This window comes from Paraburkholderia aspalathi, assembly GCF_900116445.1.
Classification (GTDB): Bacteria; Pseudomonadota; Gammaproteobacteria; order Burkholderiales; family Burkholderiaceae; genus Paraburkholderia; species Paraburkholderia aspalathi.
Genome location: NZ_FPBH01000009.1, coordinates 57116 through 114786, shown reverse-complemented (window position 1 = coordinate 114786; position 57671 = coordinate 57116). Strand labels below are relative to the sequence as shown.

General features: G+C 62.2%; 50 protein-coding genes (2 of these 50 running past the window's edge). 18 read left to right on the top strand and 32 right to left on the bottom strand.

All coding sequences use genetic code 11. From position 1 onward, the window contains the following. Together BM438_RS16200 and BM438_RS16195 are read left to right on the top strand one after the other, a co-directional pair. Positions 1 to 1059, top strand: partial view of a GMC family oxidoreductase gene (locus BM438_RS16200; RefSeq protein ID WP_093635244.1) — the 3' portion only. Its footprint begins 714 nt before the window's first position; 1059 of the gene's 1773 nt are visible here — the last part of the coding sequence; its start codon lies beyond the left edge, outside the window; its stop codon occupies positions 1057 to 1059. Positions 1060 to 1062: 3 nt separating this feature from the next. Continuing rightward, positions 1063 to 2415: a cytochrome c gene (locus BM438_RS16195; protein WP_208620663.1), complete on the top strand. Its 1353-nt coding sequence runs from the start codon at positions 1063 to 1065 to the stop codon at positions 2413 to 2415. A gap of 104 nt (positions 2416 to 2519) precedes the next feature. Here the strand turns inward: BM438_RS16195 and BM438_RS16190 are convergent, their stop codons facing one another. The 8 genes from BM438_RS16190 to BM438_RS16155 all read right to left on the bottom strand — a co-directional run bounded on the left by BM438_RS16190 (position 2520) and on the right by BM438_RS16155 (position 10949). Beyond that, positions 2520 to 3539 (bottom strand): ABC transporter permease, encoded by a 1020-nt coding sequence (locus BM438_RS16190; RefSeq protein WP_093635243.1) that lies wholly within the window; start codon positions 3537 to 3539, stop codon positions 2520 to 2522. Between the two features lie 32 nt (positions 3540 to 3571). Next, on the bottom strand, positions 3572 to 5209 hold the full coding sequence (locus BM438_RS16185) for a sugar ABC transporter ATP-binding protein (protein WP_208620671.1): 1638 nt from the start codon (positions 5207 to 5209) through the stop codon (positions 3572 to 3574). Positions 5210 to 5285: 76 nt separating this feature from the next. After that, entirely contained in the window at positions 5286 to 6215 is a 930-nt protein-coding gene (locus tag BM438_RS16180; RefSeq protein WP_208620662.1) for a sugar ABC transporter substrate-binding protein, read from the bottom strand. 127 nt (positions 6216 to 6342) lie between these two features. Further along, a complete protein-coding gene (locus BM438_RS16175; RefSeq protein WP_093635240.1) occupies positions 6343 to 7200 on the bottom strand; it encodes a TIM barrel protein in 858 nt (285 codons plus the stop codon). Between the two features lie 43 nt (positions 7201 to 7243). Next, a complete protein-coding gene (locus BM438_RS16170; protein WP_093635239.1) occupies positions 7244 to 8254 on the bottom strand; it encodes a xylose isomerase in 1011 nt (336 codons plus the stop codon). Positions 8255 to 8284: 30 nt separating this feature from the next. Then, positions 8285 to 9523, bottom strand: coding sequence for an NAD(P)/FAD-dependent oxidoreductase (locus tag BM438_RS16165; RefSeq protein ID WP_093635238.1), 1239 nt, complete (start codon positions 9521 to 9523; stop codon positions 8285 to 8287). Between the two features lie 2 nt (positions 9524 to 9525). Next, entirely contained in the window at positions 9526 to 9855 is a 330-nt protein-coding gene (locus BM438_RS16160) for a non-heme iron oxygenase ferredoxin subunit (RefSeq protein ID WP_093635237.1), read from the bottom strand. A gap of 29 nt (positions 9856 to 9884) precedes the next feature. Beyond that, complete coding sequence (locus tag BM438_RS16155) at positions 9885 to 10949, bottom strand: fatty acid desaturase (protein WP_244179382.1); 1065 nt, start codon at positions 10947 to 10949, stop codon at positions 9885 to 9887. A 226-nt stretch (positions 10950 to 11175) separates the two neighbouring features. Here BM438_RS16155 and BM438_RS16150 point away from each other — a divergent pair, with 226 nt between their 5' ends. Further along, a complete protein-coding gene (locus BM438_RS16150; RefSeq protein WP_093635235.1) occupies positions 11176 to 12240 on the top strand; it encodes a LacI family DNA-binding transcriptional regulator in 1065 nt (354 codons plus the stop codon). Positions 12241 to 12374: 134 nt separating this feature from the next. Here BM438_RS16150 and BM438_RS16145 read toward each other — a convergent pair whose 3' ends face one another. The 17 genes from BM438_RS16145 to BM438_RS16070 form a co-directional block, all read right to left on the bottom strand. Next, positions 12375 to 13682: an MFS transporter gene (locus BM438_RS16145; protein WP_093635234.1), complete on the bottom strand. Its 1308-nt coding sequence runs from the start codon at positions 13680 to 13682 to the stop codon at positions 12375 to 12377. 15 nt (positions 13683 to 13697) lie between these two features. Then, positions 13698 to 14843, bottom strand: coding sequence for a mandelate racemase/muconate lactonizing enzyme family protein (locus BM438_RS16140; RefSeq protein ID WP_093635233.1), 1146 nt, complete (start codon positions 14841 to 14843; stop codon positions 13698 to 13700). Next, positions 14843 to 15013: a hypothetical protein gene (locus BM438_RS45520; protein WP_167378402.1), complete on the bottom strand. Its 171-nt coding sequence runs from the start codon at positions 15011 to 15013 to the stop codon at positions 14843 to 14845. The genes BM438_RS16140 and BM438_RS45520 overlap by 1 nt, the downstream gene beginning before the upstream one ends. A 43-nt stretch (positions 15014 to 15056) precedes the next feature. Continuing rightward, the gene (locus tag BM438_RS16135; RefSeq protein WP_093635232.1) at positions 15057 to 16133 is read right to left on the bottom strand and encodes a mannonate dehydratase; all 1077 of its coding nucleotides are present in this window, start codon (positions 16131 to 16133) and stop codon (positions 15057 to 15059) included. A 75-nt stretch (positions 16134 to 16208) separates the two neighbouring features. Beyond that, positions 16209 to 17387: an L-talarate/galactarate dehydratase gene (locus tag BM438_RS16130; RefSeq protein WP_093635231.1), complete on the bottom strand. Its 1179-nt coding sequence runs from the start codon at positions 17385 to 17387 to the stop codon at positions 16209 to 16211. 52 nt (positions 17388 to 17439) lie between these two features. Then, a complete protein-coding gene (locus tag BM438_RS16125; protein WP_093635230.1) occupies positions 17440 to 18822 on the bottom strand; it encodes an MFS transporter in 1383 nt (460 codons plus the stop codon). Between the two features lie 71 nt (positions 18823 to 18893). After that, complete coding sequence (locus tag BM438_RS16120; RefSeq protein WP_093635229.1) at positions 18894 to 20252, bottom strand: MFS transporter; 1359 nt, start codon at positions 20250 to 20252, stop codon at positions 18894 to 18896. Between the two features lie 51 nt (positions 20253 to 20303). After that, entirely contained in the window at positions 20304 to 21470 is a 1167-nt protein-coding gene (locus BM438_RS16115; RefSeq protein ID WP_093635369.1) for a porin, read from the bottom strand. A 123-nt stretch (positions 21471 to 21593) separates the two neighbouring features. Continuing rightward, the gene (locus tag BM438_RS16110; RefSeq protein WP_167378401.1) at positions 21594 to 22496 is read right to left on the bottom strand and encodes an aldose 1-epimerase; all 903 of its coding nucleotides are present in this window, start codon (positions 22494 to 22496) and stop codon (positions 21594 to 21596) included. Positions 22497 to 22570: 74 nt separating this feature from the next. Beyond that, positions 22571 to 23710 carry a mandelate racemase/muconate lactonizing enzyme family protein gene (locus BM438_RS16105; RefSeq protein WP_093635227.1) on the bottom strand — a complete coding sequence of 380 codons (1140 nt, stop codon included), beginning with the start codon at positions 23708 to 23710 and terminating at the stop codon, positions 22571 to 22573. Positions 23711 to 23728: 18 nt separating this feature from the next. Beyond that, positions 23729 to 25021, bottom strand: a complete 1293-nt coding sequence (locus BM438_RS16100) for an MFS transporter (protein WP_093635226.1) — start codon at positions 25019 to 25021, stop codon at positions 23729 to 23731. A 55-nt stretch (positions 25022 to 25076) separates the two neighbouring features. Beyond that, positions 25077 to 25775 carry an SDR family oxidoreductase gene (locus tag BM438_RS16095; protein WP_093635225.1) on the bottom strand — a complete coding sequence of 233 codons (699 nt, stop codon included), beginning with the start codon at positions 25773 to 25775 and terminating at the stop codon, positions 25077 to 25079. Positions 25776 to 25785: 10 nt separating this feature from the next. Then, entirely contained in the window at positions 25786 to 26559 is a 774-nt protein-coding gene (locus tag BM438_RS16090; protein WP_093635224.1) for an SDR family NAD(P)-dependent oxidoreductase, read from the bottom strand. A 71-nt stretch (positions 26560 to 26630) separates the two neighbouring features. After that, positions 26631 to 26927 carry a Dabb family protein gene (locus BM438_RS16085; protein ID WP_093635223.1) on the bottom strand — a complete coding sequence of 99 codons (297 nt, stop codon included), beginning with the start codon at positions 26925 to 26927 and terminating at the stop codon, positions 26631 to 26633. After that, positions 26924 to 28378 (bottom strand): aldehyde dehydrogenase (NADP(+)), encoded by a 1455-nt coding sequence (locus tag BM438_RS16080; protein ID WP_093635222.1) that lies wholly within the window; start codon positions 28376 to 28378, stop codon positions 26924 to 26926. Before BM438_RS16080 ends, BM438_RS16085 begins: the two co-directional genes overlap by 4 nt. Next, positions 28375 to 28827 (bottom strand): nuclear transport factor 2 family protein, encoded by a 453-nt coding sequence (locus BM438_RS16075; RefSeq protein WP_093635221.1) that lies wholly within the window; start codon positions 28825 to 28827, stop codon positions 28375 to 28377. The genes BM438_RS16080 and BM438_RS16075 overlap by 4 nt, the downstream gene beginning before the upstream one ends. A gap of 4 nt (positions 28828 to 28831) precedes the next feature. Beyond that, on the bottom strand, positions 28832 to 29638 hold the full coding sequence (locus BM438_RS16070; protein WP_093635220.1) for an RraA family protein: 807 nt from the start codon (positions 29636 to 29638) through the stop codon (positions 28832 to 28834). Between the two features lie 164 nt (positions 29639 to 29802). On the opposite strand from BM438_RS16070, the gene BM438_RS16065 reads away from it, so the two are divergent. Continuing rightward, a complete protein-coding gene (locus tag BM438_RS16065) occupies positions 29803 to 31413 on the top strand; it encodes an IclR family transcriptional regulator domain-containing protein (protein ID WP_093635219.1) in 1611 nt (536 codons plus the stop codon). 35 nt (positions 31414 to 31448) lie between these two features. On the opposite strand, the gene BM438_RS16060 is transcribed toward BM438_RS16065, so the two are convergent. Both BM438_RS16060 and BM438_RS16055 read right to left on the bottom strand, forming a co-directional pair. Continuing rightward, positions 31449 to 32960: an aldehyde dehydrogenase family protein gene (locus tag BM438_RS16060; protein WP_093635218.1), complete on the bottom strand. Its 1512-nt coding sequence runs from the start codon at positions 32958 to 32960 to the stop codon at positions 31449 to 31451. Positions 32961 to 33018: 58 nt separating this feature from the next. Continuing rightward, positions 33019 to 34620, bottom strand: coding sequence for a GMC family oxidoreductase (locus tag BM438_RS16055; RefSeq protein WP_093635217.1), 1602 nt, complete (start codon positions 34618 to 34620; stop codon positions 33019 to 33021). Positions 34621 to 35427: 807 nt separating this feature from the next. Between BM438_RS16055 and BM438_RS16050 the strand changes: the two genes are divergently transcribed. The 8 genes from BM438_RS16050 (at position 35428) to BM438_RS16015 (ending at position 45926) form a co-directional block, all read left to right on the top strand. After that, positions 35428 to 37128: a DUF1302 domain-containing protein gene (locus BM438_RS16050; protein WP_167378400.1), complete on the top strand. Its 1701-nt coding sequence runs from the start codon at positions 35428 to 35430 to the stop codon at positions 37126 to 37128. 106 nt (positions 37129 to 37234) lie between these two features. After that, the gene (locus BM438_RS16045) at positions 37235 to 38599 is read left to right on the top strand and encodes a DUF1329 domain-containing protein (protein ID WP_093635215.1); all 1365 of its coding nucleotides are present in this window, start codon (positions 37235 to 37237) and stop codon (positions 38597 to 38599) included. A gap of 121 nt (positions 38600 to 38720) precedes the next feature. After that, on the top strand, positions 38721 to 39827 hold the full coding sequence (locus BM438_RS16040; RefSeq protein ID WP_093635214.1) for a YCF48-related protein: 1107 nt from the start codon (positions 38721 to 38723) through the stop codon (positions 39825 to 39827). Between the two features lie 88 nt (positions 39828 to 39915). Beyond that, positions 39916 to 42420: an efflux RND transporter permease subunit gene (locus BM438_RS16035; protein ID WP_093635213.1), complete on the top strand. Its 2505-nt coding sequence runs from the start codon at positions 39916 to 39918 to the stop codon at positions 42418 to 42420. Between the two features lie 38 nt (positions 42421 to 42458). After that, a complete protein-coding gene (locus BM438_RS16030) occupies positions 42459 to 43436 on the top strand; it encodes a VOC family protein (protein ID WP_093635212.1) in 978 nt (325 codons plus the stop codon). After that, positions 43437 to 44264, top strand: a complete 828-nt coding sequence (locus tag BM438_RS16025; protein ID WP_244179381.1) for an enoyl-CoA hydratase/isomerase family protein — start codon at positions 43437 to 43439, stop codon at positions 44262 to 44264. It abuts the gene before it with no gap. 4 nt (positions 44265 to 44268) lie between these two features. Then, positions 44269 to 45138, top strand: coding sequence for an SDR family NAD(P)-dependent oxidoreductase (locus BM438_RS16020; protein ID WP_093635210.1), 870 nt, complete (start codon positions 44269 to 44271; stop codon positions 45136 to 45138). Further along, positions 45135 to 45926: an alpha/beta fold hydrolase gene (locus BM438_RS16015; RefSeq protein ID WP_093635209.1), complete on the top strand. Its 792-nt coding sequence runs from the start codon at positions 45135 to 45137 to the stop codon at positions 45924 to 45926. The genes BM438_RS16020 and BM438_RS16015 overlap by 4 nt, the downstream gene beginning before the upstream one ends. Before the next feature lie 40 nt (positions 45927 to 45966). Here the strand turns inward: BM438_RS16015 and BM438_RS16010 are convergent, their stop codons facing one another. Further along, positions 45967 to 46428 (bottom strand): MarR family winged helix-turn-helix transcriptional regulator, encoded by a 462-nt coding sequence (locus BM438_RS16010; RefSeq protein WP_093635208.1) that lies wholly within the window; start codon positions 46426 to 46428, stop codon positions 45967 to 45969. 115 nt (positions 46429 to 46543) lie between these two features. Between BM438_RS16010 and BM438_RS16005 the strand changes: the two genes are divergently transcribed. The 3 genes from BM438_RS16005 to BM438_RS15995 all read left to right on the top strand — a co-directional run bounded on the left by BM438_RS16005 (position 46544) and on the right by BM438_RS15995 (position 50662). Then, the gene (locus tag BM438_RS16005; protein ID WP_093635207.1) at positions 46544 to 48097 is read left to right on the top strand and encodes a DHA2 family efflux MFS transporter permease subunit; all 1554 of its coding nucleotides are present in this window, start codon (positions 46544 to 46546) and stop codon (positions 48095 to 48097) included. A gap of 122 nt (positions 48098 to 48219) precedes the next feature. After that, positions 48220 to 49074, top strand: a complete 855-nt coding sequence (locus tag BM438_RS16000; protein WP_093635206.1) for an SDR family oxidoreductase — start codon at positions 48220 to 48222, stop codon at positions 49072 to 49074. Positions 49075 to 49276: 202 nt separating this feature from the next. Continuing rightward, positions 49277 to 50662, top strand: a complete 1386-nt coding sequence (locus tag BM438_RS15995; RefSeq protein WP_244179380.1) for an MFS transporter — start codon at positions 49277 to 49279, stop codon at positions 50660 to 50662. A gap of 112 nt (positions 50663 to 50774) precedes the next feature. On the opposite strand, the gene BM438_RS15990 is transcribed toward BM438_RS15995, so the two are convergent. The 4 genes from BM438_RS15990 to BM438_RS15975 are packed head-to-tail and all read right to left on the bottom strand — an operon-like array spanning position 50775 to position 53675. After that, entirely contained in the window at positions 50775 to 51659 is an 885-nt protein-coding gene (locus tag BM438_RS15990) for a fumarylacetoacetate hydrolase family protein (protein ID WP_093635204.1), read from the bottom strand. Positions 51660 to 51661: 2 nt separating this feature from the next. Then, positions 51662 to 52621 carry a VOC family protein gene (locus BM438_RS15985; RefSeq protein WP_093635203.1) on the bottom strand — a complete coding sequence of 320 codons (960 nt, stop codon included), beginning with the start codon at positions 52619 to 52621 and terminating at the stop codon, positions 51662 to 51664. A 43-nt stretch (positions 52622 to 52664) separates the two neighbouring features. Then, a complete protein-coding gene (locus BM438_RS15980; protein WP_093635202.1) occupies positions 52665 to 53423 on the bottom strand; it encodes an SDR family NAD(P)-dependent oxidoreductase in 759 nt (252 codons plus the stop codon). Positions 53424 to 53444: 21 nt separating this feature from the next. Next, the gene (locus BM438_RS15975; RefSeq protein WP_093635201.1) at positions 53445 to 53675 is read right to left on the bottom strand and encodes a ferredoxin; all 231 of its coding nucleotides are present in this window, start codon (positions 53673 to 53675) and stop codon (positions 53445 to 53447) included. A gap of 358 nt (positions 53676 to 54033) precedes the next feature. Here BM438_RS15975 and BM438_RS15970 point away from each other — a divergent pair, with 358 nt between their 5' ends. The 3 genes from BM438_RS15970 to BM438_RS15960 form a co-directional block, all read left to right on the top strand. Beyond that, complete coding sequence (locus BM438_RS15970) at positions 54034 to 54882, top strand: IclR family transcriptional regulator (protein ID WP_093635200.1); 849 nt, start codon at positions 54034 to 54036, stop codon at positions 54880 to 54882. A 328-nt stretch (positions 54883 to 55210) separates the two neighbouring features. Continuing rightward, positions 55211 to 56524 carry an amidohydrolase family protein gene (locus BM438_RS15965; RefSeq protein ID WP_093635199.1) on the top strand — a complete coding sequence of 438 codons (1314 nt, stop codon included), beginning with the start codon at positions 55211 to 55213 and terminating at the stop codon, positions 56522 to 56524. Positions 56525 to 56719: 195 nt separating this feature from the next. Further along, positions 56720 to 57671, top strand: the 5' portion of a protein-coding gene (locus BM438_RS15960) for an acyl-CoA dehydrogenase family protein (protein WP_093635198.1). Its footprint extends 197 nt past the window's final position; only the first 952 of its 1149 coding nucleotides appear in the window; the start codon lies at positions 56720 to 56722; its stop codon lies off the right edge, out of view.

The following is a 57671-nucleotide window of genomic DNA, read 5'->3' as shown; positions in this document are numbered from 1 at the left end:
TGCGGCTACTGCGAGTTTTTCGGTTGCGGCAACTGGTCCAAGAGCAGCCCGCAGGCGTGCATCATGCCCGCGCTCATGCAGCGCAAGAATTTCAGCGTGATCACCGAATCCGAGGTCTTGCGGGTGAACCTCGCCGAAGACAAGAAAACGGCGACCGGCGTCACCTTTGTCGACCACGATAACAACGAGTGGGAGCAACCCGCCGACATCGTCGTGATCTCGGCCTACCAGATGGACAACGTGCGTCTGATGCTCCTGTCAGGCATCGGCAAGCCCTACAGGCACGATACCGGCGAAGGTGTGGTCGGCCGCAACTACGCGTACCAGACCATCTCGGGCGCGTCGATCTTCTTCGAGAACGAGCGGCTCAATCCGTTCATCGGCGCGGGCGCACTCGCGCAGGCCATCGACGACTTCAACAGCGACAACTTCGACCACAGCAACCACGATTTCATCGGCGGTGGCGTGGCGCTCGTGCACTCGACGAACGGCCGACCGATCGGTTTAAGCAATGGCGTGCCGCCCGGCACACCGCGTTGGGGCAGCGAGTGGAAGAAGGCGTATCAGCACACCTATCAGAACTACAACTCGATCTACGTAATGGGCAACAGCTATCCGCATCGCGATGTTTATCTCGATCTCGATCCCGAATACAAGGATCGTTTCGGCCGACCGCTGTTACGCGTGACCTTCGACTGGATTGAGAACGACAAGCGCTCGGCGAAATTCATGGCAGACAAGTCCGAAGAACTCGGCCACGCGATGGGCGCGAAAACCGTCGTGCGCAGCGAGCCGACCACCAGGCCGTTCTCGCCGATGGACAATCTGTCTTCGCATACGACCGGCGGCGCCATCATCGGCGACGATCCGAAGACGAGCGCGCTCAATCGCTACCTGCAAAGCTGGGACGTGCATAACACCTTCGTGGTGGGCGCCTCCGCGTTCGCCAACAACGGCGGCTACAACCCGACCGGCACCGTTGGCGCCACCACGCTGTGGGCCGCGGAAGCGATCAAGTCGCAGTATCTGAAATCGCCCGGCCCCCTGGTGAGGATCTAAAACGTGCGCACCAGGACACTCATCGGTTCTTTCAGCGCGGCGGTACTCGCTGCCGCGGCTTTCGTCGCGTGGGATCATGCGGGCGATGCGCACGCGCAGAACAAGCCTGACACCCAGAGCAACGTCGGCGGTCAAGCCGCGGTGAATGCGCCTTCTCCGAAGACCATGCCGCTTTCCTCCGCCGATTCGGACGCCGTCAAGCGCGGCCTGTACCTGGCCCGCGCCGGTGACTGTGTCGCCTGCCACACGGCCGAAGGCGGCAAGCCCTTCGCAGGCGGCCTGCCACTGGAAACGCCGTTCGGGAAGATCGTCGCGAGCAATATCACGCCCGACAAGGAAACCGGCATCGGCACCTGGAGCGACACGGAGTTCATTCGCGCCGTAAAGGAAGGCCGCGGCAAGCACGGCGAATTCCTGTACCCTGCCATGCCGTATACGGCCTATGCGAAGGTCAGCGATCAGGACCTGCGCGATATCAAGGCGTATCTGGATACCGTTCCAGCTGTGAACAACAAGGTCGACGCAAATCAATTGCCCTTCCCGTTCAACATCCGCATGCTGATGTTCGGCTGGAACCTGCTGTTCTTCGACAACACGTCATTCAGGAATGACGACAAGCGGTCGGTGGAATGGAATCGCGGTGCTTATCTGGTCGAAGGGCTCGGTCACTGCGCGTCCTGCCACACCGCGAAGAACTTCCTCGGCGGCGACAAGGCCGCGTTGCAGGGCGGCGCATTGCAGGGCTGGTTTGCGCCGGAAATCACGAGCAATCCTTACACGGGTCTCGGCAACTGGTCGACGCAGGACATCGTCGAGTATCTGCATACGGGCGGTAATCAGCGTAGCGTCGCGTCGGGCCCGATGGCGGAGGCTGTAACGAATTCGCTGCAACACCTGAGTACGGCGGACCTGCATGCCGTGGGCGTATACCTGAAGAGCTTCCCCGGATCCGACCGGAAGGCGCCGACAGCGCTTGCAGCAAGTAACTCGGCAATGACGCTCGGCCGTTCGCTCTTCATGGCGAACTGTGCCGCGTGCCACCGCTCGTCGGGCCAGGGCGTGACGGGCATGGTTTCATCACTGGCGGACAGCGCGGGCGTACGGGCGCCGGATCCGGCCAACATGCTGCGCACGATCCTGATCGGCAGCCGTGGCGCCGTGACGCAAACCAATCCTACCGGAGCGGCCATGCCAAACTTCAGCTGGAAGCTGACGGACGGCGACATCGCGGCCATCTCGACCTATGTGCGCAATAGCTGGGGCAACGCGGCGGCGGCGGTCACAGCCGACGACGTCAAGCAAGCTCGCCGCAGTCTCGGCGCACAATCGGCAATAGGTGTGGCACAGAACAGGTAGCAGGCAACGTGCTTGTTTTTGCCATGTAGAAAGCCGGCGTGGTCTCATGCCGGCTTCTTCAAGCGGGTCCTTGCTGCCGATCACTTCGAAGCGCTGATCGTTGCTTAGCGAGCGCGCCGCTTACGGTATTGGTCGGCGATCACAGCCGCGACGATGATCATTCCCTTGACGATTTCCTGGATGTACGAATCGATGCCCAGAAAGGTGAAGCCGCTCGAGATCACGCCGAGAATCAATGCACCGATCACCGCGCCAGTGATCCGGCCCACGCCGCCGGCGAGGCTCGTGCCGCCGATCACGGCCGCCGCAATTGCATCGAGTTCATACGACATGCCCATACCAGACTGGCTCGTCTGCGCGCGCGCCGAGACGACCACGCCGGCAAGACCGGTCAACAGCCCGGCGATCGTGTAGACGGCCACCAGATTGCGTCCGACGCTGATGCCCGACACGCGCGCCGCCTGTACGTTGCCGCCGATCGCATACAGACATTTACCGAACCGCGTGTAGCGCAGCACGATGTGGAAGACGAGCGCCGCCAGCAGAAAGATCGCCACCGGCTTCGCACCGCTGCCGATCGCGGTGTACGCGTCGCTGAACATGCTGATGGGTTGGCCGTGCGTGTAGTAGCGCGCCAGTCCACGCGCCGACACCATCATGCCGAGCGTGACGATGAAAGGCGGCACACCGGTGCGCACGATCAAGGTACCGTTGATCAGGCCGCAAATGCCGCCCGTCAGCACACCCACCGCGACCGGCACGAGGACCGGCAAATCGACAAGCCCCGGAAACACCGTGCGCCCGAAACCCGATGTCTGCGCGAGGCTGCCGGCAATCATTGCGGATAGCGCGACCACGGACCCGGACGACAGATCGATGCCGCCCGCGATGATGATCATCGTGACGCCCACCGCGATCAGCCCGATTTCGGACACGCGCAGCACCATGATCAGGAGGCCCTGCGGGTTGTAGAGAAACGATTGGCCGCGCTCGATCCAGCCGAGCGCTTCGAAGACCAGCGCGATGCCGAGCAGCACTAGCAGGATGCTGGTCTCCTGCGGCACACGCCAGGTGCGTGCCACAGGACGAGGGATATCGGGAGTGAGGATGGCTGAGTTACGCATTGTCGTCTCCTGTGCCGACCTGAGTTAGCGCTTTAGCGCTTACTCAGGTCCCATGCAACGCCGTCGACCAGAGTTGCCGCTTTAGCGCTTACTCCGGTCCCATGCAAGATGCTTGCTGCATCTACCGCAAATTCATGCTGCTCGCCGGAAGCGAGCGTCATGATGGTTTCCTGCGTCGCGCTCGCACGAGGCAGAATGCCGCTGACGGTACGCTCGTGCATCACCACGATCCGGTCGCTCATGCCCATCACCTCGGGCAGTTCCGACGAGATCATGATGATCGCGACACCCTCTCTTGCGAGCTGCGTGATCAGCGTATGAATCTCCGCCTTCGCGCCAACGTCGACGCCGCGCGTCGGTTCATCCAGAATCAGAATCTTCGGTTTGTTCAACAGCCAGCGCGCGAGCAGCACCTTCTGCTGGTTGCCGCCGCTCAGGTTCTCGATGATTTCGTGCAGACCGGGCGTCTTGACCTTCAGCTGACGGCACATATCGGCGCATGAAACGTTCACGCGCTTTTGACGGACGAAGCCCAACGCACAATTTCGGCGCAACGCCGAAATCTGCATGTTTTCGCCGACGGAAAGCTGCAGGAACAGGCCCGTGCTCTTGCGATCCTCGGTGAGAAACGCGACACCCGCGGCGATCGCCTGTTGCGGAGAGCGAATCGCCCGGCGTTTTCCGTCGAACAGCAATTCGCCTTCGTCCGCCGGATAGATGCCGAAGATCGACTCCATCACCTCGGTGCGTCCGGAACCCATCAAACCGGCCACGCCGAGAATCTCGCCGTACCGCAGATCGAAGCTGACGTTCGAAAACACGCCGCGGCGGCCGAGGCTGCGCACGGCGAGCGCCACTTCACCGATCTCGACTTCCATCTTGGGAAAGACCTGCGTGAGTTCGCGGCCAACCATCGCGGCAATCAGCGATTGCTTGTCGAATTCATTCGCCTTGCGCGTGACGATGTGGTGACCGTCGCGGAAGATCGAGATGTCATCGGCAATCTCGAACACCTCATCCATCTTGTGTGTGATGTAAATGATCGCCTTGCCTTGCGCCTTCAGTTCGCCGATGATCCGGAACAGATGCTCGACTTCCTTGTCGGTGATCGCCGAGGTCGGTTCGTCCATGATCAGCAGATCGGCGTCGAAGGACACGGCCTTGGCGATTTCCACCATCTGGCGGTTCGCAATGCTCAAGCTGCCGAGTAACACCTGGGGATCGATCTCGATGCCGAGTTGCGCGAACAGTTCGCCCGTGTGCCGGTTCAGCGCGCGATGGTCGATCAGGCCCAGCAGATTGCGCGGTTCGCGGCCAATCCAGATGTTCTCCGCCACCGTCATGTACGGCAGCAGATTCAGCTCCTGATGAATCATCGCGATACCGCGGTCGAGCGCGTCACGCGGTGACTTCAGCGCGATCGGTTCGCCTTTGAAATGCAGCGAACCGCCGTCCGGGAAATAGACGCCCGCGATGATCTTCATCATCGTCGACTTGCCGGCGCCGTTCTCGCCCATCAGCGCATGCACCCGGCCGGCGTGGACATCGATCGACACGTCGTCGAGCGCGATCACGCCGGGAAAGGCCTTGCGAATCTTGCGGGCGGCAAAGATCGGCTCATGCGCCGCCGAGGTGGCGACGCGTTGCGGCTGGGCTTTTTCCGCTGTCATGGTGAGGTCTGACATCGTGGCACTCCCTCTGTGGATGAAGCGGGGCGAGCGTGGCGCCGCCCCGAGGTCATGCGGACTATTTATTCAGAAAGCTCTTGTAGTTGTCCGGTGTGACGAGCTGGTAAGGAATCCAGGCCTCCTTAGGCACGTTCCTGTCTCCACCGGCGAGCTTGATCGCGGTATCGACAGCACCCTTGCCCTGCCCCCGCCCGTCCTGGAACACGGTGACGGCGAGATCGCCCTTGGCCATCGCGCTCAGGGCTTCCTTCGTCGCATCGACGCCGCCGACCAGCACACTCTTCGGTGAGACGCCCGCCTGCTTCATCGCGATCAGTGCGCCGAGCGCCATCTCGTCGTTGTTCGCGGCGATCGCATCGAATTTCTTGCCCGAGCTCAGCCACTGGCTCATCAGATTGATACCCTGGCTACGGTCGAAGTTCGCGGTTTGCTCTTCGGTGATCTTGATGCCGGGATTCTTCGCGACGATATCCTTCACGCCGCGAGTACGGTCCCGCGTTGCGTCGGTCGATAGCTCGCCGAGCATGATGGCAATATTGCCCTTCCCTTTGAGCTGCTTCGCGAGGTAGTCCATCTGCAAGTGCCCGGCCACGAGACTGTCCGAGCCAATGAAGTAAGCGCCGTTGCCCATCGGTTCATCCGGCTTGCGATTGACGTAGACGATCGGGATGCCCGCCTTGCGTGCGGTGTCGGTCATGCGTTTGGTTGCCGACGCGTCGGCTGGCGTGACGATGATCGCCGCAACGTGCTGGGACACGAAGCTTTCGACCTGGCTGACTTGCCGCCCCACGTCGCCTTGCGCATCCTCGAAGTCGAGATTGACGTCCTTGTGGGCCTTGCCTTCGGTCGCCATCGCGTCGCGCACCGTAGTCAGGAAGTTGTCGTCGAAGTGCGCCATCGAGACGCCGATGGTCGTGCTCGCAATAGCGTAAACCGGCAGCATCGCCGCGAACGACAGAGCAAACAGTGATCGTGTGAGGAATTTCATTGACATGTCTCCTATCTGTTGATTAAACCCGCGCGGCCTTTCGGTCTGATGCCAAGGTCCGCGCGGCGAAATTTCATGCGGTGTTCACCTTCGCCATCTCTTTCCATCCGTATCCTGAGAGCTTCTGCTACGCAGCCTTGCGCACCTGTGCCGATTCGACGCTCGCGCGGATATAACCGATGCTGTCGCGCAGACGGCTTTCGATGTCGTCAGCGCCGGCAATTTCCTCGGCGAACGGTTCGAACGACACATGTCCGCGATAGCCGCGTGCAAACAGCGCGGTCAACTGACGGATGTTGCCGAGCTGATCGGCCGCGCCGACCAGCACGCGATGCCCGTCGCGCATCTGGCCGACAGGCAGGCCGCTATCCTCGACGCCCGAAACGTGGACGAGGCCCGTCAGGTCCGGAAAGAAAATGTCTTCGCCCGACAGATGGTGGTGGAACGTGTCGTGCACGAGCCGGAAATGGCGCTCGCCCGCCGCGTCGTAGATCGCCTTGACCGCATCGGATTTGCGGCGCAGCGCGCATTCCTCGAAGCCGAGCGGCTCGATCAGACCATGCAGGTCATGATCGTCGAGGATCGGTTTCAGTTGCTTGAGTGCATTGACCAGATCGGTGTGACGCTCGCTCGCCGAGCGCTGATCCTGGCGGCTGTTGGTCGGGCACAGGACGATCGCGCGCGCACCGCAGTCGGCGGCATAGCGCGAGAGTGCTAGCACTTCTTTCGCGCGAGTCGCATCGAAGCGTTCGAAGCGTTGCAGCGCATTGATCGACAGGATCGTCAGACCCGCGGAAGCGCTAAGCGCCTTGATATCTGCGGCGGGCGTGCCGTCGTTGATCTCGACGCCTTCGAGGTCGTTGCGGATCTCGATCGCATCGACGGCGAGGCGCTGGCAAAGCGCGACGTATTCGGCGAACGCCAGCCGCGGTGCGCTCATGCGGTTCAGGGAAAATTGCAGTGCTCCACCACTCGTCAATGTCATTTGTGTCTCCAGTTATAGCGAACGAATGTGTTGTCTCTCGGATTCATGCCGTTACGGCGTCTTGTCCGGCGGTTTGCTCCAGCCACGTACTGCGCAACCATGCCGCGCAAGCCACGTTGTTCTCGAAGATCGAATACCCTGCACCGCCGCCATAGTCGGCAAACGGAATGAACTCGCAGCTGATGCGCTGCGGCGTGGAAATGCCGCTGTGTGCGTGCGCGTTGAGCAGGTGCCGCACCGCGCTCTTCCACGGAAGGAGTGCTGCCTCATCCCAGTTGCCGTCCCATTGATCCGTAGCGGGACGTACAAACGGGTATTGAATGCCGCGGCCCGGCCTGCCGTCGGGGCGACGCATGCGGGCATTACGCGGATTGTTCGGTGTGACGCTGCGAGCATGGGCGTGATGGACCCAGCCACGCGCGATCCACTGTTTGAAGATCGCGTCGGGCGACGCAGGATCGAGCACGATCTCGCCCGCTTCGACGCGTGATCGAATTCCGGGGGCGTCGAGTTCTTCTCCGTTGCCGATCTTGAAGATCAGATGTGAATGATCGAGCGTGAGGCGCAGTGCAAGGCCGTCGCGTGCCAGCAGTTCGCCGACTCGTTCGACCCGGCTGAAATCTTCATTCCACATATCAACGTGCACTTCGAAGCTCGGGATGCATCCAGCCGGAGCAGCCCATTCGCAAGCCTGTGCATAGAACTGCACGACTTCGGTATCAGTGAGGCGATGTCCGTCTGCATGATTCGCATAGAGCTGGCAATTGAGCACCGTCGAGCCGAAATGCGGCGCCCATTCGATCACGTGCCGCAGGTGCGCTTCGTCGCGGCCCGCACAGAAGATGCCGCCGAGCACGCGAACCGGCAACGCGTAGCGCTCGCTCAACTCGACGTAACGCGCGAGTGCAACACCCTCGGGCGGATTCATCTCGACATAGTCGAACACGCCCGCGTCGGCAATCATCTGGAATTGCGTTTCAGCGTCGACCGGCGGCATGTCGTCGCGATGCAGCACCCCGTCGATATTTACGCCGATGTGGAGAGTGGGGTTCATGGTTTGTGTGTGATAGGCGTAGGGCCGTGCTCAAGCCGTTTCGGCGACCAGCAGCGACTTGAGCTTCACTGATGGATCCGCAAGCTCCTCGGCGGAGAGTCGAGCGTTGCGGCCAATCAGAATCTGTGCAATCCGGATATCGCGGCCCATTGCGCCGCCGATACCGCTCGCCGCGATCAGCGATCCGTCCGCAGACAGATGGAACAGCAGCAACGCATCGGACGTCTCGCGCACCACAACATGGCTGGCGAATGCGGGAAGCCCCGCTATCTGAATCGACAGATCATACTGATCGGACCAGAACCACGGCACTTCGCGATAACGAAGGCCTTCGCCGAGCATGTTGCGCGCGGCATGGCGGCCCTGATCGTCAGCGTTCTTCCAGCATTCCAGGCGCACACGGCGGCCGTACAACGGATGCGGGAACGAGCAGACATCGCCTGCGGCGAAGATGTCATGATCGCTCGTGCACAGATGGTCGTCGACCACGATGCCCTCCGCGACGTCGAGTCCCGCTGCCTGCGCTAGTGCGGTACGTGGCACAGCGCCGATGCCGACCACTACCGTGTCGCAGTGGATGACTTCGCCGTCGGCGAGACGAACCTCTTCGGCTGCACTAGCACCCGCGATAGCGGCCAACTGCGCGCCAAAGCGGAACTGCACACCGGCTTTACGGTGCCGCGCCTCGATGCGCGCGGCGATTTCCTGCGGCACCGCGCGCATCAGCAAACGCTCGCCGGCTTCAATGACCGTGACGCTGCATCCGGCAGCGATAGCACTCGACGCTACTTCGAGCCCGATAAAGCCGCCACCGATGATCGCAACACGTTGTCCGTGATGGAGCCGCGTGGCGAGATCACGGGCATCGTCGACAGTGCGCAGGGTGACCACGCCAGGCAATTCCGAACCGGGTACGCTCAACGTTCTGGGCGACGCACCGGTTGCGAGCAGCAGCCGGCTGTATCCAATGCGTTCGCCGTTATCGAGCAGAGCTGCGCGGCAGGCACGATCGATTCCAACCACACTGACTGCAAGCTTCAGATCGATCGCATGATCGGCAAAAAAGGTATCGCCGAAGAGCGCACAATCGCCCAGTGCTTTTTCCTTGAGCAGCACCGCCTTGGAAAGCGGCGGCCGGTCATAGGGCGCGTGCGGTTCGTTGGCGATGAGCGTGATCGCGCCATCGAAGCCCGCTTCGCGCAGTTCGGCGCTGGCGCGGGCACCCGCCAGACCGGCGCCGACGATGACCATGTGTGCGTCGCTTGGCATAATCACTCCGTCGTCGGCACGCCGATCAGCACCGCATCGCCTTCGATGCGTACCGGATGCGTTTTGAGCTGTTGACAGACCGGTGCGCAAAGCGGCTTACCGGTTGCAATATCGAAACGCCCCTGATGCCGCGGACATTCAATCGCATTACCCAATACGAAACCATCGGCAAGATGGGCCTTCTCGTGCGTACACCAGCCGTCGGAAGCATAAAACTTGCCGTCGATGCGATAGACGGCGAACGTCGCACTGCCATGATCGAAACGCACGACGTCTTCTTCATCGATGTCGCCGGTCTGACACGCGATGACCCACTCAAGTTGATCCACCATTTCAGATACTCCCGGTTCTGGAGGTTTTTTCAGGTTGCCGAGCGCATCGACTCACGATGCGGGACGTGGCGGCGGATAAAGTGAGAGCGATCGCGTCTCTGGCGGATCAAGGTCGGAACCATCTCCCTGTAGACCGACCAGAGGCTCGGGTACGCAGGCGGCGTCTCCGCCTTGATCGCTTCGTGCAGCTTCGGCAGCGCGTGGTACGGCACCATCGGCAGCAGGTGATGTTCAATGTGGTACTGCATGTTCATGTAGAGGAACGCGAACACCGGGTTGATGTAGACAGTGCGCGTATTGAGCCGGTGGTCGGCAACGTTCATGGCCATTCCGGCGTGTTGCGTGAGGCCAAGCGTCTGGTGAAACCAGCCGCAGTAAAAGCGCGGCGTCCACACGAACATCAACGGCAGAATGCTTTGGATGGCAAAGCACCAGCCGATTACCGCTGCTATGACGACGACGTAGAAGCGACTGATCCAGATCATCTTCCTGCGCTCCATCGCCGGCACAAAGTCGGCGACTTCCGGGCTGATCGACCCGCATGCATGACTCACGGTCTTGACAATCTCGGTGGTGCCGCCAATCAGATAGAAGAAATCCAGCAGGATGGTGACGAGTTGCGGCGGGCGGCATACCTGAATCTCGGGGTCGCGGCCGACCATGATCGTGTGCGTGTGATGCCGCGCGTGACTCCAGCGCCAGAGCGTCGCCTCACGGATCGTCATGAACGAGCAAAGCTGATAGAAGGCCTGATTCAGCCAAGGCGTCTTGAACGGCGTGCCGTGTGCAAGCTCATGCCAGCGCGCGTCGCTGGAACAGTAGATCGTCCCGTAGACGAAAAATGCCGGAATCGCCCACCACGTTCCCCACGCATAGAATGCCGCGCCCCCTGACGCGAGCAGCAAGGCGATCCACAGGCCGAAGTTCTTCAGGCCTTCAGCATCGCTGCGCTTCATCAGTTGCTTGAGTGTCTGCCGTGGGATATCGGGGCGATACCAGTTCTCTTCGGTCGATGCGGCCGAAGCGTCACGCCCGGTGAGACCGGCGCTTGCAAGGCTGCCCGTGCATGGCATGTTCAGAGGTGAGTTCGACACCTTTGTCTCCTTTCTTTTCCAGATCTGCTTTTCCCGGCTGCCGCGAAGGACAGGATTGCGGGAAGGCGATGTCTGCAAGATAAGAGACCGCCAACCTCCTCTCAACGAAAAGATTGACGTTTTTTCGTCAATCACCTAGCGTTAAAAAAGCACGGAATAATGCTGCGCCGCGGCATTCGCGCGAGCGCAGACAAAAAAGAAGTACACATGGAATGGAGACAACGACATGACCGACGCTGCCACGCCGCCACGGCGCAAGCGCACGGCGCGCTTTATCGAAATCGCGGAGGCCGCGGGCGTAAGTCCGGCCACCGTTGATCGGGTCCTCAATGAACGTGGCAGCGTGTCGGCAGCGACGCGCGCGCGCGTGGTGGCGGCGGCCCGGCAACTGGCCGTGCCGCGCGTCCTACCTGATACGCATCACGGGCTGATGCACATGGAGGTGCTGCTGCCGCAGAACAGCACGCCCTTTTTCGGCCGCCTGAATCTCGCCCTGCAACGCTCGATGCAGATGCTCGATAAGCGGATCGTTATGCATAGATCCATCCTTGCGGAAGACGACCATGCGGTTACCGAAGCGATCCTTCATCCGCGCTATAAACGCTCGGGGCTGATCGTGACGACACACGATACGCCCCGCATCCGCGATGCACTACGCACGGTAATCGAACGCGGCGAGCCGGTTGTTACGATGGTTACCGACGTCGCGGACGTACCACGTCTCCATTACGCGGGTATCGACAACCTGTGTGCCGGGCGTACGGCAGGCTACTTCGTCGGACGCCTCGCAAGACGGCCCGGGCGGGTGCTGCTGCTGTGCAGCCGCAAGGACTATCGCGCGCATATCGACCGGATCGGCGGTTGCCGGGCACAGCTTGCGGAGTCGTTTCCTGAACTCGCCTGTGATAGCACGGCAGTGGAAACCCAGGATGACCCGGACAGGTGTTATCGCGCGGTCGTGAACGCACTGAAGCAGGACGACCTGGTCGGCATCTACAACAGCGGATACGGCTCACCCGGTATCGAAGCCGCGTTGCGCAAGTTCGGCGCGAGCGGACAGGTCGTATGGGTGAGCCATGAAATGCTGGACTTGCACCGCAAATACATCGAGGAACAAACGATGGATGTCGCCATCGACCAGGATCCCGATGGGCAAGTGATATCCGCACTGCAGCACGTACTGCATGCTTGCGGTGTGGTCGAGGACGCTCCTCCGCCAGGACCGGTGGAGTTCCGGATCTTCTGTCCGGCGAATGTCAGGCGCAGTGCGTATCTGCCGCCATCCGACTGAAGCTTTCATTGCGACAGGGATGCGCTTTGAACGCGATGTTCGAATATATGAGGCTCCGCGATCTCCTGCCAAAGCCCGTTTAGACGAAGCCAAGGTCGCGACGCAGGCGACCTCAGGCTCGATGCGGCATGTGTCTACATGGCGACGGTCCCGTCCGCGCTCCTCTTATGCGATGCATTGAACGGCCGCAGCAACACGATCACGCCCAACGCGCCGGCCGCCGCGAGCGTTGCGGCGAAGCAGAATGCGACCCGATAGCCACCCCCGTATTGCACGAGCCACCCCGTGAGGCCGGGTGCGAGAATGCCCGCCAGGTTCGCAAGGAGATGGACGAACCCGCCAGCCGCACCCACACGACTGCCCGGCACGATTTCCTGGATCAGAACCCAACAGGTCTGTGGCGTCATGAAGGCGAGCAGTGCGGCGGCTGCGATCAGGGCCACCGCCGGCGTGACGGTTGCAACGCGTGAAGCCATCAGCACGCATGCAGCCGAGCCGCACAGTCCCACGACGATCACCCCTTTGCGGGATCGCAATGCGTTGCCGGTGCGTTTCGTCAGCCAGTCGGACGCGACGCCGCCGAGCGCGAGCCCGATAGACGCCCCGAGCCACGGAATCGCGCCCACCACCGCCATATGCCTGATATCGAGATGCTGAAAATCAGTCAGATAGCTTGGCAACCACGACAGCAGGAAATACAACACGTAGTTGAAGGAAAAGAATGCAAAGGCGACGGCAAGGACGCGCGTCGACAGCACGTAGTGCCACACGCCGTGAATCTCGTTCGCGTCATCTGCAACAGGCGACGCGACCACGCGTAGTTGAGCCCGGCTGCACTGGATCAGCGCCCGCTCCTGCTCCGATACGCACGGATGCTGCGCTGGTGTATCGCGAAAGAACACGAGCCATGCGACAAGCCACACGAGGCCGAGAAAGCCCGTCGCAACGAACGCGATACGCCAGCTAAAATTGACTGCGAGGAGGCCAACCAGCGGCGCGGCCAGCGCAGCGCCCAGCGGCTGACCGATTGCCGTCAATCCCACCGCGCGGCCGGCCTCGTTGCGCGGAAACCAGTTGGCGATCGATTTGTTCGTCGTGGTGCCCATCGGTCCCTCGCCAATGCCGAAAAGCACGCGCACCACCAGTAGCTGCGCAAAGCTCGACATCAGCGCGGTGGCGCCGCAGAAGAACGACCAGACCGCCGCGGCAATCGCAAAGACGCGCCGCGGCCCGAACCGGTCAGCACACCATCCGCCGACGAAACAGAAGACGCAATAGCCGACGAAGAACGCGCTGAAGAGCACGCCCATTTCGGCGTCGTTAAATCCGAGATCGTGCTTGATCAACGGCGCGGCGACGGACATCGCCGCGCGGTCCAGATAGTTGAGTGCGCCCGTGAAAAACAGCAGCAGTCCGATGAACCATCGATAATGGTGCTTCATGTCTGTTCCGAATGTTCAGCGAACGATCGCGTGGTCGATGAGATTACTTCTCAGCACGTCTTCGTCCGGCGCGAAACCAAGTCCTGGTGTGTCCGGCAACGTCAGTGTTGGCCGGAGTGCCATCGCGGGATGCAGCAGCGCGTCGAAACGCACAGCTGGCATCTCCAGCGCGACCGTATCCGGCAAGCTCGCGACGATGTGCGCGGTCGCGAGCAGTCCGGGACCGTAGAAGAAACAGTGAGGCACTACACGCACACCGTGCCGGTTCGCCAGCGTAATCGCCTCCCGGATGGCGGTAACGCCGCCAAGCTTTGCGACGCTCGGCTGCAGCACGTCCACTGCGCCGCTCTCCAGACATTGCCGGATGCCCGCAATACCCGCAGCGTTCTCGCCAGCCGCAATTGGCACGCCGCAGCGCCGCACCTGCGCCAGTCCTGCGTAGTTGTCCGGCGGCCAGACCGGTTCCTCGAGCCAGGTGAGTCCCTGCGAACGGATGCGAGCGGCTTGCGTCGCCGCTTCCTCCGCCGACCACGGACAATTCACGTCCACCATCAATTCAACCTCGGCGGGAAGCGCTTCGCGTGCCGCCCGAATTGCGTCGGCCGATGTTTCGTGCAGCTTGATTCGCGTGAACCCCTCAGCGTGCACGCGACGCACCTGTCGCGCCACTTCCGCAGGATCATTGTCGTAGCTGACGAGGCTCGCATAGACGTCCACGCGTGTGCGGCTCGCCCCTAGCATCCGGTATAGCGGAGTGCCTGCTGCCTGGCCGGCGAGATCCCACAGCGCGATATCGATTGCGGATAGCGCGTACATCATCGGCCCCGTGCTGCCATACGAATGGAATGCGCGCTGCGCCGTCGCGTTCAACACTTCGGGTTGCGCCGCAGCATCGAACGGCATGCCGATGAAAAAGCGACCGACCGCGCCGGCGAGCATCGCGAACGTCGCGGGATTGCAGGCGTGACCGAATCCTTCACCCCAGCCGACGCGTCCATCGGAAAGCACCACCTTGACGAGCAGGGATTCCATCCGCGCGAGTTGCTTCGACGCGGCGTTGAATGCGTCGCCGGCTCGTGCCCCTGAGTCTTCAGTTACGCGCCGGCCGGCGTCGAAACCGATCGCAACGCGCATCACCTCGATTTGTACGATTGTCGTCATCACACTTCCAATGGCACCATGCCGCACCAGAACATCCAGTCGTTGCCGGTCTCGACATCGTATTTGCGGATGCGCGTGAGGCGGCCGTCAGTGGCGATGCGAAACACCGTCAGCTTACAGAAGCGGCGGCGTCTGAACGCCGTCGGCTTGCCGTTACTGTTTCTCTTCATCAATCGTCTCCGGTTTTATTCTGGCCGAGCATTGCCCGCGTGCTCAGGCGGCCGCACGCGGGCGCAGCGCGAGCGTGCGAGCTTTTTCCTTGCCGATACCTTCCCACAAGCCCTGCAAATACATGATGCCGAGCGCGCGGTCGTACAGGCCGTAGCCCGGCACGCCGGTTTCGCCCCAGATCATGCGGCCATGGTCGGGCCGCGCGTAGCCCTGGAAATCGGCGTCGTGCAGCGCTTTCACGATCTCGGCCATGTCGAGGGAGCCGCATTGGGTCGGATGCGCCGATTCGTAGAAATCTCCGTTCTCGCCAACCTTGACGTTGCGCAGATGCACGAAGTGCACGCGTTTGCGCGCCGCGAATTCGTTGATGAACGACGGCACATCGTTGCGCAGGTCGGAACCGAGCGTGCCGCTGCACAGCGTCAGGCCGTTCGCTGTCGAATCAGCGATATCGAGCACGCGCCGGTGGTCGTCGATATTCTTGATGATGCGTGGCAGGCCGAACACCGGACGCGGAGGATCGTCGGCATGCAGCGCGAGCTTGAGACCGAGTTCCTCAGCGACCGGCACAAGTTGCGACAGGAAATATTCGAGATTCCTCCACATCTGCTCCGTGGTCACCGAGGCGTATTCGTCCAGCAGCGCCTGCAGCTTTTCCGGGGTATAGCGTGTGCCCCAGCCGGGCAGCGGAATGCCCTTCGACACATCCAGTTGCTCCACCCGCTCAGCTTCGAAGGAAAGCGTGTTTGAACCGTCCGGCAGCGGAAATTCCATCTGCGTGCGCGTCCAGTCGAACACCGGCATGAAGTTGTAGCACACCACTTTAATGCCGCTCGCCGCGAGATTCTTCAAAGTGGCGATGTATTGCGGCATCAGTTTTTCGCGGCCCGGCCGGCCGAGCTTGATCTCCTCATGCACGCGGAAGCTGTCGACGACTTCCATCCTGAGGTCCTGCGCCGTCGCAGCGCCAGTCAGCGCCTGAATCCGCTCGCTCGGCCACACTTCGCCGAGTGGCAGGTCGTAAAGCGACGACACGATGCCGTAAAGGCCCGGAATCTGGCGGATGTACTGCAGGCTGATCGGGTCCTTCGGACCGTGCCAGCGAAAGATCATCTTCATGATGTCAACGCTCTGTCTGATTGGTAAAAACAGGCTCCCGGCGCTCGTGCTACGAACGCCGGCTACGTCTGCTGCTTAAGCACCCGCGCCAAACGAAGCTGACTCGGTAGTCCACGCACGCGCCTGATCGCTGAGGCTGAAGCCCAGGCCCGGACGGTTCGGCACATGCATCCGGCCGTCGCGAAGTTCGAGCTGCTCGTTGAACATCGGCTCGAGCCACTCGAAGTGTTCGAGCCACGGTTCGCGCGGATAGGCCGCTGCGAGATGCAGGTGAATTTCCATCGCGAAGTGCGGTGCGAGGCTGAATCCCTTGAAATCGGCCAAACTCATGATCTGCAGAAACGGGGTAATCCCGCCGACGCGTGGCGCATCTGGCTGAATAAAGTCCGACGCGTGCGCCGTAATCAGTTGCGCGTGTTCACCGAAGCTCGTCAGCATTTCGCCGGTGGCGATCGGCGTGTCGAGCGATGCGGTCAGCGCCGCATGGCCTTCGACATCGTACGCGTCGAGCGGCTCTTCGATCCATGTCAGATCGAACTGTTCGAGCACACGGCCGAAACGTTGAGCGGTCGCACGGTCCCATTGCTGATTCGCGTCGACCATAAAAGGGAAGCTGTCGCCGAGATGTTTGCGTACCGCCGTGACGCGCTGCAGATCGATCGCCGTGTCCGGCTGGCCGACCTTGATCTTGATCCCGCCGATTCCCCGTTCACGCGATGCGTCAATGTTCTCGAGCACGCGATCGAGCGGCATCGACAGATAGCCGCCCGAGGTGTTGTAGCAGCGCACCGAGTCACGATGCGCGCCGAGCAGTTTCGCGAGCGGCAGACCGGCGCGCTTTGCCTTGAGGTCCCATAGCGCGATGTCGAAAGGTGCGATGGCCTGGGTGGTCAAGCCGCTGCGCCCCATCGATGCGCCGGCCCAGCACAGCTTGTTCCAGATGCGTGCGATGTCGTTCGGGTCTTCGCCGATCAGTTCAGGCGCGATCTCTTTCGCATGCGCGAACATACCTGGTCCGCCGGCGCGCTTCGAGTAGCCGAAGCCGATTCCCTGGTGGCCGCTTTCAGTGCTGATCTCGGCGAAGATGAAGGCGATTTCGGTAAGCGGCTTCTGACGGCCAGTCAGCACCTTCGCATCGCTGATGGGCGCCGCGAGCGGCAGATACGTCAGCGAAACCTTTACGCCGGTGATGCGATCCGTACTTGCCGCGCCGCGCGAAAGATGCGCGAGTGTTTGGGTAGACGATGTGCTCACAACTTCTCCTTTCGAAAAATGAATAGTATCGATGTTCGTGCAGGTCGGAGGATCAGGCTTTGAGCTGATAGCGCTGGATCTTTCCGACAATCAGCCCATAGCTCAATACGGCGACCAGACCGTGCGCGCCGACATAAATTAGCGCCGCGCTAAAGGATCCCGTGCTTTGCAGCAGGTAGCCGATGACCACCGGCGTGACGATGCCCGCGCTATTGCCGAGCGCGTTGAACACACCGCCGGTCGTACCGATGATTTCGCGCGGCGCCGTATCGGCGAGGATCGTCCAGCTCAGCGCGCCAAAGCCCTTGCCAAAAAATGCCAGGCTCATCAGGCCAACCACCAGCCATTGGGAATTCACGTAGTTGCACAGGATCATGCTCGCGCTCAACAGGAAGCCGACAATCACCGGCCCCTTGCGGGCAATGCTGAGCGAGCCGGTTTTCTTCAGCAGCCCGTCGGATACGAAGCCACTGGCGACACCGCCGATCAATCCGGCGAGCGCGGGAATCGATGCCACGAAACCGGCCTGAAGAATGTCGAAGCCGCGATCCTTCACGAGATAGATCGGAAACCAAGTCACGAAGAACCACGTGATGGCGCTGATGCAGTACTGGCCAATAAAGATGCCGACCAGCATCCTGCTTTTGAACAGCGAGCCGATATCGCGCAACTGGGAGCGCGCCGGTCCGGTTTTCTCCTGCTTCTGCGAAGCTTCGAGATCGACCAAACCCTCGCCCGCGCGAATGTATTCGAGCTCGCTTGCACTCATCGACGGGTGCCTGACCGGCAGGTAGTAGTTCTTCCACCAGATCGACGCGATCACCAGACCCACGCAGCCCATCGCGATGAATACGTATTCCCAGCCGAATGCATGGCACAGCCAGCCCATGAACGGTGTGAAGAGTGCAAGAGAGACATACTGGGCGCTGTTGAAGATTGCGCCGGCCACACCGCGCTCAGAAGCGGGGAACCATGCCGCAATGATCCGGCCGGACGCAGGGCCGACCGGCGACTCGGCGACGCCTAGCAGAAACCGCAACGCGAGCAGCAGCGGCACGACGAGGCCGATAAAATGCACCAGGCCCATGCAAACGGTGAACGCGGACCACACCACAATCGCGCTGAACATCGCTTTCTTCGAACCGATGCGATCCGTCAGCCAGCCGGCTGGAATCAGGAAGATCACGTAGGCCCAGCTAAAAGCGGAGAAGATATAGCCGAGCTCGACCGATGTGATGTGAAGCTCTTTCGCCATCGCGGAGCCCGCGACGGACATCGCCGCCCGATCACCCGAACTGAGCGCAAGGACGATGGTGATGAGCGCCAGCGTCACGAACCGGTAGCGTGTGCGCGTCGTAGCGGCTGCGGCGGTCCGCGCATTGGTGGCGGGTGGCATCGCTAGCTCCGCGTTGGCGGATGACGGGTGATCGTTCATTGTTTGTCTCCTGTCCAGTTCCATGCGCTGGAACTGAATCCGTTATTCGGCATATCGTCGTTAGTCGAATGCTAGTCCGACGCTGCAGATGACGAAACCGGGCTGTCCTCACTTTCAGCTCGCGAGTTCCAATCGATGGGAATATGGACACAGGGGCCAGCGCCGGTTGCCGGTTCCCGGATCAAGAACGCCACCGCCACAGCCCCAAGCAACGCCAACGCGCCAGCGATCGTAAACGCCATCGAATAGCTTCGCGTGCTCTGTATCACGAAGCCGGTCAATGTCGGCGCCACGATCCCCGATATATTGCCAAGCCCATGCATCAGCCCGCTTGCGCCGCCCACCGCGTCGCGCGGCGCGATGGCCTGAATCAGCGCCCAATACGCCGTCGACGTCAGCATGACAAAACCAACGCCGATCGACATGACCGACACGGCGCCCCGCGCCGACTCGATTTGTCCTGTCAGGGCAACACAGGCGCCACCCAATGCAAGACAGACGACCAGCACGACCTTGCGCGACAGCAGGACTTTTCCGGTCAAACGATAAAGAGCGTCGATAGCAAGGCCGCCCAGCACGTAGCCAAGCGCACCAGCCAACCACGGAAACGACGACACCACGCTCATCTCGGCCAGCGACAGATGCTTCTGTTCGACGAGATAAGTCGGAAACCAGGTCAGGAAGAAAAACTGGTTGTAGCTGCAACAAAATAGCGAGAACGCCATCACGTACACAGCGGGATTGCGAAAGATCGTGCGCGCCGTGCCGGATGACGCTTCAATGGCTGCCTGCGCGCGGCCGGTTACGCCCATTGCTGAGTCCTGGGCAATGAGCGCTGCTTCATCGCTCGATACGCGTGCGTTCTGCCGGGGATGGTCGGTCGCCAGACGCGCCCATGCCAGCACCCACAACACCCCCAGGCATCCGACCACGACAAACGCCAGTCGCCATCCAAACTGGATCGCCATGAAGCCCACCACAGGGCCGGCGAGCGCACCACCTAGCGGGCCACCCGCCTGGTTCAGCCCCACGGCGCGAGCACGCTCCCCGGTAGGAAACCAGTTTGCCACCGTGCGATTTGCCGTCGCCGAGATGGGACCCTCGCCCATCCCAAATGCCGTGCGAAACACCAGCAATGAGACAAAGCCCGATGCCGCCGCCGTCAGCGCACAGCATCCAGACCAGCAGAGCATCGCCCACGTGAAAACGCGCTTCGGGCCGATACGATCGGACAGGTAGCCTCCAATCACGTTGAACAGCGCATAGCCCACAAAGAAGCTGCTGAATACAATGCCCTTCTCCGACGGCGAAAGGCTGAACGTCTTCGAAATGAATGGCATCGCGATGGACAATGCCGCACGATCCATATAGTTGATCAGCATTGCCAGAAACAGCAGGGTAAGGACAACCCCGCGGAAACGCGTGGACATTGAATCCTCCGTATCGTTTTGAATCACTGAGACCGCGTGGCCCCCTGATCGTCAGAATTTGTGCCGCAAGCCGACGGTCGCGGCGATCTGCGTGCCAGTCGATGAAGCCGTCAAGCCGTAAATCGCGGCTCGTGCGCCCTTACCCGTCGAATCCTTTCCAGACGCGTGCTGGCCGAACACGACGGCATAGATATCGGTCCGCTTGGACAGGTAGTAGTCCACCCCGAGGTTCAACTGGTTGTATGTCACGCCACCCGCCGCGCCGCCGCTGACCTGAGCGCCACGCGTGTACGCATAAGACGTTCCAATCAGAAAATCGGGGGCCACCCAGACCCGAAAATTCAGTTCGACAGTATTGAACACGGCATTACCGCTGTATCCGCCGGGATTGAGACTCGCGCTCGCCCCAAGGTTGCGGAACTGAACGTTGGAATAGACCACGCCTGCTGTTGCCGTCTCGATCGTATAGGCGGCCGCGGCGGCGATGGTTTGCAGCGTTTGCGCAGACGCATAACCCGAGTACACCGGAATGGACGACATGTTCGACGCCGTCGTGCTCGATGCAGGGTTGTTGCCGTAATAGGAGAAATTCGGGTTGCGGGCGTTGAGGTAGGCCACGCCTAGCGCCAGGGGTCCCTGTTTGTAACCTGCTCCGAGCGAATACACGCGGTTCTGCTGGAAATTTCCCGCTACGCCGCCGACGCTGAAAACACCACCGAATCTGAAACCCTTGTAGTCGGGGCTCGCATACTTGAGCGCGTTATTGACGCGATAATTGTTGCCGGTGTTATCGAGGTCGGCCGGGTGATTCGCGTAGCCGCCCGCGGTATCGCCACCGGCTTTCAGAACGCCCACGTAGTCGACCACCGAATCGTATTGGCGCCCAAGCGTCATCGTTCCGAACGGTCCCGACAGTCCCACGAAAGCCTGACGGCCGAACTCAGCACCGCCCTGCCCCAGTGCGCCGGTGGCAGCGGAAAAGCCATTCTCCAGCTTGAAAATTGCCTTGTAGCCACCACCCAGGTCCTCCGCGCCCGTCAATCCCCAACGGTTTCCGTTCAACGCGCCCACGGCCATCGCATATTGCTTCGCGCCCCCAGCGTTGTTCGCGTAGACAACACCCACATCGATTAGCCCGTACAACGTGACACTGCTCTGCGCGTTCGCCACGCTCGCCAACGGAATCACGCAGGCGGCCGCAAGCCAGGACTTTTTCATCATCATCTCCATTTATAATTACTCAGTTTTTGTGTTTTTATATTTCGTTATCCGTAATAATGTGAATTTGCATTCACTAAATTATCTGGATGCGTACCTACATGGCCTCTCTACAGCTAATGCTTATCTGCTCGCGCGGTCCGTTGGTTTCCAGTGCAGACGGATCATGGCTTGCATCGACTCGCCCGGGTCAAGCATCCGGTGGCCAGTTCCCTTCACGCCATCATGCGCGAGATTGAATGCGTTCGCGACATGGCTGACGGGTTCGATGCAAACGAAATCCGCTCCAGCCGGCGCGAACACGACGAGATGACTCAACGGCTCCGACACATGCATTTCGAGCGAGCCACCTGCGACTGACAGCACGGCCTGTCCTGTCCATTCGGAAAAATAGCCTGCATAGTCACCCGTGCTCCAGTCGTCGCCTCTCACGACCACCGGGCGGTCCAGCTGTGTTCGCGCGCCATCAGGAAGATAGTCCGCCCCGATGGTCCACTTCTGTCCGGCTTCGAAGCTCACCACACTGCCACCCTTCACACAGAAGTACGGATGCCAGCCGAGCCCCGCCGGCATCGGTGTATCCGCGCGGTTTTCCACGGCAAGCCGCAGTGTCAGTTCGGAACCCGCCAGTTCGAACGTCTGTTCCGCGTGGATCGCCCACGGCCACTCCGCGCCCGCATAGTCAACGCAGAGCTTTGCATGACGCTGCGTCTGCGCCACGCATTGCCACGGCAAGATCTGACAAACACCGTGCAACGTGTGCGGCGCGCTGAGCGGGTGTGGCGGTAACGCAACCACCTGATCCAGAACGGCAAGCCTTGCATGGGCAATACGGTTCGAATACGGAATCAGCGGATACGCACCCCGCCTGGGCCAGCCGAACGGCTCCGCAGTCCATTGCTCGATTGGCGCGACCAGGTCGTAACCGTCTACTTTGGAGCGAAGCCGCGCGAGCCGGCCACCCCAGCCCGGAACCAGTTCCGCTTCGAGTGTTTCGCTTGCAAGACGCACACGCGATTCGCTCAAGGCATCCGCGTGCGCCATCGGCAAAGCGAGGGAGCGCGCAGTGTGTCGAGGCGATTCATCAGTCGTGTCGCGCATCACACGTCGGTACGCGTCGTGACCTGCTCGCGGGCGAGGCGCTCTGGCGTCTGCCGGTATTGCGCCAGAACGCCCATGTCGAACCTGACGCCGTGCCCCGGCGTATCGTCGGGCTGGATCGTGCCGTCGGTCACCTTCAGCGGACGCTCGATAATGCCCATCTCCGATAAGCCCGCTCCACGCAATCCCTCGAAGCACAGGATGTTCGGCACCGCGCAGCCGAGGTGCGCAACGAGTTCCATGCCGAAGTGCGGCGCCACCGGAATGTTATGGCTCTCCGCCATTTTGACGATCTTCATGAACTCGGTGATACCGCCTACGCGATAGACATCCGGCTGCACGATGTCACATGCGCCGCGTGTAATCTGATGCGCGAACTGATACTTCGTGTAGAGGCTCTCACCGACGGCCACCGGCGTCACAAGTTTGCTCCGAATCAAAGCATGGCCGTCCACGTCGTCGCTCAACGTCGGCTCCTCGAGCCAGAACAGATTCGCCGGTTTGAGCATGTCCACGCGGCGGATCACCTCTGACGGGTGCCACTTCTGATTCGCGTCCACCATCAGGCGTGCTGCATTACCGACCAGCGCACGCACCGCCATGACGCGTTCGAGATCTTCGTGAGGGTCATCCTTGCCGATCTTCATCTTGAACGCACGGTAGCCTTGCGACTGGAACGATTCCATCTGTGCGAGCAATGCGTCCCGATCGAGATGCAGGTTCACGCCACTGCCATAGCCCGGCAGGCTGTCGCGATAGCCACCGAGCAGACGGTGCAGCGGCTGCCGCAATGCCTGGCCAAGCAAGTCCCAGATGGCAATGTCGATGGCAGCGATTGCGTGCGTGGTGACGCCGGCGGAACCGACGTCGTGTGTCTCGAGCCACATCCTGCTCCACAGCCGCTCGACCTGAAATACATCCTGACCCAGCACTTTCGGCGCGAGGTAATAGTCGATCATGCTCTTGAACGCTGCCGCACCGTTGCCGACACTGAAAGTCCAGCCGGTGCCGGTCAGACCGCTATCGCTCTTCAGCGAAACGATCACGAATTCAAGCGACGTGAACGCGTAATTCGACGAGCCCCATGCTTCGGTCAGTGGGACACGATAAATTTCCGATTGGAAAGAAGCGATTTTCATGATGAGTCAACCTGGAGTTCAAACTGTCGCCGGGTATTCCGTAACCAGCAGCGAAGGGCGGGGTTTCTTGAGGAACAGCGCGACGATCAGCGCACCGGCGATACCGAGCGTGCCGGCCAGCACGAAACCTGTCGCATAGCTGCCCGAGCGCTGGATCAGCAGACCGGTCAGCGCGGGGCCCACGATGCCGGACACGTTCGCGAGACCATGCATGAAGCCGCCTGCGGTGCCAACCTGATTGCGCGGCACGCTGTCCTGAATGATCGACCAGTATGCCGGCGCGGTCAGCATCAGAAAGCCGATGGCCACGGTCATCACACCGATGGCGACTCTCACGTCGTCAACCAGCCCGGTCAGCCCGATACACAACGAGGCGACCAGCAGACACGTCACCAATACGCATTTGCGCGAGAGCAACAGCTTGCCGGTTCTCCTGTAGATCGCATCGATCAACGCGCCGCCGCTCATGTAGCCCAGCGCGCCGATCAGCCACGGCAGCGCCGAGACGAAGCTCATGTTCTTCAGGCTGATTCCCTTGGCGTCGATCAGGTAGCTCGGAAACCAGCTCATGAAGAAGAACAGGATGTAGTTGTAGCAAAAGAGCGAGATGCCGGTCACCAGCACGGCGCGCTGGAAGATGACATGCGTGAGCCTCGGCCGTGCGGACGATACTTCGACGGCATCCTCATCAGCGTGCTGGCCGATCAGTTCGAGTTCGGCCGGCGTGACCCTCGGATGCTGGGCAGGATATTCCGTTGCCAGCTTGCGCCAGCAGAACGCCCACATCATCCCGAGCGCGGCGATCACGACAAACGCCACGCGCCAGCCGAGCCACAGCGCCAGCAAGCCCACCACCGGTCCGGCAAGCGCGCCGCCGAGTGGACCGCCCGCCTGATTGATACCGATCGCGCGCGCCCGCTCCTTGATCGGAAACCAGTTGTTGACGACTTTGTTCGCCGTGGTGGAAATCGGCCCCTCGCCCGCACCGAACAGCACGCGCACCACCAGCAACGCGCTGAAGCTGAACACGCCCGCCGTCAGTCCGCACAACACCGACCAGATCGTCATGGCCCAGGTAAAGACACGCTTGCCGCCGAACCGGTCGGCGAGATATCCGCCGACAAAATTGAAGATCGCGTAGCCAATCGAGAAACTGCTGAAGATCAAACCCTTTTCGGCCACGCTCAAATGAAAATCTTTCGTGATAAATGGCATCGCGATGGCGAGCGCGGCCCGGTCGATGTAGTTGATGACCATAGCGAGAAACAGCATGGTCAGTATCGTGCCGCGGTAGCGGTTGGCTAAAAACATCGTGTCTCCTTCGTCTTTTTTATATGTCGCACGTCGTCATCGAGCGAAGCGTGCGTCAGTCGGCCGGAATCTGCCGGATCAGACGGCTGACGGCAAAGCCACCGTCGATGGTCAAGGTTGCGCCGTTAATGGCGCGCGCGTTCGCACCGCTCACCAGCGTGCAGGCGCTCGCGACGTCAGCGTCGCTCGCGTAATGCAGCGGAGGATAATGGTCTTCCCCATGAACCTCCTGCAACGCTTCGAAGAACGCTTTCTCGGCGCCGCGCTCAGCCCAGCCGCGCACAATGAAATTAAAGCGAATACCCACGTGATCCAACTCGAGCAACGCTGTACGGGCGAGGTTCATCAACATCGCCTGGCTCATCGCGCTGAACGAAAAGCGCTGTGTCGGCACGATTGCGCTGACATGCGATACGAAGGCCAAACTGCCTGGCACCCTTCGCTCGACCATCGAGCGCGCTGCCGCCTGCAACCACCATGCGCCCGCGGCAAAGTCGCTCTCCAGACGGCCGTCCAGCAGATGGGCGTCTGCATCATCGAGAAAGTCGATCTCTACCGGATCGGGCGACACATACACGAGCGCGTCGATGCCGCCGTGGCGTTGCTCGAGCGCGGCTAATTCGGCGAAAATCTCGTCGCGCGTGGTCGACTGACTACGCAAGACCCGTGCTGCCCCGTTCGCAAAATCGGCTTCAAGTGCCGCATCGAGTGTGGGATTGCGATCGCCGCAGGCGATCAGAACATTGCGTTTCATTTGCCGAACCTCATTGCAGACAGCGGATGAAGGCTCCGCCGTCGACCTTCAACGTCGCGCCCGTGACGACATCCGCTTCTTCACGGCAGAAGTAAGCCACCGCCTCGCCGAGATCTTCCGGCGTCGCGCATCGTCCAGCGGGAATGGTCTGAAGAAATTTTTCCCGTGCGTCGCTGGTGTTCAGCTCAGGCTTGGAGCCGTTAATGTCGGTGTCCACGAAACCAGGCCATACCTGATTGACCGTGATCCGGTGACGCGCAAGCGCCAGCGCGAGGCATTGCGTCAGATGGTCGATACCCGCCTTGCTGGCCGAATACACCGACATCGACGGCGTCGGCCGCTTCGACTGAAGCGAGCAGATATTGACGATGCGTCCGCCACGTCCGTTTGCGATCATCAGGCGCGCCGCCTCACGCGAGCACTCCATGGTTCCACGCACGTTGACGTCGATGATCTGGCTCATGCCCGCCGGTGTGATGTCGACCGCCTTCTCCCATACACACCGTCCCGCGTTATTCACGAGAATGTCGAGACGGCCGAACCTGCTCTCTACTTCACAGAACATCGACCTGATCTGCTCTTTCGACGTCAGGTCCGCGCGCACCGCAAACGCGCGCCTCCCCAAGGCCCGCGCCTCTTCCACAACTTGCGCATGGCCGTCATCCTCGCTCAGGTAATTGACGACCACGTCGATTCCCGCTTCGCTCAAACGCTGAACCACGCCGCGCCCGATTCCCTTGAGATTGCCGGCGCCCGTCACGAGCGCCACCCTCGCGGTATGCATATGAAAATTCCCTTCAGACAATGGATTACGCAAAGCTTCGTAACAGGAATACCTGACCGGATCGTCACACCTCAGGCCTCGCTGTAGTCACACGCAGCCCATTCGAAATACCGCTTGAGATCGGCGATCAGCGCGACATGCGCCGGATGCGGCAGATACCGGTCGAGCGCGTCGCGATCGTCGAACGCCGATTCGAGCAGATAGTCCCAGCAGATCGCGCGCTCGAGTTCGTTGGCCGACACTTTCCATGCGCGTACGAATGGAATCTCCTTGTGCAGACCGCGCATGCGTTCCACCAGTTGCGCTTCGAATTCAGGTTGACGATCGACCGTCGCCAGGCGGCGGAACATCACAATGTGCTTCATCATGACGACGTCCCTCCGCGCTTTACCGCGATGAGCCAGTCCGGTGCATCCTGCAGCGCGACCGGCCGCAAAAAGCGTGCAAGCGCTCCATAGCCGACCGACGTGGTCTGCGGTTGCGTCGATGCGGGCCAAGGACCGCCGTGCTGCTGGGCGCGCGTAACTGCCACCCCGGTTGGCACACCGCCAAACAGCACACGACCCGCGATCTGCTCCGCAGCGCGAATGAGTGCGAGGTTGTCGACGGTATTCTGTTGGACACCCCACAATGTCACGGTAAGCGATCCTTCAACGGCGTGCAGCACCTGGAGCACCTCGGCAACCGAGCGAACCTTTACGACCAGCGCGGCGGGTCCGAACATTTCCTCGTGCAATTCCGAATTGGCGATAAACGTTGCGGCCTCGACTTCGAACAGACGCGGTGACGGACCGGCACCGCTGCCGTCGCCCGCTTTGCGCGGTTCGCGCGGCTCAATTAGTGAGCGCACGGCGGCGTGACTCGCCATTTTCCCGACTGCATGGTCAAAGCCGTGCCGGATGCTGTCGGTCAACATTCGATGCGGAGACTGTGTACTCAGCGCATCGGCCAACGCAGCCGTAAAACTTCTGCCATCGGCATCGTCGAAGACAAGGATCAAACCGGGGCTCGTGCAGAATTGTCCGCAGCCCAGCGCGATCGAGCCTGCCAGGGACTTCGCCGCTTCGGCCACGCCATTCGCCAGCGCGCCCGGCAGTACAACAAGCGGATTGATCGAGCCAAGTTCGCCGAAAAATGGAATCGGCCGCGGACGCTCATTCGCGACGCGCCACAATGCGACGCCGCCCTGATACGAACCGGTAAACGCAACCGCAGTAACGTGCGGATGACGCACCAGGTACGCGCCCGCTTCGCGCGATGCGCCTTCCACGAGCGTCAGCACACCCGCCGGCAGGCCCTGCTGCGCCACGACAGCCACGGCCAGATCGAACACCTTGCGCGACAACGCCGGATGCCCGCTATGCGCCTTGACGATCACCGGACAACCAGCGGCAAGTGCCGATGCCGTATCGCCGCCGAGCACCGAGAATGCGAACGGGAAATTGCTTGCTGAGAACATCGCGACCGGGCCAAGTGGCGCCTGAATCAACGTCAAACGTGGCCGGCCTGCGGGCGGTGCACCAGGCACCGCGGCATCGTCGATCTGCGCGTACGGGGCGCCCGCTTCCACTGCGGACGCGAAACCGCGCAACTGAAATGCAGTGCGAGCCAGTTCGCCGGTAAGGCGAGCTTCGCCGAGACCGCTTTCGTCGTTAGCCAGCGCGATCAGTGCGGTGGCGTTCTGTTCAAGCACATCGGCGAGACCGCGCAGCAAGCGGGCGCGTTCGTTTGCCGTCGACGCGGCCCAGTGCGGCGCCGCCTCGTGCGCTTGTGTGGCGGCGTGGTCGATGGCGGCAAACGCAGGATTCGTTTCGCTCATGACCCTGCCCTCAGGTGATAGCCACGCGCTTCGTAATCGAACGCAACCAGTTCGTTGATCTTCACTTCCTTGTCCGCCGGCGCCGCGTAGTAGGCGCGGATTTCGCGGATCAGGCTCGTGGCTTCGTCAAAGACGTACCATTCGTCGCCGCGCAGCGCGGTGCCGAGCTTGCCCTTCCAGTGAGTCCACTCGATCACCGCTTCGTGGCTGTCGTGGCTCACCAGAATCTTCTCGATGGTCCACTGCGAGCCGAGGTTCTCTACACACCATTGCCATTTACGCGCGATGGTGTCCGCCGTGCGCCACGGAATCTCCGGCAACCCAGCCGGAAAGTAGTGCACGGCATCGGGCGTGAAGCACGAGACGAGCTTGTCGTAATCGGCTTCGTTGCAGGCGTCGAAATAGCGGCGAATCAATGCGGCGTACTTTGCCTGGTCGATAGCGGCCATCGTTTCAGCCCCCCTTCTTGTCGAACACCGCGGGAATCTGCGGACGCCCCGCTGCGACCCACTTGTCGTAGTCCTCATAGGCTTGCGCACTCGGCGGGTACACACCCCACAGTGCTTCGCCCGCGGCGATACGCATCGCCAGATAACCCTCGAGGTCATCCTGTTGCGTGCAGAAATCAGCCAGCTCGGCCGCCAGATGCGGCGGCACGACGGTGATCCCATCCGAACCGCCAACAATGATGTCGCCCGGATAGATCGCGACACCCGCGCAACCGATCGGCACCTGCAGATCCGCCACGTGGTGATAGGCGATGCGCGTCGTCGCCGTCACTTCACGGGCGTATGCCGGTAGTGGCAACCTCGCGATCTCGGTGCCGTCGCGCAGCGCGCCGTCGGTGATGATCGCCTTCGCGCCACGCGCCAGCAACCGCGTGACCAGGATGTTGCCCGCCGACGCTGCACGCGGATCGTTCTGGCTATCGATCACCAGCACGTCGCCCGGCTTCACCTGTTCGACGCCCTGCCATTGCAGGTTGTCCATGTTCGGCTTGGTGGTCATCGTGCCGTAGGTGTCGATACCTTCGCGCGCCGGAATGAAGCGCATCGTGAAGGCACGGCCCGCGAATGGCTCGACGTCCCGGTTGAGCGGCCGCAAGCCGACCAGTGCGGGTTGCTTGTAGCCGTGCTTGAAGAGTTGCGTCGTCAGCGAGCCGCTGCTCACCCGGGCGAGTTTCGCGAGTACTTCGTCACTCACCTCCACGTCGCGCGCGACGTCGGTCTCGAGGGAATCTGAATAGTGGTGGATCTTCACTGGCGTTTCCTGTTCAGGGGGATTTCATGAATCTCCAGTTCCACACTCTGGAACTGAATCCGCTATTGGGTGCGTCATCGTGGGGAGAATGCTAGCCCACGACTCGAACGGATGAAACCGGGTGCTATCCTCGTTTTCTTTCGTGAGTTCCAGAGGATGGGAATATGAGCGTAGGAGAAGGAACAGCATCACTGGATAAGGCGCTGGGCGTGCTCGACCTGATCGGCGCGGCGCCCAATGGCATGAGCAACGCCGAATTACTCGATCAGGCCGGCTTGCCGAAGACCACGCTGTATCGCATCCTCGCGACCCTCGTCGAACGCGGGCTGGTCCGGCGCGATCAGGTGCGGCGCGTCTACCGGCTCGGTTTTCGCTACCTCGAACTGGTGCGCAACGCGTACCTGATGCCGGATCTGGTCGCCGCGGCCAGCGTGGAGTTGCGCACGCTGCGCGATCTGACGGGTGAAACCTCGTACCTCGCGATACTCGACGGCGGGGCCGTGCTGTCCCTCGAGCGATGCGACGGCGCGCATTCGCAACGCTCGGCCGCGGCGCTCGGACAAAGCAAACCGCTGCATTGCACGGGCCAGGGCAAGGCGATCCTGTCGCGGCTGCCGAAAGACGAGTGCGAGGCGCTCGTCAAAAGCATCGCACTGGATGCGCTGACGCCGCACACGATCACGGATCGCCGGCGTCTGCAGATAGAACTCGGCATTACGCGCTCGCGCGGCTACGCAATCGACGACGAAGAAATCGTGCCGGGCGTGCGCTGCGTCGCCGCGCCGATCGTCGATGCCGCAGGCCAGGTGCGCGGCGCACTGAGTGTCGCGGGCCCCGCTTACAGGCTGAGTCTCGCGAGGCTCGAACTGCTCGGCCCCGAACTTGCCGACGCCGCACGGCGCGTGGGTTCGCAACTGAGCGTGAGCAGGTATGAGTCCGGCATAGAAGAAGTCGAACCGGTCAGCGACGGCTGGGCGTTTCATGGCGCGTTTCCCGTGTGGTCGTGCACGGGTCGTTGCCTCTACTGGGCCGACACGCTGGCGCCGGCCGTGCATTGCTTCGACGGCAAGCAGGATCGGATCGTCGCGCGGCTCGACGCGCCGATCACCACCATGCTGTTATGCGGCGACACGCTGATCATCGTCCATGACGGACACTACGTGCGGCTCGACGCGGACGGCCATCTCACGCGGATAAGCGATGCGTCGGTGTGGACCGACCCTGCGATAAACGCGCTTTGTGTGGATCCTCAGGGTGGCTGCTGGGTCGCCTTGTGCCCCGACGGCGATACAGATTGCCGGCTCGGCCTCGTGGACGACGATGGACGCGTCAGGCAACATTGGCGCTTCAGCGAGCCGATCGAAGCAATGACCTGGGCTCGGGATGGCGTCACAGCCTATGCCGTCGCGCCTGATTCGGGGACGCTGTTCATGTTGCAGAAGGGATCGCCGACTGTGCGCCGGCTCGCTTCGATGCCGAAGGGTTCAGGGCGGCTGTCCGGCATTGCCCTTGATGAAGATGGCGGCCTCTGGGTCGCGCTAAAAGATGGCTGGACCCTCGTACGATTCGCGGCCGATGGCAGCGTGGACCGGCTTGTCAGTCTGCCGGTGGCGGCGCCGACCGGCCTCGCTTTTGTGTCTGAGGCCGACGGTCCAGCGTTGTATGTGACGAGCGACCGGCATCTGCAGTCGCTCGAATCGCTCACCAGTGCTCCGTGGTCCGGGAGACTGTTGAAAGTACGCCCCGGCGCCGCGCCGGCAAGGGGGCCGGATTGATCCGCTCTTTCTGAGCGTCAACGAGACACTGAGAATCAAACCCCAATCCGGAACAGCACCGACTTCTCCTGCGTATATTCGTCCAGCCAGTTTTCGCCGAACTCGCGTCCAAGCCCGGATCGCTTATAGCCGCCGAACGGCGCATCCATCAGCGAATACAGGCCGCCGTTGATCACGACGCCGCCGGTGCGCAAGCGCAGCGCCATCTCGTAAGCCTTCGCCGGGTCCCGTGAATGAATTCCGCCATACAGGCCATATCGGCTGTCATTGGCAATCTGCACCGCTTCTTCGTCGCTATCGAAACCGATCACGCTGGCCACAGGGCCGAAGATCTCCTCCTGCGCGATCGACATATCGTTCGTCACGCCGTCGAAAATCGTTACGTCGTAGAAGAACCCCCGGTCCAGATGGGCTGGCCGCCGCCCGCCTGCCACGAGCCGTGCGCCCTCGTCCTGCCCCTGCTGCACGAAACGCTCGACACGGCTGCGGGCCGCTTCGCGGATCAGCGGTCCGACCACGGTGCCGGGCGCCGCGGGGTCGCCGACGCTCAACTGTGCCGCAATCGCACGCATGGTTTCGACATACGCGGGACGGATCGCGTTGTGCACGATATGACGTGTCGCCAGCGCGCAGCCCTGCCCACAATGGGTCGACACCTGGAACACGCCTTCCATCGCGGCTTTCTGCACGTCGGCATCTTCACGCACGATCAACGCCGACTTTCCGCCAAGTTCGAGCAGCGTCTTTTTGATGGTCGGCGCGCCTTGCGCCAGAATCGCCGCTCCCACCTGCTCCGAGCCGGTGAACGTCACCATGTCGACACGTGCATCCGCGGTCATCATCTGTGCGACGTCGGCATTGCCGGTGACGATATTCAGCACACCGTCCGGCAATCCGGCTTCCTGCGCCGCCTCGCCGAACAGCAGCGCCGAAAACGGCGTATGCGGCGACGGTTTGAGCACGACCGTGTTGCCGGCCAGCAAAGCCGGAAACAGCTTGGCCAGGTTGGTGAGAAACGGCGCGTTGAACGGCGTGATCGCCGACACCACGCCGATCGCCTCGCGCACCACGACGCCGCTGCCGATCAATTGCGCGCCGGCGGGATCGAATGGATTGAAGGCGGTCGTGATCGGCAGATGGCGCGCCACCTGATTGAGGGAGCGCTCGATCGCGGTTTCGACAATCTTCATCGGCGAGGCGAACATCATGGTTTCGGCAAGTGAGCGCGTTGCCCCGGCTTCGACGATCTGCAACGCCTTGATGCGATCGGAACGCGCGAGCAACGCGGCATGCATGCGCCGCATAAAACCGGCACGCTTGGCCGGCGACATGCGCGGCCATGGCCCGCGATCGAATGCTTCACGCGCAGCGGCGAGCGCCGCTTCGGCTTCATGCAAACCGCCAGCCGGCGCTTCGCCAATCACTTCCTCGGTGGCCGGATTCAACACGGGCTGGCGCTCGCCGCTTTGTGGCGTCACCCACGCGCCGCCGATAAAAAGCCGCGTCTGTTCGGTGAACTGCTTCGGCAGCGCCGCAAAATCGTTCATTCGATGTCTCCGTCCATGTTGTTGTCAGATGGCGATAGCGGTGGCAACAAGGCCACGCTCATTGCTCGCCGAGTATCAGTTCAGCCGCGCGCATGCCGATCGCCATGGCGGGCGCGTTGGTATTGCCCGCGATCAGCGTGGGCATGATCGACGTATCGACCACCCGCAGGCGTTCGACGCCACGCACCCGCAGTTTCGTATCGACAGCTGCGGCATCGCTGTTGCCCATCTGGCAGGTGCCGGACACGTGAAAGGCGGTCGAGCCGAATTTGAAGTACGCCTCGACCAGTTCCTCATCAGACGTGAACGCGGGACCCGGCGCAGTCTCCTCGGCAAAATGGCCACCCAGTGCCGGCTGACGCAGCATGCGGCGGATCAGCCGGATCAGCTCCACGCTGTGGCGGCGGTCCTGTTCGGTGTCGAGATAATTGGCGTCGATGGCGAGCGGCGCGGCATGATCCGTCGACGTGATGCTCACGCTGCCGAGGCTCTGAGGATGCGTGAGATAGGCCACCCAGGTCATGCCGGGTTGCGTGTCGATCGCGATCTTGCCGTCTTTCACCGTCAGCGAATACAGGCCGACGCCGATCTCCGCATTCGGGCGCGCCAGTTCCGGGTTCGTTTTAACGAAGGCGCAGACCTCGTGCGCCGCATGCGTCATCGGGCCCGCGCCACGCAACTGGTAGCGGAACATGTTGGCGACAAGCGGCCAGCCGCGAAACTGCCGGTTCAGACTGCCGCCCGTGACGCGCGCGCTCAGCATGATCGGCCGATGCTCGTGCAGGTTGCGGCCTACCGCGGGCACGTCGGCAACCACGTCGATGCCGAGCTCGCGCAATCGCTTGCCGTCGCCGACACCGGAGAGTTGGAGCAATTTCGGCGAGTTCAGCGCGCCCGCGCTCACCAGCACTTCACGCCGTGCATTGACGCTCAGGACGGCGCCCTCGGCCGTGCGCAGCAACACACCGGTGGCGCGCTTGCCGCTGAAGTTGATCCGCTCGACCTCGACACCCGTGCGGATGTCGAGATTCGCACGGCCGCGCGCGGGATCGAGAAACGCCTTGGCCGCGCTCCAACGTCGCCCGCGCCAGATGGTTCGCGGCTGGTAGCCGATCGCCGCATCCGCAGCGGCATTGATGTCCCCGACTCGCGGCACGCCGCTCTGCCCTGCTGCTTCGATCACTGCCTCGCAAAGCGGATCGCCCGACGGATGCATCGACACTTTCAGCGGCCCCCCTGCGCCGCGCCACTGCGCCTCGCCGAGCTCGTGATCTTCCATGTCCTTGAAGCAACGGCCCATGTCAGCCCAGCCCCAGCCGGTGCAACCTGCTGTTTCCCAGTCGTCGTAGTCCTGCGGATGGCCACGCAAATACACCATGCCGTTGACCGAACTCGAGCCGCCGAGCGTACGCCCTTTTAACCAGTCTTCCGAGCCGCCGCCGCTGCGCTGGGTGGCGCGATAGCTCCATACGAGCGGACCACCCGGGCTCAGGATCTTGCCGATGCCGCGCGGCATGTGAATCAGCGCGCTGCGATCCGGCGGCCCGCTTTCGAGCAGCAGCACGGACACAGCCGAATCCGCCGACAAACGGTTGGCCAGCACACAGCCCGCCGACCCTGCTCCGACAATCACATAGTCGTAATGCTCACGAAAAGCCATTGATCGTTCCTGTGACAAGTTCAGGGTTTTGTCCGTCACCGGCGGCGCTGCCGTTTCGGCCTGCACGGCCAATTTCAGAATATTATGAACACATATCTACAATGTGTCTCTTATTTGGCAATGCCTCCAGGGTATCTCTCGAGACGGGCGCTTAAGCAGCTCGGCGAGACCGGGTAACTCCTGATAGCGGATAATTTGCACAGGTTCGATTCTGGTGAACAATTTAAGAAAATGCCGGCGGGCGGTCCGACCGGCCGGCGTTACCTCCCGACTGCCAAGCATGCAACCCCCACGCCTCATCACACGTCCTGCTGTCTATTTCCTGCGTCCACCCATTGATGCCCTGCGCCGGGTTGCGCTCCATGCGGCCTCTCCACACTCGCATCCGACGCTCACCGTTGCCCGAAAGTCCTTTCCACATAAGGATCCGCTCAAAAATACGACGCCATTGTCCTTGCCCGACGGCACACCTTTCCCCTGCGGAAATGGGCTGACTCCCGGTCTTCTGGCGTTACGCCACGCAGCGTCCTTGCCCCATTATCAGAATGGATATGAACAACTTCGTCAAATTTGTCTCGAATAGGGGAAAACGAGAGAGTCGGAGTCGAAATTCTATCTATAGAATTCAATTCCGAATCCAGGCGAATCTAACAAGTCCCGACGAGCAGACTGCACAGAGTTGAACACTGTGTGCAATTCCCTGGGCGGCAGCGTGGAAGCCACGAGGCCAGCAGCACCGTGCCGTCACCACCGTCAAACAAAAACCCGGCCCCGGCAGGGAGCTACGGAGACAAGGAGATGAAGGGAATGAGCAGCTGCGCCAGATTCGAAAAAAGCCGGATGAGCCTCGGTATCGCGATGGCTCTGGGATGCTGGGCCGCATCGGTCAACGCCGTGCAACTCAGTTCGAACCCCGATCTGAACATCAATTGGGACAACACGATCAGCTACAACCTGGGCATGCGTGCCCAGGGCATCAACGACTCGATCGGCAATAACCCGCTTTACAGTGAATCGGATTACAAGTTCAAGCACGCTGGCGACATTGTTACCAACCGCGTGTCCGATCTGAGCGAATTCGATGCGGTCTACCAGGACAAATTCGGTTTTCGGGTCAGCGCCTCGTTGTGGAAAGACTTCGCGTACGGCGGCGGTGTGAACAACAACCCCGGCGCCGCCTACCCCGGGGTGCCCTACTCGAGCCTCAACTCGTACACCGGCAACCACTACGGCAGTTACACCGAGCGCTACTACCAGCAGGGCGCGGATCTGCTGGATGCATTCGTGTTCTACAAGTTCGAGATCAATGGCCAGCCGAGCGCGATCAAGGTCGGCCGCCTCACCCAGTACTGGGGCAATGCGCTGATCTTCGGTAGCGAGGGCATTAACTACGGTCAAGGCGCGTCCGACAACATCAAGGGCGCAGCCTCGCCCGGGACGCAGGCAAAGGAACTGGCGATCCCGCGCGCCCAGGTGCTGTTCGAAACCCAACTCACGCCGACCGTCTCACTCGCCGCGCAGTATTTCGCCGAATATATGCCGACCCGTCTGCCGGAAGGCGGCACCTACCTGGGCACGGTCGGCTTCGGCTTCCAGGGGCCGAACCTGTTGGAGGGGGCAATTCCGCGCGGCGCCGACGTGATGCCGAACAACGGTTTTCATAACGACTACGGCGCCAAGGTCACATGGGCGCCGCAATGGCTCGGTGGCACGTTCGGCTTCTATTACCGCAATCTGACGGAAACTCAGCCGTGGGTGCTGCTGGGCGTGAACCCGGCAACCGGTGCGACCAACTATCACCTTGCCTATGGCTCGAACGTGAAGCTGTACGGCATGAGTCTCGACCGGCAGATCGGCGACTTCAGCACGGGCTTCGAAGTGTCGTACCGGCATAACACCGCGCTGAACAGTGGCACCGGTCCGTTGGCGAGCGACCTGAGCGGCCAGCAAGGCGCGCGCGGCGACGTCGTCAATGTGATCGGCAACGTGCTGGCGGGCCTGTCGCGCACGCCATTCTGGAACACCGGCAGCGCGCTGGCTGAAATCGCTTTCACGCAGAAGGTCAAGACCACCAGCAACGGCGCGCTCTACAACGGCGTGGGCAACTCGACCGAATGTCCGACAGGCAGCAAATGGGCCGGCTGCTCGACCAACAATTCGGTGGCGCTGGCGGTGCAGTTCGATCCGCAATGGCTGCAGGTGTTTCCGGGTGTCGACCTCGACGCGCCGATGTTCATCCAGTACGGCCTGTGGGGCAATACGCCGAGTCTGGGGGGCACCAACCAGGGTTCGATGATCTACACCTTCGGCCTGCACGCGCTGATCCAGAACAAATACAACGTCACGCTGCAATACAACGGCTATCACTCGCACGCGGGCGGCCAGACCAACTTCGGTCTCGCTAACGGTTTGCCGAGCGGGGGTCCGTCGTATTACGCAACGGGCAATGGTCCGGTTTTCTACAACGACAAGAATTGGGTTTCGCTGACGTTTTCTTCTTCATTCTGACGGGCGAAGGTCGCGCCCGCTTTCTGTCACGGACGCCCTCACGGGCGCCGGATAAAAAGCCGTCTCGCACCAGTTGGTTTTTCTGACACACATTCTGGAGACAAGCATGAAACTCGCAATGGTACTGGCAACGATGGCGACGGCAGTCGCCGCCAGTGGGCCTGTGCTCGCGGCGGTCAGCGCCGACGAAGCCAAAGAGCTGGGCGGCAAGCTCACCGAATTCGGCGCACAGAAAGCCGCCAACGCGGACGGTTCGATCCCTGCCTACACAGGCGGCGTGAAGGATCTGACCATCCCCGCCGACTTCAAGCCAGGCAGCGGCCGCTATCCCGATCCGTTTAAGGATGACAAGCCGATCGAATCGATCACCAAGGCCAATCAGGCCAGGTACGCCGACGCGCTGACGCCTGGCACCAAGGCACTGCTCGACCGCTTCCCGGGTTTTCGCGTCGACGTCTACAAGACGCGGCGCACAATGACCTATCCGGACTGGGTGCTGAAGAACACGGTGAGCTGCGCAACCACGGCGAAGCTGGTCGGCAAGATCAAGGGTGATGGCGTGGAAGGCGCATTCGGCTGCATTCCGTTCCCGATCCCGAAAGACGGCTATGAAGTGATGTGGAATCAGAATATGCGCTACCAGGGCGTGCGCACCGATTTCCGCTTCCGCACGATCTTCGTGGACGAAGCCGGCCACAAGACGCTGATGGGCGACCAGGAATCGAAGTTCATCTATCCGTTCTACGACCGCAATGCGACCAGGCTGAACGACCCGTACTTCCGCCTCACTTACACCAGCTTCTTCGGCCCCTCGTCGCAGGTCGGCCAGTTGTATCTGGCGAAATACAGCGTCAATAACGGCGACCAGGACGACACCACCTGGATCTACATGCCGGGTCAGCGGCGTGTGCGCGTGGCGCCCGAACTGAAGTACGACACGCCGATGGCGGGCATCGGCGGTACGCTGCTGTTCGACGAAATCGGCGGCTTCCAGGGCCGGATGGACCGCTTCGATTTAAAGCTGGCGGGCGAGAAAGAAATTATCGTGCCGTACAACAACTATCGCGCGTATCAGTCGCCGAATCTGGTGGGCGACAAGTTCGCCAATCCGGATGTCGTGCGTTGGGAGAAGCATCGGGTGTGGGTGGTCGAGGCGACCCTCAAGCCGGGTCAGCGTGATGTCTACAGCCATCGCACGTATTACATCGACGAAGACACGTGGCTGATCGTGGCGTACGACGCGTACGACCAGAGCAACGCGCTCTACCGTACCTCCTATACGCTGGACATCATTCCTTACGACAAGCCGCGCGTCGGCCAGCCCATCCAGGTGGTCTACGACCTGACCAAGGGCAACTACGCGGTCATCGCGGACCAGGGCGATCCGGTCACCCACATGATCCCGTACGACGAATTGCCGAACCAGGCGTACTACACGCCGCAAGCACTGCAAAGCGCGGGCGTGCGCTAAACGGCGCGGCGCGCACTCGCTGGAACCGGGCATCGATCCGGCGAGCGCGCTGCCTGCATGGTCGAAGAATGGTCAATTCGTTGCCAATGCGTTGGCAACCTGTGTGTGCGGAGACTTACCCATGACTTTCCGGTCAGTGCAATGTCTGACGGCCATCGTCGCGGCGCTCGCGAGTGCTGCGGCGCTCGCCGCGACGGCCAGCGCGGAGCCGCCGGCGCCTCACTCGGCACGCTTTGTCGATCCGCTCGACGCGCCCGCCGAAACCGCCGTCTCACCCGCCACCCGGCCGATGACCGCGGTGGCGAGCGCTGGTCAACGCCTCGTCGGCGTCGGCCAGCGGGGCGTGATCGTCGTGTCCGACGACCACGGGCATAGCTGGCGCCAGGTCCCCAGTCCGGTGCAGAGCGATCTGACGGCGGTGGCCTTCCCCACGCCGTCGCAAGGCTGGGCTGTCGGCCACGACGGCGTGATTCTGCATACCTCGAACGGCGGCACGAGCTGGAGCAAACAGCTCGACGGACGCATCTCCAACGAGCGCTTCGTCGCCTATTACCGGGACGCCGTGGCACGCGGCGACGCGAATGCCTCCACGTATCAGAAGCAGGAAGAAAACAATGCCAAAGCGGGCCCGTCGCTGCCTTATCTCGATGTCTGGTTCGACAACGCCACCGAAGGCTATGCGGTCGGCTCGTTCGGCTCGTTCGCCATGACGACCGATGGCGGCAAGACCTGGCAGCCCGGCCTCGAGCACATCGACAACCCGGACTTCCTGAATCTGAACGCGATTCGCGGAATTGGCGGCGAGGTGTATATCGCGGGCGAACGCGGCACCGTGTTCCGGCTCGATCGGGCGAGCGGCCAGTTCAAGCGCCTGCAATCGGGCTACAGCGGCAGCTTCTTCGGCATCGTCGGCAACGACCAGCGGCTCTTTGCCTTCGGCCTGCGCGGCACCGTTTATCAGAGCACCGACCAGGGCAACAGCTGGCAAAAAGCCGACACCGGTACCGATTCGACGCTGAACGGTGCCACCGTGCTTGGCGATGGCCGCATCGTGATCTGCGGCAGCCGCGCGATGCTGCTGGTCGCCGATCCGGTTAGTGGCGCCTTCCAGCGCGTCTCCGCCGATACGCCGATGCTGTTCGCCGGCATCGCCGCGGACGGCGCGGATCGCGTCGCGCTCGGTGGTTCGAGCGGTATGAGCGTTGAGGCGATCGGCGCGCGGCGCTGAGCCGGACAGGCGCAATCAGCGCAGTAAGTGCAGTAAATGCAGCGGGCGCGAGAGACGCCATTGAATTGCATCACTAGAGGTGTTCAGCATGGATAACCCACACGATCAGTCCGCAGCGAAGGATCAACCGCAACCGGCGCAGCCTTTCGACCGCCGTTCAGGCGGTCCGGTCGAGCGGCTGATTTTCAATCATCGCGCGCTCATCGTGATCGTCTGCGTGCTGTTGACGGCGCTGTTCGGCGCGCGCGCCACGCGTCTGGAAGTCAACGCGAACTTCCTGAACATGATTCCGCAGTCGCACCCGTTCGTGCGCAACTATCTCGACAACGCCGCGTCATTGCGTGCGCTCGGCAACTCGCTGCGGATTTCGGTGGAGAACACCAACGGTTCGATCTACGACGCCGACTATCTGCGCACGCTGCAGAAGATCAACGACAAAGTGTTCCTGATGCGCGGCGTGGACCGTGCCTACATGAAGTCGCTGTGGACGCCGTCGGTGCGCTGGACCGAAATCACCGAGGACGGCTTTCGCGGTGGCCCCGTGATGCCCGAAGCCTACGACGGCTCCACGAAAAGCCTCGACGAATTACGTCGCAATGTGGCCCGCGCCGGCATCGGCGGCTCGGTGGTCGCCAACAACGAGCGTTCGAGCGTGGTGTTCGTGCCGCTGCTCGACAAGGACCCGGCCACCGGCGCACCACTGAATTACCGCGCACTCTCGCACGATCTCGAAAAGCAGATCCGCTCGCTTGAAACCCCCAACGTCAAGATTCACATCGTCGGCTTCGCGAAGCTGGCGGGCGACCTGATCGACGGTCTCGACGGCGTGTTGATCTACTTCGGTATTTCCGCGCTGATCGCCGCGCTCGCGCTCTATGCGTACACACGCTGCCTGCGCAGCACGGGGCTGGTCGTGCTGTGTTCCGCCGCCGCGGTGACCTGGCAGCTCGGCATCGTGCAGTGGCTCGGTTTCTCGATCGACCCCTATTCGATCCTCGTGCCGTTCCTTGTCTTCGCGATCGGCGTCTCGCACGGCGCGCAGAAAATGAACGGCATTACCCGCGACGTCGCGCGCGGCGTGCATCGCTATGCGGCCGCCCGTCATACGTTCCGGCGCCTGTTCCTCGCCGGCCTGACCGCCCTCCTCGCCGACGTGGTCGGCTTCGCGGTGCTGATGATCATCGATGTGCCCGTGATTCGTAATCTCGCGCTCGCCGCCAGCATCGGCGTGGGGGTACTGATCTTCACGAACCTTGTGCTGCTGCCGGTGCTGCTGTCGTACACGGGCGTGAGCCGGTCCGCGGTGCGCCGCGCGCGCCTGAGCGCCGATCCGCAAGCGAAGCGCGGCTTCGTGGTGCGCAGCTATCAGGGCTTCGACCGCTTTTCCACCCGCCGCTGGGCAATTGGCGCGCTGGTCGGCGCGCTATTGCTGTTTATCGGCGGTTTTGCGATCAGCACCCATCTGCAGGTGGGCGACCTCGATTCCGGCGCGCCCGAACTGAAGACGAACTCGCGCTACAACCGCGATAACGCGTTCATCAACCAGCACTACAACCTGTCGAGCGATGTCTTCGCTGTGATCGTGAAGACACCGGCCGGTGGCGTGGAGAGCTTCCCGACGTTGACCGAGATGGACCGCCTCGAAGCAAAGCTGCGCGAGACCAAAGGCGTGCGCGGCACGGTGTCGGCAGCAAGCGTGGTGCGGCAGTACACGGCCGGCAACTTCGAAGGCTCGCCCAAGTGGCTGACCGTGAATCGCGATCCGTTCGTCTCCGGCGATGCGTTTTCCAACGTCGTGGTGGCCATGCCCGAGTTGACCAACGCTGACCGTACGGTCGCACCGCTGCTGGTCTTCCTGAGCGACCACAAGGCCGAGACGCTGACGCGCGTGGTGCACGTGGTGGACGATTTCGCCGCGGCGCACGACACGCCCGAACGGCATTTTCTGCTGGCCGCCGGTTCAGCCGGCATCGACGCGGCGACCAATATCGTTGTCGAGCAGGCCAATCGCGAGATGCTGCTGCTGGTCTACGCGTCGGTAGCGATCCTGTGCTTCATTACCTTCCGTACGTGGCGCGCGGTGGTTGTCGCGCTGATTCCGCTGATGCTCACCTCGGTGTTGTGCGAAGCGTTGATGGTGCTGCTCGGCATCGGCGTGAAGGTCGCCACGCTGCCGGTGATCGCACTCGGCGTCGGGATCGGCGTCGACTACGCGCTGTATCTCCTCTCGGTGCAACTCGCGCGGCAACGCGCCGGCGCCACGCTGCGCGAGGCCTACCGCGACGCATTGATGTTCACCGGCAAGGTGGTGATGCTGGTCGGCTTCACGCTCGCGGGCGGTGTCGTCACGTGGGTCTGGTCGCCGATCAAATTCCAGGCTGACATGGGCATCCTGCTCACCTTCATGTTCCTGTGGAACATGGTCGGCGCCCTCGTGCTGATTCCAGCGCTCTCCTATTTCCTGCTGCGGCCGAAAGCCGAGCGCCTGCGCGGCGGCTCCGGCACCGAACCCTCCGAAGCCACGCAACCCGCAATCGCCACCTCGGCCACCCGCCTGCGCGCCGCCGCGCCGGTGGCCCGTCAGGCGTCCTGACAAGCCGTTCATCCAACACTTTTTGGAGATTCACCGATATGTTCGATCTGCTGATGACCGCCGACATGATGGTTCCGGACCCGGACGGGATGACCGAATTGCTGGTCAACAAGCTGGGGATTCACAAGCACCCGAATTGGCGCCAGGCGTTCGACAACCATCCGTACATCGCGCATTTTCTGCGCGTGCACAAGTCGCTGGCGGTGGCGCCGACACGCGTCGAGCCGCAAGTGCATCTGGATCGCCCGAACCCCGGCGACCCGTCGTTCCATCATTTTCTGCAGAGCCTCGAAGCATTTCAGGGCAAGCATCGGCCGATCCTCACGCATTCGATCGTGGTTGCCGCGCATGGTCCGAAGTTCGAACAGACCCTCGAGCGTCTGATGCGCCGCCGCCTGCCGTTCCGGATGGCACAGCGCACGCCGGAAATGCCTTTCGACCGTCTGTGGGTCGGCGTGACACCCGAGCGCCCCGAGTACGAACCTTCCGTGGACGGCGGCCTGTGCATCGAGATCATGCCGATGGAGCCGCTGCAACTGCCGCCCGAAACTTTCGCGACACCCGCGCCGCAACCACGCGATCTGCAGCCGGGCCAACTGGTGCGTGTCACCGCACGCGGCTTTCTCGTGCGCGACCTCGACGAGACCCTGCGCCGTTGCTCGGCGAATCTCGACTGGGAACCGGTCGGCGCGGTGGAAACGCTGGTCGGCGAAGGCTACAGGCGCGCGCGAATGGGCTTCACGCTGCCCAACAGCGCGTCGCTCGACGTGCTCGAGGCGACCCGTTGGGACGGCCAGGCCGGTCGCTATCTGAACAGCTGGGGCCCCGGACCCTACTTCGTGCGCATCGCCGTGAACGGCCTGCAAGTGAAGGCCGAAGACCTGAAGGCGCGCGGCATTGGCTTCGACTGGGTCGAATCGTCCGAAGCCGTGGGCGGCCGTTCGCTGATTCGCATCCACCCCGCCGAACTCGACGGCCAGCTGTTCGAGTTCGAAGAATTTCAGGCGCCCCGTTAAATGCTGACTACCCACGAGGGGACCTCCACCATGAATGGGCTGACGATCAACCCCACCGTGCGCGTTGAGCGCAACGGGAAGACCGCGTGGATCGTGCTGAACCGGCCGGAACAGATCAACGCGATCAATGACGAAATTCGCCGTGGCGTGCCGCAGGCGCTGCAGCTCCTCGACGCCGATCCCGACGTTCACGTGATCGTGCTGCGCGGTGAAGGCCCGCGCGGCTTCTGCGCGGGCGCGGACATCAAGGAAAAGCGCGGGTCCGAATCGTCGCTGCAAGTGCGGCGGCGCATGGAACGCTCGCGCTGGATCGAGGCGCTCGATCAGGTCCAGAAACCTGTGCTCGCCGCGCTGCATGGTTTCTGCATGGGGGGCGGACTGGAGATCGCGCTCGCCTGCGATATCCGCTTCGCGTCGCCCGATACCGTGCTTGCGCTGCCGGAAACCGGCCTCGGCCTGATTCCGGGCGGCGGCGGCACGCAGCGTCTCGCGCGGGTGGTCGGCCACGGCCGCGCACTCGACGTGCTCCTGACCGGGGACCGGATGAGCGCGCAGCAAGCGAAGGAAATCGGCCTCGTCACGCGCATTTCGGCGACGCCCGAGAGTTTGATCGCCGAAGTGCAGACGCTAGCGGACCGGCTCGCCGCGAAATCGCCGGCGGCCACGATCTACGTCAAGCAGGCAGCGCGCGCCGCGCTCGAACTCGATCTGCGCCGCGGCCTGGATCGCGAGCTCGACCTGTTCGCGCTGCTCGCCCCGAGCGACGACGTGAAGGAAGCCGCGCTGGCCTTCAAGGAAAAGCGCACCCCTGTTTTCACTGGAGATTGAGCAGATGACTAGCGGTAGCGGTACGCAAACTTTGCATCAACATAGCGAAAAATCCGGCGGCAAGCTTGACGGAAAGGTCGCGATCGTCACCGGTGCCGGCGGCGGACTCGGCGCCGCGTGCGCACGCGGCCTCGCGGCACAAGGCGCGCGCGTGGCCGTGGTCGATATCAACGGCGATGCCGCGGTAGCCGTCGCCGCATCGATCGGCGAACACGCGATGGGGCTGCGCACCGACGTCTCCTCCGAGGCCGAGGTCAAGGCAATGGTCGCCGCGGTGCTGGAGCGCTTTGGACGCATCGACATCCTGCACAACAATGCGGCCGTGCTCGACGCCGCGCAACGCAGCGGCGACCGCGATGTGTGCAACGTCGAAGTCGAAGCATGGGATCGCGCGATGGCGGTCAATCTGCGCGGCCCGATGCTATGTTCGAAGCACACGATTCCCGCGATGCTGAAGGTGGGCGGCGGCTCGATCATTCATGCGTCGTCCGGTTTTGGCGCGCAGGGCGATTTCACCTTGAGCGCGTATGCGGCGTCGAAGGCCGGCTTGACAATCCTGAGCAAGTCGATTGCCGCGCAGTACGGCAAGCAAGGGATTCGCTCGAACACGATTCAGATCGGTCTCGTGGTCGCGGAGAACGGTGGCGCGCATCCGCTGCCCGACGACATCAAGGCGGTGATTCTCGACGGCCATCTGACGCCCTATCTCGGCGAGCCGAAGCATGTGGCGGACGTCGTGTGCTTTCTCGCTTCGGACGAAGCCGCGTTCATCACCGGCGCGACCCTCCCGGTCGATGGCGGCTTCACGAGCCATGCGCCGACGCTGGCACCGATGCGTGCGCTGTTCGCCGCGCGCGGTAGAGAAGCATATTGAGCGCGCAGCCGTCGTCTCAGGCGCGGCCGGACTTCGATACTTCAGTTGCAAAGCCGAAGTCCGCCGGCAAGCCGACTATCGTTCTGGTGCACGGTGGCCAGCATAGCGGTGCGTGCTGGCAGCCCACCGTCGACGCATTGCGCGCGCGCGATCCTTCTGCGCAGGTACTTGCCGTCGATCTGCCCGGCCACGGTAACGAACCGGGTAATCTGGCGACGCTGACCATCGCGCAATGCGTCGAGAGCGTGACGGCGCAGATTCTCGCGACACGGCCGGACCGGGTGATGCTGGTCGGCCATTCGATGGCGGGGATCACGTTACCCGGTGTGGCTGCGCGGCTCGGGTCCGCGCTCATGCAACGGATGGTTTTCATCGCCTGCTGCATCCCGCCTGACGGTAAGACCGTGCTCGATACACTGCATGCGCCGATGAACGTGATCGCGTCGCGAGCCGCGCGGCGCACGGCTGTTAGCGCGCCGCTCCCCGCGTTTATCGCGCGCTGGGTATTTGCCAACGGCATGACGCGGGAGCAGAAGCAACGCGTGGTCGCGGGTCTGTGCGCAGAAAGCACCCGAGTGACAACGGAACCGGTCGATCGCTCGACATTACCGCGCGTACCGATGAGTTGGGTGCTGACGCAACGCGACCGTGCGTTGCGGCCAAAGGTGCAACGCGAATTCATCGGCAACCTGGGCGGCGTGGACGAAGTGATCGAACTCGATACCTGTCATAACGCGATGATCAGCGAGCCGGTGAAGCTGGCGGAGATTCTGTTGAGCCGATGCTGAGCATGACGAAGGGCGCAGGCTGGCCAGGCCCGGCACCCGCTCATACCTCGGCCGTGCCGCAACTCGCGATCGCCTGGGCCAGATTTGCCCTCATACGATGCAACAAGCCCATCAGCACTTCACGCTCGTGAGCATCGAAACCGGCTAAAGCTTCGTCCGCCACCCGATCGCCGACATCGAGCACCTGGACGAGCGCTGCGCGTGCTTTCCGGGTCGCTTTCACGCAGTAAGCCCGCCGGTCGCTGGCATCCGCCACCCGCATCACCCAGCCGCCTTCGGTCATTCTGTCCAGCAGCCTCGTCAGCGAAATCGGCGAAATCTCCAGCGTCTCGGCAAGCCTCGCCTGATTCGTCTCGCCATACCAGGAAAGGTAGGCCAGCACCCGGCTCTGGGCACGCGTCAACCCGAGGCGAGCCTTGGCACGCTCATCGAAAAGGCGGCCGCACAGCCGGCCCGCGTCCGTGATCAGAAAGCCCAAGCGGTTGTCGTAGCCGTTCTTCATGCTGGCGATTATACGAGTCAATTTAGCTTAATGTGAACATGACGGCGATATCTGTCTCAATTACAATAAGCACGCTTATTAATTTTGCGCACGGCGCGACTGAGACCTCTACGTTATGGCAGGACATCCCACGGCATCCGCCCAGCCGCTGCAACCCGGCGCCGGGCTCAACCGGCCGCTCATCACCGTGTCGATCATGCTGGCCACGCTGATGCAATCGCTCGACAGCACGATCGCCAACGTGGCACTGCCGCATATGCAGGGTGCGCTGTCCGCGTCGCAGGACGAAATCACCTGGGTTCTCACCTCGTACATCGTGTCCGCGGCCATTGCTACGCCGCTCACCGGCTGGCTCGCTACCCGCTTCGGCGTCAAGCATCTGCTGGCTGCGTCGATCACGGGCTTCACGATCGCTTCCGGCCTCTGCGGTCTGGCGGACTCGCTGCCGCAAATCATCATCGCGCGATTGCTGCAAGGGATCTTCGGCGCGTCGCTGGTGCCGCTGTCGCAATCCATCCTGCTCGATATCAATCCACGCGAAAAGCAGGGTCAGGCGATGGCCGTGTGGGGCATGGGCGTGATGGTCGGGCCGATTCTCGGGCCCACGCTCGGCGGCTGGCTGACTGAAAGCTATAACTGGCGCTGGGTGTTCTTCATCAATCTGCCGGTGGGCGCGTTCGCGCTGTTCGGCACACTCGCCTACTTGCCGGAAAACCGCCGCAAGCTCGGCGAGCGCTTCGATTTTTTCGGCTTCGCCACCCTGAGTCTGGCGGTCGGTGCGTTGCAGGCGTTACTCGATCGCGGCGAGCAGCTCGACTGGTTCAGTTCGATGGAAATTCGCGCCGAAGCGCTGGTGGCCGTCATCAGTTTCGCCTTCTTCATTGCTCATACGGCGACCGCCGGGCCACGCTCTTTCTTCCGCTATCAGTTGTTGAAAGACCGCAATTTCGTGACGGGCGTGTTCTTCATCTTCGTGGTCGGCGCCGTGATGTACGCCACGCGTGCCCTGTTGCCGCCGATGTTGCAGTCGCTGATGAATTACGACGCGGCTACCGCTGGCCTCGTCAGTGCGCCGAGCGGCGTCGGCACGATGATCGCCATGATGGTGGTGGGCCGGCTGATCGGCCGTTTCGACGTGCGCCTGCTGCTCGTTACCGGCTTTCTGATCTCGGCGTTCGCGCTATGGCAGATGACGCACTACACGCTGGTGCTGTCTCCATCGGACATTATCTGGCCGGGCGTGGTGCAGGGCTTCGGCCTGGGACTCGTGTTCGTGCCGCTCAGCTCCGTCACCTTCTCCACGCTTTCCAGCGAGCTGCGCAGCGACGGCACCGCGATCTACAGCCTGATGCGCAACATCGGCAGCAGTATCGGGATTTCAGTGGTCCAGACCTTCATCACGCGCAATACCCAAGTGGCGCATGCCTCGCTGGCCGCGCATGTGTCGGTGTACGACCCCGTGGTGCAAAACCAAGTCGATCCGCATTCCCCAAGCGCGCTCGCGCTGCTGAATATGCAGGTCACCCAGCAGGCCTCGATGATCGCGTATATCGACGACTTCAAGCTGATGTTCATCGCTACCCTGCTGGTGATTCCTTTGCTGGCCATCATCCGCCCGGCCCGTCACTCGCGCGCCTCGCCCGCCGACGCACATGTGGCGATGGACTAGCCCGCATGCGCCAGGAATTTTAACTCAGTTTATCTGTACATTTATAGATATTCTGTTTAAATTATAAAAACCAGACACCACCCGGCGGGCGAATCATTGCTGGGCCCGACATGAGGAGACATATGCAGATCGACCTGAGCAGCAAGCGCGTGATCGTCACCGGCGCATCACGCGGCATCGGCCGCGCAATCGCGCGGGCCTTTGCCGCCGAAGGCGCGCGCGTCGCCATTTGTGCGCGCACCACCGCCGACCTTGAAACCGTTGCGGAAGACCTGAAAGCGCGCGGCGCGTCCGCCGTGATCGCGCACTCGGTCGACGTGACCGATACCGAAGGCGTCAAACAGTTTGTCGAACATGTGGCGCAAAGCTGGGGCGGCGTGGACGTGCTGATCAACAATGCCGGCCAGGGCCGTGGCGGCAACCTCGAAACGCTGACGCCCGAGCAGATCCTCGAGCATGCCAACATCCTGCAAATGGGGCATTTCCGCTTCGTGCAAGCGGTGGTGCCACATATGCGCAAGCAACGCTGGGGCCGCATCATCGAGATCAACGCACTTGCGGGCGTCGTGCCGACGCCGGACGGCATTCCGTCGGTTGTCAATCGCGCGGCCTGCGTGGCGATGTCGAAATCGCTCGGCATGTCGCTCGCGAAAGACAACATCCTCGTCAACACCCTGAACATGGGCTGGATCGACACGGGCCAGTGGGACCGCCACTATCGTGAGATGCCGGCCGGCTGCACGCGTGAGGAGTTCGACCAGATGGTGTTGAAGGTCGTGCCGATCGGCCGCTTCGGCAAACCGGAAGACGTCGCGGGCATGGCGCTGTTCCTGTCGAGCGATTACGCGAGTTTCATCAGCGCGGCATCGATCGATATCGCCGGCGGCATGGGCGGCCAGATCGCGTACTACCCGACACTCAAACGCGACTTCTACGAAGCGGTGAAGGCACGCGGCGAGGCCGCGGTCGAGCAGTAAGCAGACGGGAATGCCATCACGCTGCGCCAGCCCCCTACTTTCGGCACGCGGTATGCCATGACGAGCGATACCGCCCGCCTCGCGCGGGCGGACATCCATCTGCCTCGGGAGTCCTGTTTTGCCCACCGCCCTCACGCCCCGGACGCAGCAGAGCGCGCCCGCCTCAGCGACTGCCTCAGGGTCGACCTCTCCGATGGCGTCAGTGACTGCCTCATCATCCGCTTCGGCGACTGCCACGTCGGCTGGCACACTAGCCAGGTACCCATCGGCTCGTTACGCGTGGTACGTCATCGCCGTGCTATTCGCAGCCACTTTGCTGTCTCAGCTTGACCGTCAACTGCCCGCGCTGCTGGTACGTCCTTTGCGCAAAGAGTTCGGCATCTCGGATACGGCATTCAGTCTGCTGCAGGGCTACGCGTTCGCGATCTTTTACACGCTGGCCGGTTTGCCGCTTGGCCGCCTCGTGGATCGCGGCAACCGTCGCAATCTGATCTTCGTCGCGTTGCTGTTCTGGGGTGCGGCCACCGCGCTCTTTGCGCTCGGCCAGAGCTATACGCACCTGCTGCTCGCGCGGATCGGGGTTGGAATCGGCGAAGCGGTGCTCGCGCCGGCCGCCTATTCGCTGATCGCCGACTGCTTCACGCCGGCGCAGCGTGGCCGGGCGATCGCCATCTATTACGTCTCGATTGCGATCGGTTCGGGTGCCTCGTTACTGCTCGGCGGCTGGTTGCTGGCGGCAATTCCGCCGCACGGTCTGGCGATTGCGGGTATCGGCAGCGTGCCGGCATGGCGCCTCGCGTTTGTCGCGGCGGCGCTGCCCGCCGTGTCGCTCGCCTTGCTGTTGCTGGTGACGGTGCGCGAGCCGGCGCGTCAGGAAGTGGCGGTGGCAAGCGCTGGAATCGATGCAGACAAGAACGCTTCCATCGGCGATTTCACGCGTTATCTGCGCCTGCATGCCGCAACGTTTTCCCGTGTACTGACTTACCCGGCGTTGCTGTCGATCATCGGCTATGGCGCGCTTGCCTGGGCACCCGCGCTATTCGAGCGCAACTTCGGTATGCAGCCGATGCGTTCCGGGCCGGTGCTCGGCCTGATCATTGCCATTGCAGGCGCGGGTGGCACCCTGGTGTGCGGTTTTCTCAGCGATGCGTGGACGGCGCGCGGCATAACAGCGGCACGCTTTCGCATCGCGCTGCTGGGCTCAGCGGTATTCGCGCTGCCGTGCGCGCTATGGCCTCTGATGCCGGACGCCCGTCTCGCATTCGCGCTGCTATTCGTCAGCGTGTTCGGTCTTGGCATTGCCCAGTCGGCGGCGCCCGCGGCGATTCAGGCGGTCGTGCCCAACCGCATGCGAGGTCAGGCCATCGCTGTGTATCTGCTGCTCGCGGGATTGCTGGGCATCGGGTTAGGGCCGACCGCGGTCGCGCTCGTCACCGATCACGTGTTTCATCGCGACGGCGCTTTGCGTTATGCAGTAGCGTGTACGGCGGCTCCCGCAGCGCTGTTAGGATTGTGGCTGATTGGCTCGGGCGTCAAGCCCTACGCGCGAACGCTCGCCGCTTTGCACGATGCGCAACAGCGTCGGTAAATGAAAACGGCGGCTAAGCGTGAGTGCTCAGCCGCCGTGTGATTACGATGCTGCACTTGCCTGCTGCACTTACGTAGTGCGCTTGCCTCGTGCACTGATCAATCGCACTCGCCTATTCACCGCGCCCCAACCGGCCAATAGCACGCATCGGCGAGAGTACGCGCTTCGCTCCGATCCGGTTACGCAACACGCCGATGCGCTCGATCTGCGCTTCGATCACATCGCCCGGTTGCAGGAAGCGGCCGTCTTCGAGCCCTACCCCACATGTCGACCCGGTGAAGACCAGATCGCCCGGCCGTAGCGCGATGCGCGCATCGACATAGTTCAACAATTCGTCGACCGGGAAAATCATCTGGTCGGTCGTATCGTGCTGACGCTCCTCGCCGTTGATACGCAAGCTCAGCGTCACGCACGGCTGGCCAGGCCCGCCGAACTCATCGAGTGTGGTGATCCACGGACCGATCGGCGCGGTGCTGTCGAGCGCCTTCTGCGTGAACAGATCGAGCGAACCGATCTGCTTGCCAGCATCCCGCGCGCTGATGTCGTTGCCAACCGTATAGCCGAGCAGACACGCGCTCGCCTGCGGTTCGTCGCCGAACGCACGCGCGACGACCGCCACCAGTTCCACTTCGTAATCGAGCTGGTTCGTGACGGCGGGATACTGAATCTCTCCGCCCGGCGGCACGAGTGCCGATGCCGGCTTGATATAGGCAAGCGTATGCGGCGGCGCCTGCTTGCGCCCGAGCCGCACCAGGTGCGACAGATAGTTCAGACCGACGCCGAACACGCGCGCCCCGGGATTCACCGGCGGACACAACTGCAATTCGGCGAGCGGCAAACGGCGTGCATCGAGCTCGAGCGCCGCGTCGCCCTGATCCGCGACCACTGGCGCCCACACTTCGAATGGCGCGCGAATGCGCTGCACCTCGCGCGCGTCTTCATCGACCTGAGCCCAGAAACTCTCACCCGCCGCGTCGCGGACTCTTGCGAGCTTCATGGCTAGGCCGGCTGACGTTTGGCGGCGAGAATCGCGAGAATCGCGAGACCCTCGGCATCCATCACTTCTTCCGGCGCGCGCACGCTCGGACCAAGGATTGGGCCGACCAGTTCGTGGCCCCACGTGCTCAGCTTTTCCGGATTCAACTCGAAGCCGTCAGCGTGCCAGGGCTCGAGCTCGGTGATGACCTCGAACGCGAAACCGCCCGGCGAGAAGTGATAGAACGACACGTGCGGGTCTTGCGTGTGCTGACCGAGCGTCATCATCATCGGCAATTTGCGTTGCTTGACGATGTCGTAAGTCTCGCCCACGTCGCGCAGATTGTTCACGAAAAGCCCGATGTGCTGGATACCCATCTTGTTCGGCCCGAGCCCGTACGCAATGTCGTGACTCGTGCTGGTGTTCAGTTTCGAGCGATAGAACGCAGTCTTGCCCTTGCCCGCTCCCGCGCCGTAGTAGTGAAAACCCATCACCACGGTCAGGAAGTGTTCGAGTTCCGGCGGAAACTCCGGCGTGATCACCACGATATGACCGAGACCTCGCGCGCCGGCATTGAAGCCGCCGTGCGGACGGCCCGGGATGAACGAGCGCGGCATCCATTTCTGCGAGTAGAACAGTTCATGCTGATAGCCGACCGGATCGCGAAAACGCACGACGTCGCGTACGCCACGCAGTTCCGCGTCGCCTTGCGTGACTTCGACACCCGCTTCGCGCAGCCGCGCCACAGCCGCCTGAAACTCCAGTTTGCCGCGCGCTTCCCAGCCGATATAGGCGAGCCGGTCGACCTTGCCGGGATGAAACGCAAAGCGGTGGCGCCGGTCGTCCATCCGGAAGTACAGCGAATCGCGATCCGCTTCCGGCGACGCACCGATTTGCAAGCCCAGCACTTCGGGGCCATAGGTGCGCCATTCATCCATGTTGGCCGTCTCGAAGCCGAGGTAGCCGATGCCGATAATATCCACGACGTCTCCTGATAATGTGTTCTCTCAGGCATGCACGGCGCCATTAGAGCGCGAGCATGCCGCCGTCCACGACGATGTCGGTGCCGGTGATGTACGAGGCCTCGTCCGATGCCAAAAACAAAGCTGTGGCGACGATTTCTTCTGCTTCGCCCGCGCGTTCCATCGGGATGCCGGCGAGCAGCATGGAACGCGTGGCCGGGTTATCGAGGAACGGTTTGGTGCCGGGTGTGACGACCACGCCCGGGCTGATGCTCACCGCGCGGATCCGATGCTTGACGCCTTCCACCGCGAGTTGCCGTGTCAGGGCGATCACGCCGGCCTTCGCTGCCGAATGCGCACCGATACCGGTGGCCGCCGAGGCACCCCAGGCCGCCACCGACGAGATATTGACGATCACACCGCCTTGCACTGCCAGATGACGCCAGGCAAAGCGCGTGGGATAGAACACGATGTCCAGTTCATTGCGCAACGTGTAACGCCAGTCGTCGACCGACATCTCGCTGATCGGAGCGAAGCGTGCCGCCGACGCGTTGTTGTACAGAATGTCGATGCGGCCATAGGTGGCGACCGCGTCTTCGATCCACGCCTGGGCGGCTTGCGGATCGCCCAGATCGACGCTGCCCGTGCCGGCCATGTCGAGGCCTTCGTCACGCAGCAGCGCGATTGTTTCCTGCTGCGCCGCCGCGTTCAAATCACAGCCGAACACCTTTGCGCCTTCGCGTGCGAAGCGCAGCGCGGCTGCTCTGCCCTGGCCGCCGCCGGTGCCGCTGATCAGCGCGACCTTTCCTTCGAGCCGTCCCATATGATGCGTTCTCCCGTTGGCTCAGCCGGCGATCGCTTCGACGCTTAACGCCTCAGCGGGACAGGCGGCCGCGCCTTCGCGTGCGTCAGCCTCGAGTTCGGCGGGAATCGTCTCCGCTTCGAGATAAACGAGGCCGTCCTCGTCGAGCTTGTAGACCTGCGGACACAGTTGCGCGCACAGGCCATAACCGCAGCAGCGGCTCCGATCGGCGCTCACGCGCAGCACCACTGATGCCTTGATTTCCGAATTCATGTCTCCTCCTTTGGACGCGTAGCCATTCAAGGCCATTGGCTGGAAATTATATGCACAGATTCTTTAATTGTGTTTATTTTATGGTCCGGGTTGACCCTGGCTGCAGGGGCTTGTGGAGGTGTTTGGCCATTGATGAACGAATCGCCGGTCGCGCCGGCTTGATCGGGTAAGCCACTATGAACAAAGGCTTTGCGCCGGGACTATTCTGGCTTCAGAATATAATCACTGCCTGTAGAACGATTCTGGAGCGATTCCGGAACACTGTGAACACCCTTTGGCGCCGCACGTGTTGCGGGCGAGGATAGAGAATGAACGGCACGTTGCCAGTGCCAGGACGGCAACCAAGAGACCGCCACCCATGACGACAAAGAAGAACACTGCTGTAAGCGAGTCCGTAGGTACCCGTGCGAGCGTGACGCGCCGCTCTGCTGATCAAACGCCGAAAAGCCGTGCCGCAACGAGCGCGGTAACGGTGAAGCCCGTTGCGAATGCAATCCGTATTCTGCGTTACCTCACCCAGACAGGTGCGCCGGAGCGAGCCGCTGACATCGCGCGGCATCTGTCGATCAATCCAAGTACTTGCTTCAATATTCTGCGCACACTCGTTGCTGAGGACGTGGTTGATTTCAATGCATTGTCGAAGACGTATTCGGCAGGCCTCGGCTTGGCACGGCTGGTGGAGCAGTTGGTCACGCAGGGGCAGCGGCTGCAACTGGCTACGCCGCTGATGCAGGATCTTGCCGCGGAGTTCGGCGTCACCGTGACCTTATGGCGTCGGCTCGGCGCGGACCGGATCGTGCTGGTGAGTTCCGAATCGAGTCCGACGGATTTGCACATCGATATGCCGGCCGGCCAGCGGCTGCCGATTCTGATGGGGGCCAGTGGACGCCTTTTCGCGGCGCGCCTCGGGCTTACCGATGAACAGTTGCGTGACGAGTTTGAACAGTTGCGCTGGGCGCGGCCCATTTCGCTCGAGACCTATGTGCGCGAGGTGAATCGCGCGCGGCGGCGCGGCTGGGCCAGTGACGACGGGTACTTCGCTACCGGTGTGATGGCGATTGCCGCTGCTGTCTGCGACAAGAGCGATAACATCGCCTTTACCGTCTCTACGGTCATGATTCGGGGTGATCGAGGGGACGCGCAAGTGGAGGCGCTTGGCGAGGCCGTTCGCGACCTGGCTCACCGGCTGGAGTCGGTACTGTTCTGATTTTTTCTTCTCATTCGACGTATCAATCCGCATTCGCACAAGGTGCGGGGGTTCGAGTCCCCTCCCTCGCACCGCCTTCGCCTCTGACGGCAGTCCACAGCGCGTAAATTTAAAGAAGCCCCACGCCGCGTAGCGTGCGGACAGCGCGTGCCGCTCGCAAAAATCCCCTCTTCCTCTCCCTGTAAACCCTAAAAACGCCGCGTCAAACACACTTAAGTGAACATTATCGTTGATTGTGTTTAACTTGTTATCTACTATCTCTCTACCAACTCACTCCAAACCCGGCTCGCCGACTCGCAGGCGAGCCCCTTCACTACGGGGACCCCCGATGAAACTGGAAGACCTCATTCTCGTCAGCGTAGACGATCACGCGATCGAGCCGCCTAACGCTTTCACACGCCACATGCCCGCCAAATACAAGGGCCGCGAACCGAAAGTCGTGCAGCGCAGTGGCCGCGATGTTTGGGAATTCGAAGAAAAAGCCACCGGCTATATGGGCCTCAATTCCGTCGTGGGCCGGCCGAAGGAAGAGTACGGCATGGAGCCGCTCGGCTACGAGCATATGCGCCGCGGCACCTGGGACATCAAAGCCCGCGTCGACGACATGAACGCCAACGGTGTGCTCGGCTCGCTGTGCTTCCCGACTTTCCCCGGCTTCGCCGGTCAGCGCTTTCAGGCCTATGCGGATCGCGGCGTGTCGCTCGCGGCCATCCAGGCGTACAACGACTGGCATCTGCACGATTGGTGCAATGCCGCGCCGGGACGCTTCATGCCGTTGATGATCGCGCCGTGGTGGGACCCGCAAGCGGCCGCTGCCGAAGTCGAACGGATGGCCAAACAGGGCGTGCACGCCCTGTCGCTCTCGGACAACCCTTCGCTGCACGGCTACCCGTCGATCCACAACGATCACTGGGATCCGGTCTACAAGGCGTGTGCCGACAACAACGTGGTGATCTGCTGCCATATCGGCACCGGTGCGAAGGCCGACCACGCTTCCGACGAATCGCCGATCGATGCGTGGATCACCTCCATGCCGATCTCGATCGCGAATTCGGCCGCGGACTGGATCTGGGGGCCGATGTGGAAGAAATACCCGACGCTACGCATGGCGCTCTCGGAAGGCGGCATCGGCTGGATTCCGTATCTGCTGGAGCGCGCTGATTTCACGCACCGTCACCATCACGCGTGGACCATGTCGAACTTCGGCGGCAAGATGCCAAGCGATATCTTCAACGAGCACATCATCACCTGCTTCATCGAAGATCAGTTCGGCCTGAAGAACCTCGATTCGATCAACCTCGACAAGGTCACGTGGGAATGCGACTACCCGCACTCCGACTGCACGTGGCCGAATTCCGCCGACGTGTTCTGGGAACAGGCACAAGCACAAAACGTATCCGATGATGTGATCAACAAGATCACTCACCTGAATGCGATGCGCGAGTTCTCTTATGATCCGTTCCCGATCCTCGGCCGCGAGAACTGCACGGTCGGTGCGCTGCGCGCCAAAGCGAAGCATGTGAGCATCGAGCCCGCGCTTGGCATGGGCGGCGCCGCGCCGGTGCGCGATCCGAACAAGCCGGTGACCTCCGGCGACATCAATCGGATGTTCGCCGCCGCCGACGCACAGGCCGCGCTGTAAAGCGATCCACCCACGCCGCGGCAGCAGAGCGCCGCGGCCTGAGCAACACAGACCGGGCCGCGCGCCGTGCATCGGCTTCGTGGTTCAAGCGACCTACGCGGCCGGTGTAGCCTGGCGAATGTGCTCGAATGCGCTCGACATCCCAGGCCACGATCGGCGCGACCCGGTGCCCGCTCCCTGCGTCCCATCCGAACTATGTCCGCTACTGCCTTTCGCTATCACCGCATTCCCACCGACGCCGAGCCGCTGCGCGAGCAGGTACGCGCGTTCCTGGCCGAGACTTTGAAAACGCGCCCGCCGCTTAAACGCGCCGAATCGTGGATGGGCGCCGATCCCGCGTTCAGCCGCGAGCTCGGCCGGCGCGGCTGGCTCGGTATGGCGTTGCCCAAACGCTATGGCGGCAGCGAGGCCGGCCCGTTTGCGCGCTATGTCGTGATCGAAGAACTGCTCGCGGCGGGCGCGCCCGTGTCCGCACACTGGATCGCCGATCGCCAGAGCGGTCCGCTGCTTCTACGCTACGGCACCGAGGCGCAGCGCGAACGCTATCTGCCGGCGATCTGCCGTGGCGAAAGCTACTTCTGCATCGGCATGAGCGAGCCGAATTCAGGTTCGGACCTCGCGTCGATCCGTACTCGCGCCGAACGCAAAGGCGACGGCTGGGTGCTCAATGGCCACAAATTGTGGACCACCAACGCGCACTACTCGCACTACATGATCGCGCTCGTACGCACGGGTGAAAAATCCGGCGCGCGGCACGAAGGCATGTCGCAATTCATCATCGATCTGAAAGCGCCAGGTGTCACGATCCGCCCGATCCGCGACCTGGCCGGCGGCGAGCATTTCAACGAAGTGTTCTTCGACGACGTACAACTCGGCGCCGACGCGCTGGTTGGCACCGAGGGTCAGGGTTGGAACCAGGTCACCGCTGAACTCGCGTTTGAGCGCAGCGGACCCGAGCGCTTTCTAAGCAGCATCGCGTTGCTGCATACGTTGATCGATGCGATTGGCCGCCGTCCGGATGCCTTGCAGGCACGCGAGATCGGCCGGCTGACAGCGCGGCTCTTCACGCTGCGGCAGATGTCGCTCTCGGTCACGGCGGAACTTGCGGCCGGACAGAACCCCGCGTGGGCCGCGTCGTGCGTCAAGG

Coding starts and splice junctions, on each gene's coding strand:
- BM438_RS16030 (WP_093635212.1), top strand. CDS start 42,459: ATGTTCGATCTGCTGATGACCGCCGACATGATGGTTCCGGACCCGGAC.
- BM438_RS16000 (WP_093635206.1), top strand. CDS start 48,220: ATGCAGATCGACCTGAGCAGCAAGCGCGTGATCGTCACCGGCGCATCA.
- BM438_RS16100 (WP_093635226.1), bottom strand. CDS start 25,021: ATGTTTTTAGCCAACCGCTACCGCGGCACGATACTGACCATGCTGTTT.
- BM438_RS16025 (WP_244179381.1), top strand. CDS start 43,437: ATGCTGACTACCCACGAGGGGACCTCCACCATGAATGGGCTGACGATC.
- BM438_RS16175 (WP_093635240.1), bottom strand. CDS start 7,200: ATGACATTGACGAGTGGTGGAGCACTGCAATTTTCCCTGAACCGCATG.
- BM438_RS16180 (WP_208620662.1), bottom strand. CDS start 6,215: ATGAAATTCCTCACACGATCACTGTTTGCTCTGTCGTTCGCGGCGATG.
- BM438_RS15975 (WP_093635201.1), bottom strand. CDS start 53,675: ATGAATTCGGAAATCAAGGCATCAGTGGTGCTGCGCGTGAGCGCCGAT.
- BM438_RS15990 (WP_093635204.1), bottom strand. CDS start 51,659: ATGAAGCTCGCAAGAGTCCGCGACGCGGCGGGTGAGAGTTTCTGGGCT.
- BM438_RS16140 (WP_093635233.1), bottom strand. CDS start 14,843: ATGACGACAATCGTACAAATCGAGGTGATGCGCGTTGCGATCGGTTTC.
- BM438_RS16085 (WP_093635223.1), bottom strand. CDS start 26,927: ATGATGAAGCACATTGTGATGTTCCGCCGCCTGGCGACGGTCGATCGT.
- BM438_RS16105 (WP_093635227.1), bottom strand. CDS start 23,710: ATGAAAATCGCTTCTTTCCAATCGGAAATTTATCGTGTCCCACTGACC.
- BM438_RS16115 (WP_093635369.1), bottom strand. CDS start 21,470: ATGAAAAAGTCCTGGCTTGCGGCCGCCTGCGTGATTCCGTTGGCGAGC.
- BM438_RS16160 (WP_093635237.1), bottom strand. CDS start 9,855: ATGGTGGATCAACTTGAGTGGGTCATCGCGTGTCAGACCGGCGACATC.
- BM438_RS16190 (WP_093635243.1), bottom strand. CDS start 3,539: ATGCGTAACTCAGCCATCCTCACTCCCGATATCCCTCGTCCTGTGGCA.
- BM438_RS45520 (WP_167378402.1), bottom strand. CDS start 15,013: ATGAAGAGAAACAGTAACGGCAAGCCGACGGCGTTCAGACGCCGCCGC.
- BM438_RS16125 (WP_093635230.1), bottom strand. CDS start 18,822: ATGAACGATCACCCGTCATCCGCCAACGCGGAGCTAGCGATGCCACCC.
- BM438_RS16170 (WP_093635239.1), bottom strand. CDS start 8,254: ATGAACCCCACTCTCCACATCGGCGTAAATATCGACGGGGTGCTGCAT.
- BM438_RS16145 (WP_093635234.1), bottom strand. CDS start 13,682: ATGAAGCACCATTATCGATGGTTCATCGGACTGCTGCTGTTTTTCACG.
- BM438_RS16080 (WP_093635222.1), bottom strand. CDS start 28,378: ATGAGCGAAACGAATCCTGCGTTTGCCGCCATCGACCACGCCGCCACA.
- BM438_RS16060 (WP_093635218.1), bottom strand. CDS start 32,960: ATGAACGATTTTGCGGCGCTGCCGAAGCAGTTCACCGAACAGACGCGG.
- BM438_RS16020 (WP_093635210.1), top strand. CDS start 44,269: ATGACTAGCGGTAGCGGTACGCAAACTTTGCATCAACATAGCGAAAAA.
- BM438_RS16095 (WP_093635225.1), bottom strand. CDS start 25,775: ATGAAACGCAATGTTCTGATCGCCTGCGGCGATCGCAATCCCACACTC.
- BM438_RS16135 (WP_093635232.1), bottom strand. CDS start 16,133: ATGAAGATGATCTTTCGCTGGCACGGTCCGAAGGACCCGATCAGCCTG.
- BM438_RS15970 (WP_093635200.1), top strand. CDS start 54,034: ATGACGACAAAGAAGAACACTGCTGTAAGCGAGTCCGTAGGTACCCGT.
- BM438_RS16150 (WP_093635235.1), top strand. CDS start 11,176: ATGACCGACGCTGCCACGCCGCCACGGCGCAAGCGCACGGCGCGCTTT.
- BM438_RS16090 (WP_093635224.1), bottom strand. CDS start 26,559: ATGCATACCGCGAGGGTGGCGCTCGTGACGGGCGCCGGCAATCTCAAG.
- BM438_RS16050 (WP_167378400.1), top strand. CDS start 35,428: ATGAGCAGCTGCGCCAGATTCGAAAAAAGCCGGATGAGCCTCGGTATC.
- BM438_RS16040 (WP_093635214.1), top strand. CDS start 38,721: ATGACTTTCCGGTCAGTGCAATGTCTGACGGCCATCGTCGCGGCGCTC.
- BM438_RS16065 (WP_093635219.1), top strand. CDS start 29,803: ATGAGCGTAGGAGAAGGAACAGCATCACTGGATAAGGCGCTGGGCGTG.
- BM438_RS15980 (WP_093635202.1), bottom strand. CDS start 53,423: ATGGGACGGCTCGAAGGAAAGGTCGCGCTGATCAGCGGCACCGGCGGC.
- BM438_RS16185 (WP_208620671.1), bottom strand. CDS start 5,209: ATGACAGCGGAAAAAGCCCAGCCGCAACGCGTCGCCACCTCGGCGGCG.
- BM438_RS16035 (WP_093635213.1), top strand. CDS start 39,916: ATGGATAACCCACACGATCAGTCCGCAGCGAAGGATCAACCGCAACCG.
- BM438_RS16165 (WP_093635238.1), bottom strand. CDS start 9,523: ATGCCAAGCGACGCACACATGGTCATCGTCGGCGCCGGTCTGGCGGGT.
- BM438_RS16075 (WP_093635221.1), bottom strand. CDS start 28,827: ATGGCCGCTATCGACCAGGCAAAGTACGCCGCATTGATTCGCCGCTAT.
- BM438_RS16055 (WP_093635217.1), bottom strand. CDS start 34,620: ATGGCTTTTCGTGAGCATTACGACTATGTGATTGTCGGAGCAGGGTCG.
- BM438_RS16010 (WP_093635208.1), bottom strand. CDS start 46,428: ATGAAGAACGGCTACGACAACCGCTTGGGCTTTCTGATCACGGACGCG.
- BM438_RS16120 (WP_093635229.1), bottom strand. CDS start 20,252: ATGTCCACGCGTTTCCGCGGGGTTGTCCTTACCCTGCTGTTTCTGGCA.
- BM438_RS16005 (WP_093635207.1), top strand. CDS start 46,544: ATGGCAGGACATCCCACGGCATCCGCCCAGCCGCTGCAACCCGGCGCC.
- BM438_RS15965 (WP_093635199.1), top strand. CDS start 55,211: ATGAAACTGGAAGACCTCATTCTCGTCAGCGTAGACGATCACGCGATC.
- BM438_RS16045 (WP_093635215.1), top strand. CDS start 37,235: ATGAAACTCGCAATGGTACTGGCAACGATGGCGACGGCAGTCGCCGCC.